Origin of the sequence: Halosimplex litoreum (assembly GCF_016065055.1) — an archaeon.
Lineage (GTDB): Archaea > Halobacteriota > Halobacteria > Halobacteriales > Haloarculaceae > Halosimplex > Halosimplex litoreum.
Genome location: NZ_CP065856.1, coordinates 2,683,393 through 2,738,399 on the forward strand (window position 1 = coordinate 2,683,393; position 55,007 = coordinate 2,738,399).

The 55,007-nt window shown below is 69.6% G+C and carries 57 protein-coding genes and 1 tRNA gene (2 of these 58 only partly in view); 33 read left to right on the forward strand and 25 right to left on the reverse strand.

Going from position 1 to position 55,007, the window contains the following annotated elements:
- On the reverse strand, window positions 1-821 hold the 5' portion of the coding sequence (locus tag I7X12_RS13230; protein WP_198060536.1) for an ATP-binding protein. Its footprint begins 271 nt before the window's first position; only the first 821 of its 1,092 coding nucleotides appear in the window; the start codon lies at window positions 819-821; its stop codon lies beyond the left edge, outside the window.
- An 84-nt stretch (window positions 822-905) separates the two neighbouring features.
- Between I7X12_RS13230 and I7X12_RS13235 the strand changes: the two genes are divergently transcribed.
- Window positions 906-1,640 (forward strand): DUF1028 domain-containing protein, encoded by a 735-nt coding sequence (locus I7X12_RS13235; protein ID WP_198060537.1) that lies wholly within the window; start codon window positions 906-908, stop codon window positions 1,638-1,640.
- 25 nt (window positions 1,641-1,665) lie between these two features.
- On the opposite strand, the gene I7X12_RS13240 is transcribed toward I7X12_RS13235, so the two are convergent.
- From I7X12_RS13240 to I7X12_RS13260, 5 genes are all read right to left on the reverse strand, one after another.
- Complete coding sequence (locus tag I7X12_RS13240) at window positions 1,666-2,160, reverse strand: RNA-binding protein (protein ID WP_198060538.1); 495 nt, start codon at window positions 2,158-2,160, stop codon at window positions 1,666-1,668.
- A 72-nt stretch (window positions 2,161-2,232) separates the two neighbouring features.
- The gene (locus tag I7X12_RS13245) at window positions 2,233-2,586 is read right to left on the reverse strand and encodes a hypothetical protein (RefSeq protein ID WP_198060539.1); all 354 of its coding nucleotides are present in this window, start codon (window positions 2,584-2,586) and stop codon (window positions 2,233-2,235) included.
- A gap of 102 nt (window positions 2,587-2,688) precedes the next feature.
- On the reverse strand, window positions 2,689-2,976 hold the full coding sequence (locus I7X12_RS13250; protein ID WP_198060540.1) for a DUF6684 family protein: 288 nt from the start codon (window positions 2,974-2,976) through the stop codon (window positions 2,689-2,691).
- Window positions 2,977-3,154: 178 nt separating this feature from the next.
- Complete coding sequence (locus tag I7X12_RS13255; protein ID WP_198060541.1) at window positions 3,155-3,751, reverse strand: response regulator; 597 nt, start codon at window positions 3,749-3,751, stop codon at window positions 3,155-3,157.
- Between the two features lie 22 nt (window positions 3,752-3,773).
- Window positions 3,774-4,376, reverse strand: coding sequence for a DUF7504 family protein (locus I7X12_RS13260; RefSeq protein ID WP_198060542.1), 603 nt, complete (start codon window positions 4,374-4,376; stop codon window positions 3,774-3,776).
- Between the two features lie 287 nt (window positions 4,377-4,663).
- On the opposite strand from I7X12_RS13260, the gene I7X12_RS13265 reads away from it, so the two are divergent.
- Window positions 4,664-4,736, forward strand: a tRNA-Asp gene (locus I7X12_RS13265).
- A gap of 182 nt (window positions 4,737-4,918) precedes the next feature.
- On the opposite strand, the gene I7X12_RS13270 is transcribed toward I7X12_RS13265, so the two are convergent.
- Window positions 4,919-5,401 carry an 8-oxo-dGTP diphosphatase gene (locus I7X12_RS13270; RefSeq protein WP_198060543.1) on the reverse strand — a complete coding sequence of 161 codons (483 nt, stop codon included), beginning with the start codon at window positions 5,399-5,401 and terminating at the stop codon, window positions 4,919-4,921.
- 226 nt (window positions 5,402-5,627) lie between these two features.
- On the opposite strand from I7X12_RS13270, the gene I7X12_RS13275 reads away from it, so the two are divergent.
- The 8 genes from I7X12_RS13275 (at window position 5,628) to I7X12_RS13310 (ending at window position 13,988) form a co-directional block, all read left to right on the forward strand.
- A complete protein-coding gene (locus I7X12_RS13275; RefSeq protein ID WP_198060544.1) occupies window positions 5,628-6,755 on the forward strand; it encodes an ORC1-type DNA replication protein in 1,128 nt (375 codons plus the stop codon).
- Between the two features lie 65 nt (window positions 6,756-6,820).
- On the forward strand, window positions 6,821-7,516 hold the full coding sequence (locus tag I7X12_RS13280; protein WP_198060545.1) for a GNAT family N-acetyltransferase: 696 nt from the start codon (window positions 6,821-6,823) through the stop codon (window positions 7,514-7,516).
- A 51-nt stretch (window positions 7,517-7,567) separates the two neighbouring features.
- Window positions 7,568-7,846, forward strand: a complete 279-nt coding sequence (locus tag I7X12_RS13285; protein WP_198060546.1) for a type II toxin-antitoxin system HicB family antitoxin — start codon at window positions 7,568-7,570, stop codon at window positions 7,844-7,846.
- 6 nt (window positions 7,847-7,852) lie between these two features.
- Window positions 7,853-8,098 (forward strand): type II toxin-antitoxin system HicA family toxin, encoded by a 246-nt coding sequence (locus I7X12_RS13290; protein WP_198060547.1) that lies wholly within the window; start codon window positions 7,853-7,855, stop codon window positions 8,096-8,098.
- A 343-nt stretch (window positions 8,099-8,441) separates the two neighbouring features.
- A complete protein-coding gene (locus tag I7X12_RS13295; RefSeq protein ID WP_198060548.1) occupies window positions 8,442-9,521 on the forward strand; it encodes a metal ABC transporter substrate-binding protein in 1,080 nt (359 codons plus the stop codon).
- Window positions 9,518-10,342: a metal ABC transporter ATP-binding protein gene (locus I7X12_RS13300; protein ID WP_198060549.1), complete on the forward strand. Its 825-nt coding sequence runs from the start codon at window positions 9,518-9,520 to the stop codon at window positions 10,340-10,342. Before I7X12_RS13295 ends, I7X12_RS13300 begins: the two co-directional genes overlap by 4 nt.
- Window positions 10,339-11,418 (forward strand): metal ABC transporter permease, encoded by a 1,080-nt coding sequence (locus tag I7X12_RS13305; RefSeq protein ID WP_232342842.1) that lies wholly within the window; start codon window positions 10,339-10,341, stop codon window positions 11,416-11,418. Before I7X12_RS13300 ends, I7X12_RS13305 begins: the two co-directional genes overlap by 4 nt.
- A 122-nt stretch (window positions 11,419-11,540) precedes the next feature.
- Window positions 11,541-13,988, forward strand: coding sequence for a heavy metal translocating P-type ATPase (locus tag I7X12_RS13310; RefSeq protein WP_198060550.1), 2,448 nt, complete (start codon window positions 11,541-11,543; stop codon window positions 13,986-13,988).
- 18 nt (window positions 13,989-14,006) lie between these two features.
- Here I7X12_RS13310 and I7X12_RS13315 read toward each other — a convergent pair whose 3' ends face one another.
- Entirely contained in the window at window positions 14,007-14,459 is a 453-nt protein-coding gene (locus I7X12_RS13315; protein ID WP_198060551.1) for a universal stress protein, read from the reverse strand.
- Between the two features lie 20 nt (window positions 14,460-14,479).
- Window positions 14,480-15,133 carry a hypothetical protein gene (locus I7X12_RS13320; protein ID WP_198060552.1) on the reverse strand — a complete coding sequence of 218 codons (654 nt, stop codon included), beginning with the start codon at window positions 15,131-15,133 and terminating at the stop codon, window positions 14,480-14,482.
- 469 nt (window positions 15,134-15,602) lie between these two features.
- Between I7X12_RS13320 and I7X12_RS13325 the strand changes: the two genes are divergently transcribed.
- The 5 genes from I7X12_RS13325 to I7X12_RS13345 are packed head-to-tail and all read left to right on the forward strand — an operon-like array spanning window position 15,603 to window position 20,505.
- Window positions 15,603-17,168, forward strand: a complete 1,566-nt coding sequence (locus I7X12_RS13325; RefSeq protein WP_198060553.1) for an extracellular solute-binding protein — start codon at window positions 15,603-15,605, stop codon at window positions 17,166-17,168.
- A gap of 1 nt (window position 17,169) precedes the next feature.
- On the forward strand, window positions 17,170-18,147 hold the full coding sequence (locus I7X12_RS13330) for a carbohydrate ABC transporter permease (protein ID WP_198060554.1): 978 nt from the start codon (window positions 17,170-17,172) through the stop codon (window positions 18,145-18,147).
- Entirely contained in the window at window positions 18,147-19,094 is a 948-nt protein-coding gene (locus tag I7X12_RS13335) for a carbohydrate ABC transporter permease (protein ID WP_198060555.1), read from the forward strand. The genes I7X12_RS13330 and I7X12_RS13335 overlap by 1 nt, the downstream gene beginning before the upstream one ends.
- 3 nt (window positions 19,095-19,097) lie before the next feature.
- A complete protein-coding gene (locus I7X12_RS13340; RefSeq protein WP_198060556.1) occupies window positions 19,098-20,300 on the forward strand; it encodes an ABC transporter ATP-binding protein in 1,203 nt (400 codons plus the stop codon).
- A 1-nt stretch (window position 20,301) separates the two neighbouring features.
- Window positions 20,302-20,505 (forward strand): hypothetical protein, encoded by a 204-nt coding sequence (locus tag I7X12_RS13345; RefSeq protein ID WP_198060557.1) that lies wholly within the window; start codon window positions 20,302-20,304, stop codon window positions 20,503-20,505.
- A gap of 101 nt (window positions 20,506-20,606) precedes the next feature.
- On the opposite strand, the gene I7X12_RS13350 is transcribed toward I7X12_RS13345, so the two are convergent.
- From I7X12_RS13350 to I7X12_RS13360, 3 genes are all read right to left on the reverse strand, one after another.
- Window positions 20,607-21,182 (reverse strand): rhomboid family intramembrane serine protease, encoded by a 576-nt coding sequence (locus I7X12_RS13350; protein ID WP_232342844.1) that lies wholly within the window; start codon window positions 21,180-21,182, stop codon window positions 20,607-20,609.
- A gap of 62 nt (window positions 21,183-21,244) precedes the next feature.
- Window positions 21,245-21,673, reverse strand: coding sequence for a DUF2391 family protein (locus tag I7X12_RS13355; protein ID WP_198060559.1), 429 nt, complete (start codon window positions 21,671-21,673; stop codon window positions 21,245-21,247).
- 53 nt (window positions 21,674-21,726) lie between these two features.
- Complete coding sequence (locus tag I7X12_RS13360; protein ID WP_198060560.1) at window positions 21,727-22,164, reverse strand: hypothetical protein; 438 nt, start codon at window positions 22,162-22,164, stop codon at window positions 21,727-21,729.
- 109 nt (window positions 22,165-22,273) lie between these two features.
- On the opposite strand from I7X12_RS13360, the gene I7X12_RS13365 reads away from it, so the two are divergent.
- Both I7X12_RS13365 and I7X12_RS13370 read left to right on the forward strand, forming a co-directional pair.
- Entirely contained in the window at window positions 22,274-22,954 is a 681-nt protein-coding gene (locus I7X12_RS13365; protein ID WP_198060561.1) for a class I SAM-dependent methyltransferase, read from the forward strand.
- A gap of 103 nt (window positions 22,955-23,057) precedes the next feature.
- Window positions 23,058-24,254 carry an AI-2E family transporter gene (locus tag I7X12_RS13370; RefSeq protein ID WP_198060562.1) on the forward strand — a complete coding sequence of 399 codons (1,197 nt, stop codon included), beginning with the start codon at window positions 23,058-23,060 and terminating at the stop codon, window positions 24,252-24,254.
- Window positions 24,255-24,287: 33 nt separating this feature from the next.
- Here the strand turns inward: I7X12_RS13370 and I7X12_RS13375 are convergent, their stop codons facing one another.
- Complete coding sequence (locus I7X12_RS13375; RefSeq protein WP_198060563.1) at window positions 24,288-25,139, reverse strand: sulfurtransferase; 852 nt, start codon at window positions 25,137-25,139, stop codon at window positions 24,288-24,290.
- 300 nt (window positions 25,140-25,439) lie between these two features.
- On the opposite strand from I7X12_RS13375, the gene I7X12_RS13380 reads away from it, so the two are divergent.
- The 6 genes from I7X12_RS13380 (at window position 25,440) to I7X12_RS13405 (ending at window position 29,138) form a co-directional block, all read left to right on the forward strand.
- Window positions 25,440-26,300: a sulfurtransferase gene (locus I7X12_RS13380; protein WP_198060564.1), complete on the forward strand. Its 861-nt coding sequence runs from the start codon at window positions 25,440-25,442 to the stop codon at window positions 26,298-26,300.
- A gap of 246 nt (window positions 26,301-26,546) precedes the next feature.
- Window positions 26,547-26,813 (forward strand): AbrB/MazE/SpoVT family DNA-binding domain-containing protein, encoded by a 267-nt coding sequence (locus tag I7X12_RS13385; protein WP_198060565.1) that lies wholly within the window; start codon window positions 26,547-26,549, stop codon window positions 26,811-26,813.
- Entirely contained in the window at window positions 26,813-27,232 is a 420-nt protein-coding gene (locus tag I7X12_RS13390; RefSeq protein ID WP_198060566.1) for a type II toxin-antitoxin system VapC family toxin, read from the forward strand. The genes I7X12_RS13385 and I7X12_RS13390 overlap by 1 nt, the downstream gene beginning before the upstream one ends.
- A gap of 66 nt (window positions 27,233-27,298) precedes the next feature.
- Entirely contained in the window at window positions 27,299-27,529 is a 231-nt protein-coding gene (locus I7X12_RS13395; protein WP_198060567.1) for a hypothetical protein, read from the forward strand.
- Window positions 27,530-27,650: 121 nt separating this feature from the next.
- A complete protein-coding gene (locus I7X12_RS13400; RefSeq protein WP_198060568.1) occupies window positions 27,651-28,169 on the forward strand; it encodes an HPP family protein in 519 nt (172 codons plus the stop codon).
- A gap of 45 nt (window positions 28,170-28,214) precedes the next feature.
- Window positions 28,215-29,138 carry a DUF106 domain-containing protein gene (locus I7X12_RS13405; RefSeq protein WP_198060569.1) on the forward strand — a complete coding sequence of 308 codons (924 nt, stop codon included), beginning with the start codon at window positions 28,215-28,217 and terminating at the stop codon, window positions 29,136-29,138.
- A gap of 34 nt (window positions 29,139-29,172) precedes the next feature.
- Here I7X12_RS13405 and I7X12_RS13410 read toward each other — a convergent pair whose 3' ends face one another.
- Together I7X12_RS13410 and I7X12_RS13415 are read right to left on the reverse strand one after the other, a co-directional pair.
- Window positions 29,173-30,147: an aldo/keto reductase gene (locus tag I7X12_RS13410; protein ID WP_198060570.1), complete on the reverse strand. Its 975-nt coding sequence runs from the start codon at window positions 30,145-30,147 to the stop codon at window positions 29,173-29,175.
- An 89-nt stretch (window positions 30,148-30,236) separates the two neighbouring features.
- Window positions 30,237-31,679, reverse strand: a complete 1,443-nt coding sequence (locus I7X12_RS13415; RefSeq protein WP_198060571.1) for an MATE family efflux transporter — start codon at window positions 31,677-31,679, stop codon at window positions 30,237-30,239.
- Window positions 31,680-31,806: 127 nt separating this feature from the next.
- On the opposite strand from I7X12_RS13415, the gene I7X12_RS13420 reads away from it, so the two are divergent.
- Window positions 31,807-32,802 carry an AEC family transporter gene (locus tag I7X12_RS13420; RefSeq protein ID WP_198060572.1) on the forward strand — a complete coding sequence of 332 codons (996 nt, stop codon included), beginning with the start codon at window positions 31,807-31,809 and terminating at the stop codon, window positions 32,800-32,802.
- 37 nt (window positions 32,803-32,839) lie between these two features.
- Here the strand turns inward: I7X12_RS13420 and I7X12_RS13425 are convergent, their stop codons facing one another.
- The 5 genes from I7X12_RS13425 to I7X12_RS13445 form a co-directional block, all read right to left on the reverse strand.
- Window positions 32,840-34,222: an ATP-binding protein gene (locus I7X12_RS13425; RefSeq protein ID WP_198060573.1), complete on the reverse strand. Its 1,383-nt coding sequence runs from the start codon at window positions 34,220-34,222 to the stop codon at window positions 32,840-32,842.
- Between the two features lie 211 nt (window positions 34,223-34,433).
- Window positions 34,434-35,666: an MBL fold metallo-hydrolase gene (locus I7X12_RS13430; RefSeq protein ID WP_198060574.1), complete on the reverse strand. Its 1,233-nt coding sequence runs from the start codon at window positions 35,664-35,666 to the stop codon at window positions 34,434-34,436.
- A gap of 61 nt (window positions 35,667-35,727) precedes the next feature.
- The gene (locus I7X12_RS13435) at window positions 35,728-37,656 is read right to left on the reverse strand and encodes an ABC transporter ATP-binding protein (RefSeq protein ID WP_198060575.1); all 1,929 of its coding nucleotides are present in this window, start codon (window positions 37,654-37,656) and stop codon (window positions 35,728-35,730) included.
- A 97-nt stretch (window positions 37,657-37,753) separates the two neighbouring features.
- Entirely contained in the window at window positions 37,754-38,374 is a 621-nt protein-coding gene (locus tag I7X12_RS13440) for a hypothetical protein (protein WP_198060576.1), read from the reverse strand.
- 40 nt (window positions 38,375-38,414) lie between these two features.
- A complete protein-coding gene (locus I7X12_RS13445) occupies window positions 38,415-40,358 on the reverse strand; it encodes an ABC transporter ATP-binding protein (RefSeq protein WP_198060577.1) in 1,944 nt (647 codons plus the stop codon).
- A 106-nt stretch (window positions 40,359-40,464) separates the two neighbouring features.
- Between I7X12_RS13445 and I7X12_RS13450 the strand changes: the two genes are divergently transcribed.
- The 4 genes from I7X12_RS13450 (at window position 40,465) to I7X12_RS13465 (ending at window position 43,957) form a co-directional block, all read left to right on the forward strand.
- Window positions 40,465-41,130, forward strand: coding sequence for a TetR/AcrR family transcriptional regulator (locus tag I7X12_RS13450; protein ID WP_198060578.1), 666 nt, complete (start codon window positions 40,465-40,467; stop codon window positions 41,128-41,130).
- Between the two features lie 82 nt (window positions 41,131-41,212).
- Window positions 41,213-41,518: a cupin domain-containing protein gene (locus I7X12_RS13455; RefSeq protein WP_198060579.1), complete on the forward strand. Its 306-nt coding sequence runs from the start codon at window positions 41,213-41,215 to the stop codon at window positions 41,516-41,518.
- A gap of 72 nt (window positions 41,519-41,590) precedes the next feature.
- A complete protein-coding gene (locus tag I7X12_RS13460) occupies window positions 41,591-42,403 on the forward strand; it encodes an aldo/keto reductase (protein WP_198060580.1) in 813 nt (270 codons plus the stop codon).
- Window positions 42,404-42,520: 117 nt separating this feature from the next.
- Window positions 42,521-43,957, forward strand: a complete 1,437-nt coding sequence (locus tag I7X12_RS13465) for an FAD-dependent oxidoreductase (protein WP_198060581.1) — start codon at window positions 42,521-42,523, stop codon at window positions 43,955-43,957.
- Window positions 43,958-43,981: 24 nt separating this feature from the next.
- On the opposite strand, the gene I7X12_RS13470 is transcribed toward I7X12_RS13465, so the two are convergent.
- The 4 genes from I7X12_RS13470 to I7X12_RS13485 form a co-directional block, all read right to left on the reverse strand.
- The gene (locus I7X12_RS13470) at window positions 43,982-44,986 is read right to left on the reverse strand and encodes an oxidoreductase (RefSeq protein WP_198060582.1); all 1,005 of its coding nucleotides are present in this window, start codon (window positions 44,984-44,986) and stop codon (window positions 43,982-43,984) included.
- 109 nt (window positions 44,987-45,095) lie between these two features.
- Window positions 45,096-46,448, reverse strand: coding sequence for an MFS transporter (locus tag I7X12_RS13475; protein ID WP_198060583.1), 1,353 nt, complete (start codon window positions 46,446-46,448; stop codon window positions 45,096-45,098).
- A gap of 58 nt (window positions 46,449-46,506) precedes the next feature.
- The gene (gene thiE, locus I7X12_RS13480) at window positions 46,507-47,148 is read right to left on the reverse strand and encodes a thiamine phosphate synthase (RefSeq protein WP_198060584.1); all 642 of its coding nucleotides are present in this window, start codon (window positions 47,146-47,148) and stop codon (window positions 46,507-46,509) included.
- Between the two features lie 140 nt (window positions 47,149-47,288).
- Entirely contained in the window at window positions 47,289-49,139 is a 1,851-nt protein-coding gene (locus tag I7X12_RS13485) for an ATP-dependent DNA helicase (protein WP_198060585.1), read from the reverse strand.
- Window positions 49,140-49,292: 153 nt separating this feature from the next.
- Here I7X12_RS13485 and I7X12_RS13490 point away from each other — a divergent pair, with 153 nt between their 5' ends.
- Window positions 49,293-50,651: a hypothetical protein gene (locus I7X12_RS13490; protein WP_198060586.1), complete on the forward strand. Its 1,359-nt coding sequence runs from the start codon at window positions 49,293-49,295 to the stop codon at window positions 50,649-50,651.
- A gap of 54 nt (window positions 50,652-50,705) precedes the next feature.
- Here the strand turns inward: I7X12_RS13490 and I7X12_RS13495 are convergent, their stop codons facing one another.
- Window positions 50,706-50,909 carry a DUF7561 family protein gene (locus tag I7X12_RS13495; protein WP_198060587.1) on the reverse strand — a complete coding sequence of 68 codons (204 nt, stop codon included), beginning with the start codon at window positions 50,907-50,909 and terminating at the stop codon, window positions 50,706-50,708.
- Window positions 50,910-51,103: 194 nt separating this feature from the next.
- On the opposite strand from I7X12_RS13495, the gene I7X12_RS13500 reads away from it, so the two are divergent.
- From I7X12_RS13500 to I7X12_RS13515, 4 genes are all read left to right on the forward strand, one after another.
- Window positions 51,104-52,585, forward strand: a complete 1,482-nt coding sequence (locus I7X12_RS13500) for a PAS domain-containing sensor histidine kinase (RefSeq protein ID WP_198060588.1) — start codon at window positions 51,104-51,106, stop codon at window positions 52,583-52,585.
- An 81-nt stretch (window positions 52,586-52,666) separates the two neighbouring features.
- The gene (locus I7X12_RS20950) at window positions 52,667-53,530 is read left to right on the forward strand and encodes a YkgJ family cysteine cluster protein (protein ID WP_232342846.1); all 864 of its coding nucleotides are present in this window, start codon (window positions 52,667-52,669) and stop codon (window positions 53,528-53,530) included.
- Window positions 53,531-53,598: 68 nt separating this feature from the next.
- Window positions 53,599-54,549, forward strand: a complete 951-nt coding sequence (locus tag I7X12_RS13510; RefSeq protein ID WP_198060589.1) for an NAD(P)H-binding protein — start codon at window positions 53,599-53,601, stop codon at window positions 54,547-54,549.
- A protein-coding gene (locus tag I7X12_RS13515) for a DUF7530 family protein (RefSeq protein WP_198060590.1) crosses the window boundary here: on the forward strand, window positions 54,549-55,007 show its 5' portion. 300 nt of this gene lie beyond the right edge of the window; only the first 459 of its 759 coding nucleotides appear in the window; it begins with the start codon at window positions 54,549-54,551; its stop codon lies off the right edge, out of view. Before I7X12_RS13510 ends, I7X12_RS13515 begins: the two co-directional genes overlap by 1 nt.

Below are 55,007 nucleotides of genomic sequence, written 5' to 3' on the forward strand. Positions count from 1 at the left end.
GCCACCTCCGAGACGGCGCTGGGCCGCTGGGTCGCGAGTACGAGGCTCACGCCGGGTGCGCGTCCGCGTGTGAGGATCGTCTCCAGCGCTGCCTCGCCGACGCCGCCGAAGACGGTGTGGGCCTCGTCGACCATGAACCACGGGAGCCGCGCGATCGCACCGTCGACTCGGGCACGGTACAGCGCCTCGCCGATACCGCGGACGACGGCGTTCATCGGCGCCGAGTCCAGCCCCGACACGTCGACGACCGTCACCGCACCGCTGCCCAGCTCCCGGGCGTCCATCCCCTCGGGGTCGAAGACACCCCACGAGTCGGCCAGGTCGAGGTGGTTGCGCGCCGCGCGCCTGTCGACACCCGGCGCGTCGGTCGCCTCGACGGCGTCCCGCATGTCCGAAAGCGTCGGCTGGCCCTGGGCGGCCCGCCAGACCAGCCCGCCCGCGCCGCTCTCGGGCGACAGATCTAACAGCGCGCACCACGACCGCGGGTCCAGCGTCGTCGCCGTGATCTGCGGGTCGTCGACCACCTCGGCGGGGACGGGCTCGCCCTCGGCGGGTTCGGCCAACGTCGGAAACACGCCCATCGGGTCGACGACGACGGGCGCGACGCCGTCGGCCCGCGCGAGCGCCTCGGCGAGGACGCCCAGCGTGTAGGACTTCCCGTAGCCGCGCTTGCCGACGATCAGCGTCGCGTGCGGGCCGTCGAGGTCGACGTGCAGCGGCACGCCGCTGGACCCGTCCCGCGCTCGGTAGGTGCCCAGACGCCCAGTGGGCCCGTCCTCGTCGGCCTGCGCCGCAGTTCCGCGTCCGATGACGAACGTCACGGGGGACGGTGGTCCCGGCTTCACCCTTGAAGGTTCGCCGAGCGCGAGCCAACACTGACGGTGATCGCTCCCTACTCCTCGCCCGTGACGTTCAGCATCTGCGTTCGGGAGACCTACACCGACGAGACGGGCGACGAGCAGACCCGGTACGGCGTCGCGGTGACGACGCGACTGGCCGGCGTGGGGACGCTGTGTCCGTTCGCCAGTGAACACGGCGCCGTCGCCACCCAGAGCCTGGTCAACGTCGACCTCGGTCGGACGGGGATCGAGTACCTGAACGACGGGCTCGGGGTCGAAGACGCGCTGGAAGCGCTGCTCGCCGCCGACGACGGCCGCGCCGAGCGCCAGCTCCACGGCGTCGGGTCGGACGGCGAGTTCGCCTTCTCCGGCGAGGAGTGTCGCCCCTGGTACGGCGATATCGTCGGGGAGAACTACACCGTCGCCGGGAACCTCCTGACCGGCGGCGACGTGGTCGAAGCGGTCGCCGAGACGTACGCGGAGGGCGCCGCCGAGGATCCGGACGACCCCGAGTCAGACCCGGAAACGCCGCTGGCCGAACGGCTGATCGACGCGCTCGCGGCCGGCCACGAACTCGGCGGCGACAAGCGCGAGGAGCTCCACGTCCAGAGCGCTGCGCTGCTGGTCCGTTCGACCGAAGACCGCGAGATGACCCCCTACTACGACGACCTGCGCGTCGACGCCACCGAGACCCCTCTCGAAGACCTCCGGGAGACCTACGAACTCGCCGCCGAAGGCTACGAGATGGCGATGGACCGCTACGAAGCGGAGTACGCCGACGACGAGGACGCCGGCGAGTGAGGACGAAGCCGCTCGCTTCGCTGGCTCAGACCGCGAACTCGAAGAGGTCGTCGCCCACGTGGTGGATCGACTCGACGACCTTGCCGGAGTCGCCGACCATGTCCGAACCGTCGGTCTTCGCGCGGCCGACGGCGAGGAACTTCCCGTGGCTCTCCTCGGCGATGGCGACGAGATCGCCGCTCTCGATGGAGTCGTCGGCCTCGACGATGCCGGGGCGCATCACGTCTGCACCGTCCGAGACGAACGAGACGGCGCCCGCGTCGACGGTGACGACGTTACGCTGGGGCGGGAAGGCGTTGGCTCCCTGGACGGTGAGGAACGGTTCGTCCTCGCCGGCCGCGTCCCGAACGTAGAGGACGAGCGGGTCGCCGTCGACGAGGACGACGTTCCAGTCGCTGTCCTCGAACTCGACTTTCTCGTAACTGTCGGCGTCGATCTCGACGCCGAGAGTGGCCGCGACGGCGTCTTCGATGTCGGCGATCGCGTCCGCGCGGAGGTGGTGGCGCGACTTCACGTCCATACGTCGATGTGGGCCGGGTGGCGGGATAAATCGACCGCTCCGCGACGCCGCGCTCGGTCGGACGGGCCCGGTCTACGAGTCGGCCGGGCCGTCGCGGCGGTCACGTCGGTCGTCTGCGGCGTCGCAGCGGTCACGTCGGCCGTCCGCGGCGTCGCGGCGGTCGGGCTCGGAGGGGTCGCTGTCCCGGCTCTCCTCGTCGGGGCTGTGGCGTCGCCCGACGAGCAGGGCCGCGGCGTGGAGCGTCCAGAAAGCGACGAGGACGGGGGCGGTGTCGGCTGTGACGCCGTAGACCGCCAGGATCGGGAGATGGATACAGGGGAGGGCGACGCCGGCCCAGAAAGCCAGGCGCTCGCCGATAGCGGCGGCGTCGGTGGCCAGGCGCCAGAGGTGACGGCGAAGGGCGAGGGTGGCGGGCGGTGCGCTCATCCGTACTCCCCCTTCGACGGACGCCACCCAAAAGTCGGCGAACGCTCAAACCGAGCTTTGAGTCTCCGTGCCAACGGTCGACACCCGAGCGACCGCGACCGCTCAGCCATCGCCGACCTCCGTCTCGGCCTCCGGCTCGGCGCCGGCACCCGCTTCCGAGGGGGCGGCGCGTTCGTCGCGCTGGATGACGCGACCGCTGACGTAGGTCAGGAGTGTCAGCAGGACCAGCGGGACGACCGTGAGTACGTGCGCCCAGAAGACGAACCACAGGTCCCAGCCCCACGGGTTGTAGACCCAGAACATGACGTCGAGGACGGCCAGGATCCCGATTGGGACGAAGTTGACTGTCAGATCGAGCCACGTCTCCTCTGTGAGTTGTAGGACGCTCATGGGTCGTCCGGCACTGGTCGCGCCGTGTTACCGATAGGCGCGGACGGTGGATAGCGATCCGGCTTGCGATGCAAGGGACGGCGCGTCGGCGACAGAATCGGCCGACGGGGCTCGGAGACGGGACGACCGGGTGGGTCCCTGTCCGGAGACGGGCCGGTCCGAAGTCAACCCCGGCCGGTCAGGGGTCGGTGTCGAGTTCGCGGAGGGCGGCGTCGTAGGCTTCCGGGCCGTCGAGCGAGCGGAAGACGTCGTCGAGGGAGTCGTCGAGTTCGGACAACCGCCGGTCGAGGCGGTCGCGGTTCTCTCCGTCGGCGTTCGCGCGTTCCCGAGCGACCCGGAAGAACTCTTCGAGGGTCGTCCGGTAGGTCGCCCGCTGGCTGAGTCGTTCGACGGTCTCCCTGAGGCGGTCGTCGTCGACGGGCTTGAGGAGATAGTCGTCGAACGCCGTCGACTCGACGTCGACGGGCTCGTCGGCGAGCGCGGCGATCTGGCAGTCGGCGTCGTCGGTCCGGACCCGGTCGACGACGCGCTGTGCCGACAGTCCGGGCAGCTGCGCGTCGAGCAGGGCGACGCTCACGTCGGGGTCGAGGCTCGCCAGCGCGTCGGCGCTGTCGTAGGCCGACCGGACGGTGAACCGCTCTCTGAGCACGGCGGCCAGTTCGTCGGTGACGGCCGGGTCGCGGTCGGCGACGAGGACCACCTGCCCGTGGGGACTCCCGTCGTGCGAACGGTCCCGCGTCGTGGACTCGCCGTCGGCCGTTTCGTCTGGATTCATCGGTTCTGGGTGGGCAGGCCGGTTACTCGTCGGCGACATTGGCCGTCCGGAGGTCGACGACGCTGTCGAACAGGACCTCGAACGTCTCGATCGTCTCGGGGTCGTGTACGTCCGGGTTCATGTGGTAGTGAGCCACCGCACCCGCGCGCTCGACCGTGCTCGTCAGCACTTCGAGGAACTTGAACACGGCTCGCTCCTCGGCGCGCTGGAGCAGGTCCGACACCGAGTGGACACAGACGGTCGTCTCGCCCTCGGAGACGAGCGCCGAGAGGTGACGGTCGATCACGTCGCCCAACCCGACCAGATCGGTCTCCGGATCGACCGATTCGACGACCGCGTTGGGCGGGCCGTCGGTCCCGACCGGGGCTGCCGCCGTCGACCGAGCGGCCGCCTCCACGTCGACGACGGTCGCGTTCTCGGGTCGCCCGTTCTCGTGGTCGGTCCAGACGTCGAGCCGCTCGGCCGGCGACTCCATGCAGGTGACCAACAGCGCGCGCTCGCGCTCGCCAGGCCCGTGCAGCAACTCCCTGCAGACCTCGTCCTCGTGACCGCCGACCGTCGGCGCCAGCAGCAACACGTTCAACGGTGTCTCTGTACTCCCACTGTCGTCCGGATTCGTACTCATGGCGATGTCCCCGGAGTTGCCGTCCACGTAACTCCGCTATCTCGTCCAACCGTGTTCGGCATGCAAGTAAGTTCCGTTGGAGTTATCAGTACTGAGATGTAGTCTGTCTGTGTAGTTTCATGTAATTGAGTTTTCGCTCCTCACGTCCGAAGTGTCGCCGTCCGGAATTGGATGCCGAATTGATAGAATCGAAAACGGCACCGGGTGGGTCGCGGCGTGGCTTGCCGTGGCACGGAGGGTTCGTTTGGAAAGTCTTAAATTCACCTCCGGCAAAGCGATGAATGCGTGCCCGGGTGGTGTAGTGGCCCATCATACGACCCTGTCACGGTCGTGACGCGGGTTCAAATCCCGCCTCGGGCGCTTTCTGTCGCGAACTTTTCGGCGAGCACCGCGTAGCGTGTGCTCGCCATCGTGAGCGACGGACCGGTTTCAGGCGGGTTCGAACGAAACCGAGGTTCTGCGCACCAGGCCAGCGCTCGACAGCACGTGTCGACCGCACAGCACCACAACTGCGACAGCGCCGAGCTGCACTGGCCGACGATTCACTCCACAGCGACGCCGATCTCCATCTCGTAGCGCACCAGTGACTCGCCGTCGTCGCTCAGCACGAACTCGCCGCGGAACGTCTCGCCCGCTATCAGGTGGGGCAACCACACCCGGTCGTCGATCCACATCTCGTCGTAGGGCACCGCGCCGGTGGGGTGCCACTCCGGGACGGCCTCCTCGGTCGTCTCGGGCTCGCCCTCGATCCCCTCGGCGGCGAAAACGTAGACGTGCATCGAGTCGTCGTCGACGGTCCCGTCGCGAAAGTGGAAGTCGAACTCGCCGCGCTTCTCGACGCCGACGGGCTCGACGCGCAACTCCTCCCGCACCTCCCGCCGGGCGGCCTCCCGAACGGTCTCGCCGCCCTCGACTTTCCCGCCGGGGCCGACGAGCTTGCCGGCGCCGAGCCCGCGCTGTTTCCGGATGCACAGCAACTCGCCGTCGACCACGGGATGACAGAGCGTCGCCTCGGTCGGCTCCATACCGGGGGACAGTCCCGCCGGCTCGGCTTCAATCTGCTGCCGCGCGACACCGGCCGTCGAACCGTCCGACGCCCGATTCACTTCCGGCGAGCCGACCACGATTCCGTGGGACACCGACCAGTTTTCGTCCCACCGGTCGGAGAAACATACCGTCTGCCGGCGGTTGCGTTCCACTTTCGCTCCGACTGGCAAACGGTTAAGTGGCGCGGGGAGCGTGGTGAAAGTAATGACGGAGGACCCCGAGGAGGGGATGCTGTCGTGGGACGAGTCGGTGTTCCGCGACGAACACGTCTTCGAGATCGACTACCTGCCGGAGACGTTTCTCCACCGCGACACCCAGATGGAGACGCTGAAGTACGCGCTGCGCCCCGCGGTGCGGGGGTCCCGACCGCTGAACGTCGTCGCGCGCGGGCCCCCGGGGACGGGCAAGACCACCGCCGTCCAGAAGCTGTTCGGCGAACTGCGCGCCCAGACCGACGTGAAGACCGTGCGGGTGAACTGCCAGGTCAACTCGACGCGGTACTCGGTGTTCTCGCGGCTGTTCGAAGGGGTGTTCGACTACGAACCGCCCTCTTCGGGCATCTCGTTCAAGAAGCTGTTCTCGCAGATCACCGACCAGCTGGTCGCCGACGACCGCGTGCTGGCGGTGGCGCTCGACGACGTGAACTACCTCTTCTACGAGGACGAGGCCTCCGACACCCTCTATTCGCTGCTGCGAGCCCACGAGGAGCAGGGCGGCGCGAAGATCGGTGTCGTCTGCATCTCTTCGGACCTCGATCTGGACGTGATCGACGCGCTGGACACGCGCGTCCAGAGCGTCTTCCGCCCGGAAGACGTGTACTTCCCGAAGTACGACCAGACGGAGATCGTCGACATCCTCGAAGAGCGGGTCGACCGGGGGTTCCACGAGGGCGTGATGGACGCGCCGGTGCTCGACCGCGTCGCCGAGTGTACCGAAGAACAGGGCGGTGACCTGCGCGTCGGCATCGACCTGATGCGCCGCGCTGGCCTCAACGCCGAGATGCGCGCCAGCAAGGCGATCGAGCTGCAGGACGTGAACAAGGCCTACGACAAGTCGAAGTACGTCCACCTCTCCCGGCGGCTGCAGGAACTCTCCGAGGCCGAGAGCGCGCTGCTGGAAGTGATCGCCGAGCACGACGGCAAGCGCGCCGGCGACATCTACGACGTGTTCAACGACGAGACCGGGCTGGGCTACACCCGCTACTCCGAGGTGACCAACAAGTTAGACCAGCTTGGGATCATCACCGCCAGCTACGCCGACGTGGAGGGTCGCGGGCGCTCGCGAGAGCTGACGCTCAACTACGACGCCGACGCGGTACTAGAGCGGCTGTAAGGTCCGTTCGAGACCCGTTCACACGGTCGGATAACGCTTTTTCGCACACGAGCGTTCGGTTCGATATGCACTCCGACGCTCGTCGAACCGCCAGGCGTCACTGGGCGGAGATCCTCGACTGTCGTCCCGAGTCGATCTTCGGCTCGACGACGACGGTGGCGGAATGGACCCGGAACGGCGTCGAGATTCTCTGTTGGGAGGGCGGAGCGGTCGTCGGTGCGCCGCCCGCGCTCTTCGAGGCGCTCCGGGAGAACGTCGACCGCATTCCGTTCGATATCGGCCGCGAAGGAGCGCAGACACTGGTCGAACCCGTGGCGGCAGTCGACGACGTGCTCGGACCCCAGTTCGTTGGGTACTGCGACGAAACCGCCTTCGACCCCGTCGACCGCGAGGTCCAGCAGATCGAGCCTCGACGACTCGACTGGCTCCGCGACGCCTGTCCTGACGGGGAGTGGGAACGTTCCGGGCTCAGCGTCGACGCCGACGTACCGACGTTCGCGGTGCTCCGAGTCGACAGACCGATCGCGGCGGTCCAGTACGGCGTCGTCGACGGCGTGGCGAAACTCGCGGTCGCTTCGCACCCGGCACACCGCGGCGAGGGGCACGCCAAGGCGACGGTCTCTGCGGCGACCGCCCACGCGCTCGACCGCGGGTACCTCGTAGAGTATCGCACGGTCGAACGGTGGACGGGTTCGGTAGCGCTGGCAGAGGGGCTCGGGTTCGAGCGGGTCGCACGGAGCCTGCTGGTCGAATTGAAATAGTCCGGTGCTCACGGGCGAAGGTTTATCGCCGAAACCGGGCAACGTCTGCGTATGGCAAGCGCGACCGACGACCCCGACGGCGACGGTCCCGACGGTGTCGAGTTCATCCGCGAGGACGACGGGACGGTCACCGCACGGGATCTCGAAACGGGGCTGGCACGCGGCGGCAACAGTCGCGCGGAGGCGCTCGCACAACTCGCGGAAGTACTCGAACTCCACGAGGGCGGCGGTGAGGACATCGAGAGTCCCGACGAGTTCCTGCAGGAGAAACTCGACATCGACCCCGACGAGCGCGACGGCGACGAACCGCTCCCAGAGTTTCTCCGCTGAAATCGAATGGGACGGACGACGTTTTCCGGACGGGAGATCATCGCCGTTCTGACCGACTTCGGATACGAACCGGTTTCGCGATCCGGGAGCCACGTTCGGATCCGGTACGAGAACGCCGACACCGGAGACGTTCGAAACGTCGACGTTCCGATGCACACGGAGGTTCGAATCGGAACGCTCCACTCGATCGCCGACCAGTGCGGTGCCGAAGATTTCGAGGCGTGGTGCCGCTGGATCGACGACCACACGTAGGCGACGGCGCCGCCAGTAGCACGACCACGCCGGGCACGTTGACGGCCGCCAGCTACGCCGACGTCGAGGGTCGCGGGCGCTCACGAGAGCTGACGCTCAATTACGACGCCGACGCGGTGTTAGACCGGCTGTAGCGGGTCGGCGACTACCGGACCGACCCCAGCGACGTCTTTCGACCAGTGGTACCGACCGAGGCGCCGGTCCGGCGATCCGCGAGACCGGGCCAGTGTCCGTCTCCGCCACGGCACCCCGCCAGCAGTTGTTTCCCCGACCGAAATATATAAACACGTTATCGGTCAACTACGAATTAGACAAGTCTAATCTTCGGATTTGGTGCTAAACTATGCCATTCAATACAGACGACGAACGGAGAGTGACGCGGCGGGACGTGCTCCGCGCCGGCGGTGCGGCGGCGCTGGCGGGAGTGGCCGGCTGCACGGCGCTCCCGAGCGCGCCGGTCGAAGCGGGAAGCGACGGCGGCGACGAGGACGACCCGGTCGCCGTGGCCTCCTTCTTCAGCTTCTTCGACTTCGGCCGGCAGATCGCAGAGGGGACCCCGCTGACGGTGGAGAACCTCGTCCCGACGGGGTTGCACGGCCACGGGTGGGAGCCCAACGCCAGTATCACCCAGCGCATCATCGAGGCGGACGCGTTCGTCCACGTCGGCGAGGACTTCCAGCCGTGGGCCGACCGTGCCATCGAGACGATCGAGGGCGACGGCGTGGACACGGCGCTGATCGACGTCCGGGAAGGGATCGAGCTGGTGGATCTGGCCGCCTCGCTCGACCGCGAGGAGGAGGGCGTCGGCGCCCAGCGCGGGAAGGACCCGCACTTCTGGCTCGACCCGCGGCGCGCCAAGCAGTCGGTCGACAACATCGCCGAGGGATTCGCCGAGGTCGTTCCGGAACACGCCGATACCTTCCGCGAGAACGCCGAGACGTACAACTCGGACGTGCTCGACCGGATCGATTCGGACTACGAGGCCATCTTCGACCGGTCCGAGCGCGACGTCGTCCAGCTGGCCGCGCACAACGCCTTCCAGTACCTCGGGGTGCGCTACGGCGTGCGGATGCGACCGCTGGTGACGAGCCTCGCGGCGAGCGGCGACGTCAAGCCGGCCGACATCCGCGAGGCGACGCGAGTCATCCGCGAGAACGACATCCGATACATCGCAAACGGCGTCTTCGAGTCCCAGCGCCCGGCCCAGCAGCTCGTCCGCGAGACGGCCGTCGAGGCGTACTTCCCGGTGACGCCGTACGCCGGCGTCCGCGAGGAGTGGGTCGCACAGAACTGGGGCTACGAGGAGATCGCGTACAACATCAACATGCCCACGCTCGATATCGTCCTCGGCAACGAGACGCCCGAGGACGCTGCGCCGTCGGCCGAGTGGCTCGAACAGTGGCGGAACTTCGAACCACTATGAGCTCACAGGACACCGATTCCGGGAGCGCGAGCGCCAGCGACGGACGAACGACCACCGCGATGGACGCGGAGGTACCGGCGGCGGAACCGATCATCGATCTCGCGGACGTCACCTTCGGTTACACGGCGACGCCCGTGGTCGAGGACGTCTCGCTGGCGATCGACCCGGGAGAGTACGTCGCCGTCGTGGGCCCCAACGGCTCGGGGAAGTCGACGCTGATGCAGCTGATGCTGGGGCTGCTCGAACCCGACGCGGGGACCGCCCGTCTGTTCGGTGTGGATGCCGACCGCTTCGACGACGGCGAGCAGGTCGGCTACGTCGCCCAGCACGCCAGCGCGGCGAAGGAGATGCCCATCACCGTCCGCGAGGTGGTGAAGATGGGGCGGTTCGCACACGTCGGGTTCGGTCGCCTCTCCGAGGCGGACTGGGCGATCGTCGACGACGCGCTCGAGACGGTCGGGATGACGGCGTTCGCCGACCGGCGCGTCACGCAACTGTCGGGCGGCCAGCGCCAGCGCGCGTTCATCGCGCGAGCGCTGGCGGGCGAGGCCGACCTGCTCGTCCTCGACGAGCCGACCGTCGGCGTCGACGCCGAGTCGGTCGACGCCTTCTACGACCTGCTCGCGGATCTGAACGCCGAGGGCATCACTGTCCTCCTCATCGAGCACGACCTCGGGGCGGTCGTCGAGCACGCCGACCGCGTGGTCTGCCTGAACCGCGAGGTGTACTTCGACGGCCCGACCGACGAGTTCGTCGACAGCGACGCGCTGGCCCGGGCGTTCGGGGCCGGGGCGCGGTCGCTGGCAGGGGTGGACGGATGAGCGCGGACGTAGCGGCCACGCTACTGGCGACCGCCCTCGCCGCCGTGGACCCGTCGGTTGTCCTCCCGCTACAGGGTGGGCTGGGCGCCGCCGGCGACCTCGTCTTCGGCGTCCTCCTGTGGGTCCTGGAACAGTGGTACTGGCTGATGGACTGGGTGTACTACCTCACGGGCCTGGAGATGCTGAACCCGCGCTATCGGTTCATGCACCGGGCGCTCCTCGTCGGGCTCTGCGTCGGCGTGATGGCGCCGCTCATCGGTACCTTCCTCGTCCACCGCCAGCTCGCGCTCATCGGTGACGCGTTGGCCCACACCGGGTTCGCCGGCGTGGCCGTCGGGCTGTTCCTCAACGCCGTCATCGACCTGGGCGTGTCGCCGTATCTCACCGCGGTCGTCGTGGCGATGATCGCAGCGCTGTTCATCGAGCTCATCTCCGAGACCACCGACGCCTACAACGACGTCTCGATGGCGATCGTCCTCTCGACGGGGTTCGCGCTGGGAACGACGCTGATCAGCCTCAACGCGGGCGGGTTGGCCGTCGGCGTCAACCAGTTCCTCTTCGGCAACCTCTCGACGGTCTCGCCCCAGAGCGCGGCCATCCTCCTGGTGCTGTTCGCCGTCATCGTCGGGACGGTGGCGGTGACGCGCAACCAGCTCCTCTACGTCACCTTCGACGAGACGGCGGCCGCGGTCTCGGGCATCTCCGTCAACTGGTACAACCGGGTGATGGTGATGCTGACGGCGATGGTCGTCGTCGGCGCGATGCAGATCATGGGCGTCATCCTCGTCGCGGCGATGCTCGTCGTGCCGGTCGCGGGCGCCACCCAGGTGTCCCGGAGCTTCTCCGAGTCGCTCGTGGTCTCGGTCGTCCTCGCGGAACTGGCGGTGTTGCTCGGCATCGCCACCGCCTACTACGGCGGTGTCACGGCCGGCGGCGTCATCGTCCTCTTCGCCGTGGGGATCTACGTCTGTGCCGTCGCAGCCGGCAAGATACAGTCCGCCCGCGGCGAGCGGACTGCGCCCGACATGGGGAGTATCGACGCCGACGGCGTCGATGTCGGCCCCGGATCGGAGTGAGCGAAACCGCGACGACGAGGGCAAGTATGTTAAATAAAACACTCTAATTTAATAACGATAGTCGATAGAGGTGGCTAGGTTAGCAGTTATATTAATAAATTCGGGACGACTACGGTCGACCAATGAAGCCTTCTGACAGCGACCACGGCGGGGACGAACCGCCACCCGGGGACGGTTCCGGGTGTGACGACGACTGCGATAACCGCGGGTCGGGTCACGACCGCGAGCACGCGGACGCGACCGCGATCGACGAGCACACCGAGGCGCGGCTCTCGGTGCCGGACATGGACTGTGCGTCCTGTGCCGGGAAAGTCGAGAGCGGGCTCGACGGGCTCGCTGGCGTGACCGCCTACGAGACCCAGCCGACGACCGGGCGGGTCCGCGTGACCTACGACGCCGACGCGACGAGCGAGACCGACGTGGTCGGCGCTATCGAGGGCGCGGGCTACGAGGTGACCGACGTCGAGCGCGACGGGACCGACGGAGCCGAAGGGGGCGACCGGGGCCACGACCACGACGACGGCGACGCCACGGAGGGCGTCTGGCGCAGTTCCCGAGCTATCGAGACGGCGGTCAGCGCGGTCTTCCTCGCGGCGGGCCTGGGCTTCAAGTTCGGTTTCCCGGGCGCGAACCAGCGGGTCGCGACCGTCCTCGGGGAGCCGCTGTTCGTCTCCTCCGTGCTCTTCCTGGTCGCCGTCGCCGTCGGCGGGAAGACGATCGTTCGCAACGGCTACTACTCGGCGAAGGCTCTGAACCTCGACATCGACTTCCTGATGACGGTCGCCATCTTCGGCGCGCTGGCGGCGAGCCTGGCGTTCGGCGAGGCGCTGTACTTCGAGGCGGCGACGCTGGCGACCCTGTTCAGCTTCGCCGAGCTGCTCGAACGCGCCTCGATGGACCGGGCGCGGGACTCGCTGCAGGAGCTGATGGATCTCTCGCCCGACGAGGCGACGGTCGTCCGCGGCGACGGGACGGCGACGGTTCCGGTCGAGGCGGTGGCGGTCGGCGACGTGGTCGTCGTGAAGCCGGGCGAGAAGATCCCGATGGACGGCGAGGTCGTCGACGGCGACAGCGCGGTCAACCAGGCGCCGATCACCGGCGAGTCGGTCCCCGTCGACAAGACGACCGGCGACGAGGTGTTCGCAGGGACGATCAACGAACAGGGCTACCTGGAGATCCAGGTCACCTCGGCGGCGGGCGACGACACGCTCTCCCGGGTCGTCGCGATGATCGAGGACGCCCAGTCGAACAAGACCGAGCGCGAGCAGTTCGTCGAGCGCTTCGCCGCCTACTACACGCCCGTCGTCGTCGCCTTCGCCGTCCTGCTCACCGTCGGCGGCCCGTTCGTCCTGAACACGACCTGGCCCGAGGCCGTGGTCGACGGGCTGACGCTGCTGGTGCTGGCCTGCCCCTGCGCGTTCGTCATCTCGACGCCCGTCTCGGTCGTCTCCGGCGTGACCAGCGCCGCGAAAAACGGCGTGCTCGTCAAGGGCGGCTCGCACCTCGAAGCGATGGGTGCGGTCGACGCCGTCGCCTTCGACAAGACGGGGACGCTCACGAAAGGTGAGCTGACCGTCACCGACGTGGTCCCGCTCGACGGCAACGACGAGGAGGACGTGCTGCGGTGCGCCCGCGGGCTCGAGACGCGCAGCGAACACCCGATCGGCGAGGCCATCGTCGACCGGGCCGACGAGCGCGACGTGGCCGACCGGCGGGTCGCGGACTTCGAGAGCATCACCGGCAAGGGCGTCCGCGCCGAGCTCGACGGGATCCCCCACTACGCGGGCAAGCCCGGACTGTTCGCCGACCTGGGTTTCGATCTCTCGCACGTCCACGCGGCGACCGACGGCGGTGTGGTCACACAGACGAGCCGGGACATCTGCGAGCGCAACGGCTGTCTCGACCTGCTGGCCGACGCGGTCCCCGACCTCCAGTCGGCGGGCAAGACCGTCGTCCTGGTCGGGACCGAGGAGGAACTGGAGGGACTGATCGCCGTCGCCGACGAGGTCCGGCCCGAGGCGAGACGGACCGTCGAGCGCCTGCGCGAGGCGGGCGTCGAGCGGACCGTGATGCTCACCGGCGACAACGAGCGGACCGCGCGGGCCATCGCCGAGGACGTCGGCGTCGACGACTACCGGGCCGAACTCCTCCCCGACGAGAAGGTCGACGCGGTCGAGGACCTCGTCGACGAGTTCGAGGGTGGGGTCGCGATGGTCGGCGACGGCATCAACGACGCGCCGGCGATGGCGACGGCCACGGTCGGCGTCGCCATGGGCGCCGCCGGCACCGACACGGCCCTGGAGACCGCCGACGTGGCGCTGATGGGCGACGACCTCTCGAAGCTGCCGTACCTCTACGAACTCGCCGGCGACGCCAACGGCGTCATCCGCCAGAACATCGGCGCGAGCCTGCTGGTCAAGGCCGGCCTCGCGCTCGCAGTCCCGTTCTACGCGGTGCCCATCTGGGTCGCCGTCCTCGTCGGCGACGCCGGCATGACCAGCGCCGTCACCGGCAACGCCATGCGCCTCTCGCGGGTGCGCGCGGACGGTACCGAACCCGCCGAGAGCTGACGGCCGAACCTGAACCGTTCACAGTTCGGGCGCGGGAACCACGACCACCGGCACGGCCACGTCACCGAGTAGCGCGCGGACCGTCGACCCGGGCGCGCCCCCGTCGGATTCCCCGCCCACCTCGCTCGCGTCCGGGTCGCCCCGGCGCGGTCCGAGGAGGAGCGCGTCGACCTCACGCTCGTCGAGGAGAACGCGGATCTCGGCGGCCACGAGGTCGGCGGCGCCGACCTCGTCGTTCCGCGGCGGCACACCCGCCGCGCGCTCCCCCTCGCGCTCCAGCACTCGAACGGTCGCGGGCAGCAGGCGCGACCGGGCGACGTTGGCGGCGTCGCCGGCGTCTCGACTATCGAGGTCGGGTTCGTCGACGGTCAGTACGACCACCTCGTCGTCGGCGGTGAGTCGGCCGGCGAGGTAGTCGGCGGCCGCGGCCGTCGTGTGGACGGACGCGGTGGCGAGGAGATAGCGAGTCATACCGGACGGTGGCGCCGAACCTACTCGAAGGCGACGAACTGCGTCCGGCAGTCGGGACAGACCAGTGCCCGGAGCGGGTGGCCCTCGGCATCGGTACGCGGTGGGCCGCAGCAGCCGCCGGCTTTTCGCGTCTCGAGGGCGCGATCGCAGACAGGGCAGTCCTCCAGGAAGACCGACAGGCCGTGGGCGGCGACGGCGCGCGGTCCCGCCTCGAGGTCGGTCACCTCGGCCAGCGCGAGCGCCGCGGCGGTCTCGGCGACCGCGACGGGGCGGCGCAGCCAGACCTCACCCGCCGGTTCCCCAGACCCGTCCGAGAGGACGACGAACGTCCGATCGCTCTCGGTTACCGACTCGGTGGCCGTCGCGGTCGGTGCGACCGCGAGCGTCGCGACGGTCAGGTCCTCGGTCGACCGCGCCCGGAGTCGCTCGATCTCCGCCCGCCAACGGCCCTCGAAGTCGGCTGTGAGCCGCGTGTCGTCGCCGGTCGCGTCGACGATGCCCGCCCCGACCAGGTCGGCGAGGACTGCCTCGCCGTCGGCCGTCGTCGCGTCGGCGAGCGTGGCCGGCGTCGGGTCGTCGGCGCCGGGGTCGTTCGTTCCGGCTGCTCCGGACGTCGAATCCGCGGGCGCGGCTCGCACACCGTTCGACCGGTCGCTCCACCGTGGTCGTCGCATAGCTCTCGGTTCGACGCTCGCCCGTTTGAGCGTGTCGTCGGTTTCGGGACGTCGGCCGCTTCCACGTCCAGTAAGTTGCAGTTACGGGACGGGGTGACCCCACGTGTCGGTCGTCTCCCCGTCGACGTCCAGCCTCCGCAGCGTCGCCACGCTCCGGTCGGCGACGCGACCGGAGCCGCCCCGTCGATCCGCTCGTCGTGGGCGGCGACGGGACCGAGCCCCAGCGCCCGAGGTGAACTTCGACGGCGAGCAGCCGCTCGGCGGCCGTCGCGACCGCTGGACGCCGCTCGCCGGTTCGCGGTCCGGACGCCCGCGGTGGCCGTGGAGTTCCGCGCGGCATGTCTGTACGCCATCATTACGGCGGTGGCGACCGTTTCGACAGCGGGACCGGCGGTAACCCGCGGTTATTCCGAGCGTGTCAGCGGATGCCGGAGTATACCTTAGTCTGAAAGCATCGATCGTCGAAAATATGTCTCAAGACTCATCGTCGGGAGCGGAGCGCGGACCGGACCCGTCGAGTTCGCGGCGGCGGTTCGTCAAGGCGGTGGGCGTGGCCAGCGCGGTCGGTCTGGCCGGCTGTCAGGACGGCGCGGGGCCGGGCGCAGGTACCGGGACCGGAGACGGGACCGGCGGCGACGGTGGCGGTGGCGGGACCGTCGAGATGGCGATGCCGTCGAACGTCACCGACCGCGCCGAGGACACCCGACAGGCGCTGTACGACGCCGGGCTCTCCGAGGACATCGAGGTGACCTTCCTCTCCACGTCGGAGATCTCCGGCGACGTCGAGGCACAGTACCGCAGCTGGCTCAACGCCGGCCGCGAGACGCCGGACGTGTTCCGGATGGACAGCGGGTGGACGATCCCGTTCATCGTCCGCGACCAGCTGGTCAACCTCGGCGACCGGCTCTCGGACGAGGCGCTCACGACGATCGAGGAGCACTACTTCGACGCGCCGGTCCAATCGGCGCGGGCTCCCGCGACCGCGGTCGGAGGCGGCGGTGACGGCACCGCGACCGGCGCGGACGGTGGTATCGGTAGCAACCTCTACGGCGTCCCCTGGCAGGTCGGGTTCCCGACGATCCAGTACCGCTCGGACTTGGTGACCGACGCCGGCTTCGACCCCGAGGGGGAGAACTGGGCGACCGAGCCGATGACCTGGCAGCGCTTCTCGGAGGTGATCGCCGAGACCCACGGCAACGCCGACGTGGAGTACGGCTTCAACTGGCAGGGGACCGACTACGTCGGACTCTCCTGTTGTACGTTCAACGAGTTCATGACCACCTGGGGCGGCGCCTACTTCGGCGGGCGCGACACGCTGTTCGGCCCCGTCGGCGAGCGGCCGGTCACGGTGAACGAGGAGCCGGTCCACCAGGCGCTGGCGATGGTCCGGACGCTCGTCCACGGAAGCGACGACGAGTTCGCGCTCGACGGCTACCAGCAGATCTCCCCCAACGCCGTCCTGGAGTGGACGGAGGGGCCGTCGCTGGAGCCGTTCACCAACGGCAACGCCGTCGCGCTGCGGTACTGGCCCAGCGGTATCTTCGAGGCGGCGACCGCCTTCGAGGAATCGGACGGCCTGTCGCCCGACGACCTGGGGACGATGCCGATCCCGTACGCGGTGACCGAGGAGGAATCTGAGTACGAGGGGATCGGCGGCACCGCCTCGGCACTGGGCGGGTGGCACCTGACGGTCAACCCCAACTCGGGGAACGTCGACGCCGCCGTACAGGTGATCGAGGCGACGATGCAACGGAGCTTCCGGGAGTTCCAGTTCAGCGAACTCGGCTATCTCACCGGCGACCGACGGCTGTTCGACCCCGAGAACGTCGGCGACGTGGACCCGTGGGGTCCGCACCTGGAGACGCTGCGGGTGGCCGGCGAGAACGCCATCCCGCGGCCGGTGACCGTGGTCTGGCCGGACCAGTCGTCGCAGATCGCCAGCCGGGTCAACGCCGTGATCGCCCAACAGCAGGCGCCGGAACAGGCGATGAGCGCGCTCGCGGGGAGCCTCGAAGAGATCGAACAGAGCGTCTAACATGGCGACCAGTGACGAACACGGTCGTGGCCGCGTGCGGGCGGCGGCGGTCGCGCCGGCCAACTGGACCGAACGCCTCTCCGAGCAGGGGTTCGCGTACGTCCTGCTGGTCCCGACGCTGTTGCTCGTCGCGACGATGGCCCTGTGGCCGTTGATCAGTACCTTCGAGATGTCGCTGCGCGCCGACGCCCTCTTTTCGGCGGAGTACGTCGGGGAGTTCGTCGGGATCGAGAACTACGTCGAGTTGCTGACCGGCGAGCGCAACGCCATCCTCGGCAGCCCGTTCCTCGACTTCGCCCAGCCGTTCGGGAGCGCGCTGACGGTGACGCTCATTTACGTCGCCATCGCGGTCACCCTGGAGACGATCATCGGCTTCGGCCAGGCGCTCGTCTTGGACCAGAGCTTCCGCGGGCGCCGGTGGGTCCGCGTCGCCATCCTCATCCCGTGGGCCGTGCCCATCGCCATCCAGGGGTTGATCTTCTGGCTGTTCTTCCAGCCCGGGATCGGCGTCGGGACGGACGTGATGCAGAGTCTGGGCGTGTTCTCGGCGAACCCGCTGATCAACACCACGGACACGCTGATCATCGTCATCGTCGCCGACGTGTGGAAGACCTCGGCGTTCATGGCGCTGCTCATCCTCGCGGGCCTCCAGAGCGTCGACCGCAGCCTCTACGACGTGGCGAAAGTCGCCGGCGCCTCGAAGATACAGCAGTTCCGCTACATCACCTTCCCGCTCGTCCTGCCGGCGCTGCTCGTAGCACTGCTCTTTCGCACCATCCAGTCGATGCGCGTCTACGGCATCATCGAGACGACCGGCGGCTGTTCGACCCTGCCGTCGCTGACCTGTCTGGTCGTCTCGACGTTCCGGTCGGGCCGGTACGCCACCTCCGCTGCCGTCGCGTTCATCACTGCCGGCATCGTCGCGCTGGTCGCGCTGGTGTACATCGTCAAGTTCGCCGACCTGGAGGTAGGTGCCTGATGGCCACCGAAACCGCCGACGACCAACGGAGCGACGACGGCCCCATCGCCCGCCGCGCCCGGGCGGCCATCCGCAACCCCGGCGACGCCTACCAGTTCCTCTTCTACGTCGTCACCGGCTTCTTCCTCGTGACGACGCTGTTTCCCTTCTACTGGCTGCTCGTACTGGCGCTCACCCCGGGCGACCGGATGACCGACATCGGCCTGCTGCCCAACGGGTTCAACCCCGCCTCGTTCGTCGAGATGTTCCAGCGGCTGCCCTTTCACGTCTACATGTTCAACAGCATCGTCATCGCGCTGACGACGACGCTCATCGTCCTGCTGGTCGCCAGCTTCGCCGGCTACGCGTTCGGCCGCCTGCAGTTCCGCGGGAAGACCGCCCTGTTGCTCGTCCTACTCGCTATCTCCTACTTCCCGCCGGCCGCGTTCATCCTCCCGCTGTTCCAGTTTTTCACCGGCAACGTCGAGATCCTCACGCTGCCCGCCGTCGGGACGATATCGAGCCCGAACTGGTTCAACACCCCCGGCGCGATGGTCACCCCCTTCAGCGCCCTGTTTCTTCCACTCTCCATCTTCATCCTCACCACGTTCTACAGCCAGATCCCCGACGGGCTGGAGGACGCCGCCCGCGTCGAGGGCGCGACGCGGATCGGCGCGCTGTTCAGAGTGATCATCCCGCTGTCGGCGCCCGGCGTCGCGACCGCCGGTGTCCTCACCTTCATCGGCGTCTACAACGAGTTCTTCATCTCCTTCCTGATGACCGACGGCCAGGCCCAGAATTGGGCACCCATCGTCTGGGGGGTCGTCAACTACCAGGGCCAGTACCAGGCCTTCTACAACCTGATGGCGGCCGCGAGCATCGTCGGCGTCCTCCCCGTGGTGATCCTCGTCGTGATCGCCCAGGAGCGCATCGTCAGCGGGCTGACTGCCGGAGCACTCAAGGAGTAACTCATGGGAGAAGTCAAACTGGAACACGTCACGAAACGCTACGCGGACGTCACCGCGGTCGACGACATGAACCTCGACATCAGGGACGGCGAGTTCGTCACGCTCGTCGGTCCGTCGGGGTGTGGCAAGTCGACCACGCTGGAGACCATGGCCGGCCTCACCATCCCCAGCGAGGGGACGATCACCATCGCCGGCGAAGACGTGACCACCCGTCCGCCGAAAGACCGGGACATCGCGATGGTCTTTCAAAATATCGCGCTGTTCCCCCACATGGACGTCCACGACAACATGAGCTTCGGGCTCCGCTTGCGCGATTTCGACGGCGACGAGATCGACCGTCGCGTCGAGCGCGCCGCCGAGATCCTCCAGATCGAGAGCCTCGTCGACCGGATGCCCGACGAGCTGTCGGGCGGCCAGCGCCAGCGCGTCGCCATCGGCCGCGCCATCGTCCGCGAGCCCGCCGTCTTCCTGATGGACGAGCCGCTGGCCAACCTCGACGCGAAGCTACGGGTCCACATGCGCACGGAGCTCCAGCGGCTGCACAAGGAACTGGACACGACCATCGTCTACGTCACCCACGACCAGGCCGAGGCGATGACGATGTCCGACCGCATCGCCGTGATGAACGAGGGCCACCTCCAGCAGATCGCGCCGCCGCTGGTCTGCTACGACGAACCGGCCAACCTGTTCGTCGCCGGCTTCATCGGGTCGCCCTCGATGAACTTCGTCGAGGGGACCGTCGGGGCCGGGGCGATCACGACGCCGGGTTTCGACCTGGACTTCGAGCCCGGGCAGGTACCCGAACTCGCCGCCGGCGACGACGTGACCGTCGGCGTCCGCCCCGAGGACGTCTACCCCGTCGAGAACGCGGGCGAACTCGCCAACCCGACGCGGCCCATTCGCGCCCGGACGGACGTGCTCGAACCGATGGGCGACGAGATCTTCGTCTACCTCGTCCTCCGCGGCGAGGACGCCAGCGGCGCCCAGGCCGCCACCACCGATACCGCCTCCGCACGGGGGAGCGACGAACTGCTGATGAGCGTCGAACCGGACAGCGACCTCGCCGGCGACGAGGACATCGAGGTCGTCCTCGACCGCCGGAAGATCCACGTCTTCGACACGGAGACCGGCGACGCCGTCTGCCACGACATCCTCCGCTCGGAGGCGATGGGCGGCGAACCCGCCGGCCCCGCTGGAGGGAGCTAGCGTGGTCTCGAGCGCCGCCCTGCTCTACTTCGGCATTGGCACGCTCCTCTTTTTCTTCTGGGTCTACGGCATCTGGGCGTTCGCTCGCGACGTGCGCCGGACGTACGTTCCGGGTGTGCGAGGGTGGGTCGCCCGTCGGCGGGAGAAGCAGGCCGAGCAGGAACGCGAGAGCGAGCGCGAGGAGCAGGAGAAACAGCTGTACTGACGCCCGAGTCGTCGCCGACCCGACCGGCTAGCCGGGACCACGCCGCCGTTTCGACATCGTTCGAACGGCTTGCTGCCCGGTCGCAGAGGCGAGTCGGCCAGTCACACCGATCCGGACGGCCGCAACAGGTGCAGCCGCCCCGCGGCCAGCCCGATCAGTAGTCCAGTGAAGTGGGCGACCAAGGCGACGCCGGGGCCGGCGGTGACGACGGTGACGGCGCCGGCGACGACGACGAACACGCCGAGTTGCGCTCGCGGGGACAGCGGCGTCCTGTCCAGCAGGGTGTCGCTCATGCGGTTGCCCGCCAGCACGTAGCCGACCAGCCCGGCGATGCCGCCGCTGGCGCCCAGCACGGCGACGCCGGGACCGACCAGGTCGCTGACCCAGATCTCGGCGAGGCCAGACAGCGCCCCGGTGACGAGGAAGAAGGCGTGAAAGCGCAGCCGCGATGTCTGTCGTTCGAGATACAGCCCGACCAACAGGAGGACGGCGACGTTGGCGACGAGGTGGCCGACCGAGAGGTGGGCGTAGACGCTCGTCACCAGCGTCCACGGGCGAGCGCCGACCGGCGGTGCGAGCGCGAACGCGAAGGGGATCTGTAGCAGTGCCACGACGCGCTGGAGGGCGAAGACGACGACGAAGGCGACGACCAGCGTCAGGGTCGGACTCCGGGACACGACCGTGAGTAGGGCCACCGAGTACAAGAAGGATCGGCCGCCGGGGGATGCGGTGGTGTGGGTCAGAAGACGGAGTCGGCGGTGGCGGCGCCGACGACGCTGAAGATGGCGCCGACGCTGACGGCGCGGGCGGTGACGGCGGTGCGCTCGGCGGTCGTGATGCCGGGGTCGGTGAGGAACGTCGTCGGCGCGGTCAGCGTCAGCGCGAGGACGGCGACGGAGCCGAACGAAACCAGCATGAGCGAGAGAAAGCGCAGCGGGATCCCGGCCACCTCGGCCTCGCGGTCGGGGTCGCGGTCGTCGTCGGCCTCGTAGAGGGCGCCGTAGCCGATGGCGAAGACGATGGCGACGGTCACGGCGGCGTGGAACCAGGTCATCTGCTCCGCGAGCGTCCACACCTCCTCGGTGACGACGAACGGGCCCGCGAGCAGGAACCCCCCGACCACCTGCTGTGCGGTGTCGGCGAGCTTGTACTTAGGGGCCCGAGCCATGCCACGCTCTATTCCGGGGCCGGGCAAAACGCTGGCGGACGCGGCGGATCGGGTCAGGCCTCGACCTTCGGACGACCCGGACGGCGCCACGAGAGCCAGAGGTACGTCCCGATGGCCCCGACCGCGAACAGCGGCGGGATGTAGGCGACTTGCGTGAACGGGTCGGGCGGCGCGAGCACGAACGAAGCCAGAACGCCGACCGTGGCCGCCGCCGTGTACGTCGCGACCAGTCGCTCGCGCCGCGTCGCCGGGAACGACCGCTCGTCGGGCGGGTCGCGCACGAGGCGCGCGTAGAGGTAGTGGAGCAGGCCGTAGAACGTGAGGAGATAGACGAACACGCGGAGCGTCGACACCTCGCGTCGCGTCGCCTCCAGGCGCGCCCAGTAGGCCATCGAGACCAGGTTCCCGACCAGGATCGCCACCGTCAGGCCGAATGCGACGGCGAGATACGGATTCTCGAACAGGAGGTCCGGGAAGGCCGGGAGTTGCACGCCCGGCGGTAGCCCGTCGTCCGATATAGGTCTTGTCGGTTGACTGTCCCGATCGAGCGGACGGTACCGACACAGAACCGTTTTCCTCGGCGCGCTCCACCCCTCGACCATGAGCGTCAGCGAGGAGTTCGACGAGTGGGCACGCGACGGCCGCGACGAGGGCATGGAGGAGCGCCACTGGCACACCGCCAAACACGCCCTCGCGCGGATGCCCGTCGAGGCGGGCGACACCGTCCTCGACCTGGGCTCGGGGAGCGGCTACGCCGGCCGCGCGCTCCGGGAGACGAAGGACGCGGCCCGGTCCTACGGCGTCGACGCCGCGCCGCAGATGGCCCGCAACGCCCGCGAGTACACCGACGACCGCCGGTCGGGCTTCCTGAACGGCGACTTCGAACACCTGCCGTTCGCCGACGACAGCGTCGACCACTGCTGGTCGATGGAGGCGTTCTTCTACGCCCGCGACCCCGACGCCGTGCTGGACGAACTCCGGCGAGTCATCCGGCCGGGCGGGACGTTCTACTGTGCGGTGAACTACTGGGAAGAGAGCGTCCACACGCACGAGTGGGACGAACTGGTCGAGGTGCCGATGATCCGCTGGAGCGAGGCCGAGTACCGCGAACACTTCCGCGACGCGGGCTTTCACGTCGCCGGCCAGGACCGGATCCCCGACACGGAGACGACGATTCCGCCGGCGGGGGAGTTCCCGACCGAGGACTTCGAAACCCGCGAGGCGATGGTCGAGCGCTACCGCGAGCACGGCACGCTACTGACCGTCGGCGTGGTGCCGTAGAACCGCGCGCCGACCGTCGATGCGGTCGGCGAGGGGGTCGCGAACGCCGCCGTCGCCGCCGCTCGTGCCAAACGTTTTGTAGGCTTCGCGTTCAGAGGGGAGTATGGCGCTGACGCGGCGACAACAGGTCCTCGGGGGCCTGTTCGTCGGCATGACGGTCCTGACGCTGCTGATCCTCTCGCGGGTGATCGGGATCGTCTTTTTCGCCATCACGGTGGCGTACGTGCTCTATCCCGTCCGTCGGGGCCTCGTCCACCGGGGCGTCCACCGCCGGGTCGCCGCCGCGACGGCCACGACGGTCGGGTTCCTGTTCGTCGCGCTCATCGTCGGGCCGGTGGTCTACGCGCTGTACGGCCGCCAGGCGCTCCTGCTTTCGTTCCTGCGGTCGATCCCGGCCGAACAGCCGGTGACGATCTTCGGGATGTCGTTCGTGATCGACGTGAGCGCGCTGATCGTGCGGGCACGGGCCGCCGTCGTCGACGTCGGATTCGATATCGCCGGGGCGGCGCCCGTCCTCGCGCTGAAGGGCTTCCTGTTCGTCTTTCTCGTGTACGGACTGCTGTTGCGGCCCGGGAGCGTCCACCGAGCGGCGCTCCGGCTGGTCCCCGGGGAGTACCACGACGTGGTGTTCGCGCTGCACCGCTGCGTGCGCGACACGCTGTACGCGCTGTACGTCCTGCAGGCCGCGACGGCGCTGGGGACGTTCGCGGTGGCGTACGTCGTCTTCTCGGTACTGGGCTACCCCAGCGCGTTCACGCTGTCGGTCTTTTCCGGACTCTTGCAGTTCATCCCCGTCCTCGGGCCGAGCATCCTCATCGCGGCCGTGGCGGTCGGCCAGGCGCTGGCCGGCGAGGTCACCGCCGCCCTCCTCGTCGCGAGCACGGGGCTGGTCCTGATCGGCTTCCTGCCGGACGCGCTGATCCGCCCGCGGCTCGCTTCGCTGACGACCGGGATGCCCGCGAGCCTCTACTTCGTCGGGTTCACCGGCGGCACGCTGAGTCTGGGCGTCGTCGGCGTCATCGCGGGCCCGCTGGTCGTCGCGCTGCTCGTCGAAGTGGTCGAACTGGTCACCGACGAACGTGCGAGCGTCCAGCAGACCTTCGACGAGGCCGCCGTCGTCCCCGACGCCGACGGCGACGACGACCGACCCCGCGGTCGGAACGGGCGCCTCAGCGACTACCTGTCCGACGGCGCGGCGGACTCGACCGGAGACCTGGCGGACCAGGTACCGGACGCGACGGACGGCGACCTCGCCGAGGAGTCCCCGGGCGACTCCGCCGGCGACCCGACCGACGACTGACGACCCGGCGACGGGTACGGCCCGAACGGCGAGTTACGCCCCGGTCTCCAGGTCGCGCCCGGCCGCCTTCCACTCGGTGAGACTCCCCTCGTAGAAGGCGAGGTCGGGGTACCCCAGGTGCCGGAGGACGGTGTAGGTGTGGCTGATCCGCCGGGCGGTGTTGCAGTAGAGCAGGACCCGTTTGTCGGGGTCGATCCCACGGTCGTCGAGGGTCGACTCGATCTCGTCGCGGGGCTTGAGCCCGCGGGTCTCGTCGTCGACGAGTTCGCGCCAGTCCAGCCGGACCGCGCCGGGGATGTGGCCCTCCTCGAACTCCCAGGCCTCGCGAGTGTCGACGACGACGGTGTCGGGGTCGTCGGTGGCCGCCGCGACCGCGTCGATCCCGACCAGCGGCGTCTCCGCCGGCGGGTCGACCTCGTAGGTCGAACGTTCGAAGTCGGTGCCCTCGCTCGTCGTCTCGTGGTCGAGCCGCCACGCGGAGAAGTCGCCGTCGAGCAGGTGTAACCGCCCGGGGTGGTGGCCGTACAGCTCGGCGGTCACGAGGAAGCGCGCAGCGAAGACGCCGTGAGTGTCGTCGTAGGCGACGATCCGGTCGTCGGCGGTTATCCCCGCCTCGGACATGAGGTCGGCGAAGGCGTCGGCGCCGGGGAGCATCCCCTGCCCGTCCCCCGACGCTTCGGTGTCGTCGGCGTCCCGCCCGTCGGGATCGGTCGTAGCGCCGTCTTCCGCGGCGTGGTCGTCGGCACGAAACGAGTCGAACGGGACGTTGACGGCGCCGGGGACGTGGCCGATACCGTCGAACTCCCAGGCGTCGCGGACGTCGACGATCCGGACCTCGTCGAGGCGGTCGGCCACCCACTCGGCCGGGACGACGATCTCGCTCATGTCCCGGGTTCGGGCGAGCGCACGCTTGAAGATGTCCTTCCGCCCCGGTCGGAGGTAGAGGCAATTTTGACCGGCGCGTGCGGGCATCGAGCGGGATATAAATCGAGTGGTCGAACACCACTGCGACCGTCGACCCGACCCGTCCCCCGGTCCGACCGCAGTGGCGAGAGCAGAGGGGAGAGGCCGTGAGAACCATAGACACGGAACGTTTCGGCAACAATCTCCGCTATAGTCGTCAAGGGGCGGGACATGCCGAAGCTCCTAGAGGTATATAGTCGGTAGACCAATGGTTCGATGAACATGAGCGACTACGCGAAAGACGTACTCGTCTCGGCGGACTGGGTCGAAGAGCATCTCGAGCACTTCGAGAGCGACGACGACGACTATCGGCTCGTCGAGGTCGACGTAGACACGGAGCTGTACGACGAGAGCCACGCGCCGGGCGCGGTCGGCTGGAACTGGGAGACAGATCTGCAGGACCAGGTCGAGCGCGACATCCTCGAGAAGGAGGACTTCGAGGCGCTGCTCGGTTCCCACGGCATCAGCGAGGACACCACGGTCGTCCTCTACGGTGACAACGCCAACTGGTTCGCGGCCTACACCTACTGGCAGTTCAAGTACTACGGCCACGACGACGTGCGCCTGCTCGACGGCGGCCGCGACTACTGGGTCGAGAACGACTACCCGCTGACCGACGAGGAGCCGGAGTTCTCGGAAGTCGAGTACGAGGCCGCCGGTCCGCGCGAGTCCATCCGCGCCTACCGAGAGGACGTCGAGAACGCCGTCGAGCGCGGCCTGCCGCTCGTCGACGTTCGCTCGCCCGAGGAGTTCTCCGGCGAGGTCCTGGCGCCCCCGGGACTCCAGGAGACCGCCCAGCGCGGCGGCCACATCCCCGGCGCCAGCAACGTCTCCTGGGCCGCCGTCACCAACGACGACGGCACCTTCAAGACCGCCGAGGAGATCGAGGAGCTGTACGCCGAGGAAGGCATTGAGGGTGACTCGACGGTCGTCGCCTACTGCCGCATCGGCGAGCGCTCGTCGGTCGCCTGGTTCGCCCTGCACGAGCTCGTCGGCTACGACGACGCCATCAACTACGACGGCTCCTGGACGGAGTGGGGCAACCTCGTCGGCGCCCCCATCGAGAAAGGCGAGGCCGAGTAAGCGAAGCGCACGAGGCCTCGTGGTGAGGCGGGGAGCGGAGTGACCCGCCGAACGGCTCTCGGGCGACTGAGCGGAGCGACAGAGCCCGAAAATCGGAGCGGCGAGCGACTGCGAGCCGCGGAGAAGGGCAACTGAGGTCGCTCACGCGATTCGCATTTTTTCGGCGCCACGGCCGATAGCCGCTGAACTCTCCGTGTGTCCGGTTTCGAACGAACGTTTAATTGCGTTCCCACCGTAGTGGGAGATATGGGGACGAGCGAGGACCGACGCGTCGACGAGAAGGGACGGGTCACGATCCCGAAGTCGATCAGGGAGGCGTTGCAGATCGACCCCGGGGAAGAGGTCGCCGTGGAGTTAGCGGACGACCGGATCGTCATCCGCAATCGCATCTCGCGGGAGCAACTGGTCGAGCGACTGGAGGGGTGTGTCAGCGAGGAGACTCGGGCCGACGACGCCGACCGGATCGATCCCGACGACCTGAAAGCCGACTGGACGAGCGACCTCCCGAACTGATGTACTGCCTCGACGCGAACGTCTGGATCTACTTCCTCGACGCCGACCTCGACGAACACGAGACGGTCCGCGACGACGTGGCCGAGGTACTCCGCTCTCGGCCGCTGTTCACGACGACGGTCCTCCAGATGGAGGTCGTCCACTACCTGACGAACCAACTGGCCGACAGCGAGCGCCACGTCGAACGCGTGCTATCGATCGAGGATTCGACCGTCGCGGAGCTACGACCCGCCGACGTGAAGCGGGCGGCGAAGCTGCTCGCCGAGTACGACCAGTCCGGGATCGGCGGCCGGGACGCGACGGTGTTGGCCGCGATGGAGCGACACGGCGTCGGGCGGCTCTGGACGCACGACGACGCGCTCAAACGGATGGACGACTGCCTCGACTGGCTGACGGTCACGGATCCCGTGAGCGAATAGCGACTGTCGGGGTCACGGGTCTCTCCGGTCCCAACCGTTTTCAGCCCGCCCGGCGAACGCTCGGCCATGGAACTATCGGCCTTCCGCGAGCCGCTGTCCCGGGAGGAGACCGCCGGATTGCTCGCGACCGCCGCGGTCGTCGCCGTACTGCTCGGCCCCGGTGCGATCACCCTCGCCGAGGGGTCGTCGGTCCTGCTCACGGCCGTCTCGGCGCTCGCGATGGGCACGCTCGCGTTCGTCGTCGGCGCCCTCGCGCTCGTCGCGATACGGGAACTGCGCGGCGACGACGAGGAGTGACCGAACAGCGACGAGGGTGACCGGCCGCCGGTCCGGTCGCTCGCCGCCGGTCCGGTCCCCGAGAACTGATCGAACGTCCACGAAACGTCACCCTCTTTTACGCCGACGCGGACGGGCGGACGTGTCCCGTTTCGCCGTCCGGACGGCGGTCCACGCCGGCGCCCTGCTCGCGGTGACGGGCGCCGTCGCCTGGCTCACGGGGACCCCGTTCGTCTTCCCGAGTCTCGGCCCGACCGCGTACGTGTTGGCGACCCGGCGGACGGCCGACCGCTCGGCGCTCGCCCGGGTCGTCGCGGCCCACGTCGTCGGTGTCGCCGCCGGGCTGGGCTCCTACCGACTGCTCGCCGACTGCGTCGTCGTCACCGCGGACCTCGCGCCCCGGTCGCCCGCCCTGGCGGCCGTCGTCGCCAGCGGCGTCCTCGCGCTGGCGCTGACCAGCGCCGGGATGGTCGTGACGGGCACGATCCACCCGCCCGCCTGTGCGACGACGCTCATCGTCTCGCTCGGGCTGTTGCCGACGCTTTGGGAGGGACTGTTCATCGCCATCGCGGTCTGCGTCCTCGTCGGTACTCACGCCGTCGTCGTCCGGACCCTCTCGGTTTCGGACGAGCGCGAACGGCCGACCCCCGACGCCTCGTGACGGTCCGGGAGCAAGATTGACAAAGACGGGCCGTCAGATCCCCGTATGGACGAGACCCTCCGCGAGCGACTCGACGGCGACGACGCGCTCGCCGACGCCGCCGCCACCGTCCTCGACCGCGCCGAATCGGGCGACGGCACGGTCGCCTGGGCCGACGTGAGCGGCGCAGTCCCCGCCGAACAGTGGGGTCGGCTGCTCGAATCCGAAGTCCTGGTCGCCACCGACGCCGGGTTCGTCGTCGACGACCCCGACGCCGTCCGGGCAGCGGTGGGCGACCGCGACGGCGCCGAGATCCGGGACGACACCGAGACCGCCGACGGTGCCGACGCCGACTCCGGCGGCTGGTCGATGGCCGACAAGCTCGCCGGCGTCGCCGCGCTCGGGCTGATGGCCAGCTACCAGGTGCCGATGGCCCGCGACGCGATCGGGAGCACCGCAGACCTCTTCCTCGGCCCGGTCGAGGCCGCCCTGCCGTTCGGGGTCACGGTCGCGCTGCTGGCGGTCGCGACCACGCTCGTCTCCACGACGCTCCGGCGCCGGCTGATGGACGGCAACCCCCAAGACATCGCGAAGGACCGAATGGAGACGGTCAAAGAACGGCTGGACGCGGCCCGCGAGCGCGGCGACGACGAGGCCGTCGAACGGCTGCAGTCCCGTCAGCAGGAGCTGATGCTGGAGCAACTCGGGGCGATGAAGCGGATGGTCCGGCCGATGGTCTACGCGATGCTGGTGACGATACCGGTGTTCCTGTGGATCACGTGGCTGACGGTCAACCCCGCCGCCGCGATCACGCCGGCCGCGCAGGTGTTACCGATCGCCGGTCGCGTCGTCTGGACGGCCAAACTGGTCGGCCCGATCCAGGTGTGGACGGTCTGGTACATCGCCTGCTCGCTCCTCTCGAACGTCGCGGGCAAGCGCGTCGCGAAGAAAGTCGGGCCGGCGGTCACGGACTACCGGTCGGCGTTCTGAGCCCGGTTCAGTTCGATTTCGGCCGTTCCGTCGGTCACTCGTGGCCGATGATCGGCTGCGGTTCGTACGGCTCCTCCAGGTACGCCACGTCCGAGGCCGACAGCGAGATCTCCAGCGCCTCGACGGCCTGTTCGAGGTGTTCGACGCTCGTGGTGCCGACGATGGGCGCGTCGACGTACTCGTTCTGGAACTGCCAGGCGAGTGCGATCTGGGCCATCGTCACGCCGTGGTCGGCGGCCAGTTCCTGCACGCGCTCGTTGATCTCCTCGCCGCCGCCGCGCTCGTACTCCGGCGTCGGGTTGTGGAAGTTCTCGGGGTCGCCGCGGTTGGTGCGTTCGAGTTCGTCGAAGGGCCGGGCGAGGAAGCCCTGACCGAGCGGGCCCCACGGGACGACGCCGATGTCCTCTTTGTCACAGAGGGGGAGCATGTCGCGTTCCTCCTCGCGGTAGGCCACGTGGTAGTGGTTCTGCATCGTCTCGTAACTCAGGAGGTCCTCGCGCTCGCTCGTCCGCAACTGCTCGACGAGGTCGTGAGTCCACATCGAGGAGGTGCCGGCGTGGCGGATCTTCCCGCGACGACGGGCGTCGTCGAGCGCTTCGAGCGTGGTCTCCGGCGGGGTCTCGGGGTCGACGCGGTGGGTCTGGTACAGGTCGATGGTGTCGAGGCCGAGGCGGTCGAGCGAAGCGTCGAGTTCCTGCTCGATGGTCTTGCGCGAGAGGCCCGAGGCGTTGGGCGTGTCCTCGCCGACGGGGAACCGGACCTTGGTCGCGACGACCTGCTCGTCGCGGTCGTATTCGGCCAGTACGTCACCGAGGATCTCCTCGCTCTCGCCGTCGGAGTAGGCGTTGGCGGTGTCGAAGAAGTTCACGCCCAGGTCGATGGCGCGTTCGATGACCTCCCGGCCCTCGTCCTCGTCTAACATCCACGGCTCCTCGCTGCCGAAGCTCATACAGCCCAGGCAGATCTGCGAGACCTCCATCCCGGTCGACCCGAGTGTGGTGTACTCCATGGGGGCCCTCGGAAGTAGCCAGGCAAAAGGCTGGCCCTCGCGGCTCAGGGTTCCGAAAGTTATCCGGCGCCCGGCCGGCTGTCGGCCGCTCAGTCCCCGGCGGCGGCGTCGGGGCGGTAGTCGCGACTGACCACCTTCCACGTCCCGGAGCGATAGCGGTAGTAGGTGATGACGGCCGGCACGGCCATCTCGGCGAGGATAGCGGCGTACAGCGCCGTCTGGCCGATCTCGGGCACTGCGATCCCGAGGTAGGCGATGGGGATCGCGAACAGGTACAGCCCGGTGAGCTGGGCGTAGAACGGCCAGCGCGTGTCGCCGCTGGTCCTGAGCGGCCCGGTCGAGCCGCCGTAGACGCCGCTAAAGAGGACGCCGAAGCAGGCGACGCGAATGAAGGTGACGACGGTCGGGAGGATCGAGGGGTCGTCGACGAACACGCGACCGATGGGGCGGGCGAGGACGAACACGCCGACGGCGATGACGGCGTAGCATGCCAGCGAGAAGCGGATGATGTCGTGGGCCCACGCGCCGGCGTCGTCCTCGTCGTCCTGGCCGAGCGCCTGGCCGACGAGGCTGGAGGAGGCCATGCTGAAGCCCCAGTTGGGCGTGTCCATCAGCGCGCGGACCCGCATCGCGACGACGTAGGCGGCGACGACGTTCGGGCCGAACAGGCCGACGATGTACAGCTTCGGGAACTGGCCGCCGCTACGGGCGAGGTTGGTCCCGATCAGCGGCGTCGCCATCTCCACCAGATCGCCCAGCAGCGATCGGTCGAGGTGGGGGCCAGAGAGTGGGACCTGCACGGGGAACTCGCCGATTCCGGGCAGACCACCGCGGGCGAGGCCGACCGCGAACGCGGCCGTGACCAGCGCGTTCGAGAGCGCGGTCCCGATGGCGGCGCCGACGACGCCCCAGCCGAAGCCGAAGATGAGCACGGCGTTGATGAGGATGTTGAGCGCCGCACCGCCGCCGCGGAGGATCATCGGCGTCCAGGCGTCGTCGGCGCCGACGAGCGCGCGGCTGCCGATGAGGTTCAGGGCCCCGAACGGGACGCCGAAGGCGACGACCGCGAGGTAGTCGGCGCCGAACGCGACCGCGGCGTCGCCCGAGCCGATGAGGCCGATCAGCGGCTCGGCGAGGTACCAGTAGACGGCGATCAGCGGGACGGTGATCGCGACCGTGAGCAGCGCGCTGGCTTTCACCGAGAGGGCGAGTTCCTCGTAGGCGTCGGCGCCGAAGCGCTGGGAGACGAGACCGATGGTCCCGCCGGCGACGCCGCCGCCCAGGGCGAACGCGAGGCCCCAGAAGGGGCTGGCGTAGCCGACGCCGGCGATGGCGGTCGGACCGAGCGCGATGCCGACCATCGCCACGTCGGCCGTCGAGCGGGACATCCGCGCGAGGCCGGTGACGATGCGGGGCCACGCCAGGTCGGTCGCCCGCTCGACGCGCTCGCGGTCGATGACGCCGGCGCGGGCGACGAGCGACCCTACCCAGAGGAGCAGCGCGCGAACGGGATTGTACCGGGACCAGGACACGGAGACCCGTCTACGCTCTACCGTGAAAACGGTTTAGAAACGGGAACGGGCCGCCGAGACCGACGCCCTCGGGCGACGAGTCGACAGCGTTATCGGCGGCGATATCGATCCCGAAATCGACCTCCCCGTGCAGACACTCGACGCACTCGGGTCGATCCCCTCCGTCTTCCTCTCGTCGGTGGCGCCGCCGCTGTCGATCGCCCTCGCCGGCTACCTGCTCGGCCGCGTCCGCGAGGTCGACACCGAGCCGCTGAGCACGGTCACCGTCTACGTCCTCCTGCCGGCGCTGGTGTTCGAGACGCTCGTCACGCTCGAGACCGGGCTCGGGACCGCCGCCGCGGCCGTCGCCGCGATGGTCGGGTTCACCGCCGTCGTCGGCGCGCTCTCGTGGGCGGTGAGTCGGGCGCGCGGCCGCGAGGGGACGGTCGTCGTCGGCGCCGCGATGGCCGCCGCCGTCCCCAACACCGGCAACTTCGGCATCCCCGTCGCCACCTTCGCGTTCGGCGCCGCCGGCCGCTCGACCGCCGTCCTGTTCGTCCTCGTCCAGAACCTGCTGCTGTACACCGTCGGCGTCTACCTGCTCACTCGCGGCGGCGAGCGCGACGACCGGGCGGCGCTCGGCCGCGTCGCCCGCCAGCCCGTCGTCTGGGCGGTTCTCGCAGCCGGCACGACGGTCGCGCTCGGCGTCGTCCCACCGGAGAACGGGACGGCGATGGACACGCTCCGACTGGCCGGCGACGCGTCGATCCCCGTGTTCCTCGTCGTGCTCGGCCTGCAGGTCGAGTCGATGGACCTCGGTGCGACCGTCCGTGAGACGCTCCCGACGGTGGGGCTGAAACTGCTGGTCGCGCCGGTCGTCGCCGTCGCGGTCGCGGCGCTCGTCGACGTCGGCGACCCGACGGTGACCGCCGCGTTCGTCGTCCTCGCGGCCGGCCCCGCGGCGGTCACCCCGCTCGTCCTCTCGATCGAGTTCGGCGACGACGGCGCGGCCGGACCGGGCGACGAACGTGGCGGCGTGTCGACCGCCGACTACGTGGGGACCGTCGTCTTCCTCACGATCCTCGGGAGCCTCCCCGTCGTCACCGGACTGGTGTTGCTGGCGGAGTTGGGCGTGCTGGGGTGAGCGGCGACGATCGGCTAGCTCGGTCCCGGACCGGCCCTCAGAAGCTCCCGACGATCTCGTCGAGGTCGAACAGCCGGAGGTCGTCGCGACCGGCGGCAGCCTCGCGGACCGACTCCCTGAACCCGTTTCGGGCGAACAGCGCGTAGTTCCGGTCGACGCCGGTCCCGTCGGGTGTCCACCGGATCTCGCCTGCGTGGGATTCGAGCGACGCGAGCGCGCCGTAATCGAGCGGTGCGCTCGTGAACTTGCATTCCCCTGCGACCATCGTGCCGTCGTCGGCCAGCCCGACGACGTCGACCTCGTGTTCCTTGTACCACCACCGGCCGATATCGACGAACGTCTCGTCGGGGTACAGCTCGGGGAGCGCGTCCCCACAGAGCCGTTCGAACTCCGGGCTCACGAAATCCGCCATCTCCGGCTCGACGACTGTCTCGTAGGCGTCCGTACCGAGCCGCTCGTACCGGTCCTCGTTTCCGTAGACGAACCTGAACCAGAACCGGAACAGCGGGTCGCGGATCCGATAGCGCCCGCGGCGCGACCGCGTCTCGTCCTCGGTGACCGGAACCTCGCGCTCGACGAGGCGGAGTCGTTCCAGCTTCCCCGTGTACGTCGATATCTGCTTCCCGTCGATGCCGACCGTCCCCGCGATCTCGTTGGCGGTCGCGTCCCCCGCGGCGATGGCTTTCAGGATGGCGAAGTACCGGTTCGGTTCGGTCAGTTCGGTGCGGAGGACGTACTCGGGCTCGTTGTGCAGAAACCCCTGCCGTGCGAGGAGCGAACGCCGGACGACCGATCCGAGGTCGTGGTCCAGTTCGACGCCGTCCAGATAGTACGGCGTTCCGCCGAACACTCCCCAGGCGAACACTCGCTCCTCGGGCGTGTAGGAATCGGGGAAGAACTCACACGCGGCGCCGAAGTCGAGCTGTCGGAGGTCGATCTTCTCCGTGAATCGACCGTACAGCGGACTGTTACCGAGGAGCGTCGCCTCCTCCATCATGCTGATCGACGAGCCGACCAGCACGAGTGTCGCCGCGCTGTCTCGTATCTCCTGATCCCAGAGCCGCTGGACGACCGACGGGAGGCTCTCGTCGGCATCGATGAGGTACGGGAACTCGTCCAGTACGACGACCGCGTCCCGTTCGGCCAGGTATCCGAGGAGCGACTCCCAGTCGGCTCTGATCCGGTCGACGCCCGGGAACGACTCCGACGCGAGCTCGACGAACTCGTCGAGCTGTACCTGCGAGGTCGTCTCCGTCGCCTGATACAGTACGGCGTCCTCGCGTTCGGCCAGCGACTCCCGGACGAGTTCGGTCTTCCCGAGGCGGCGACGCCCGAAGACGACGACCATCTCCGCCTCGTCGGACTCGTAGCACTCGACGAGTCGCGAGAGTTCCGCCCGGCGATCGACGAATCGGTCCATACTACGTCATGTGCGGACATCGACATAGTGCTACCGAATAACCAAATTTGGAATAGACTAATCTGAAATAGGCTAATTCAGATTTGGTTATCTGGCCGAACCCGTCGCGGACCGATCGAGCGAAACACGCTGGTCGGTAGCCGACTGCTCTCCGGGGTCGTCGATCGGTGAATCGCAGAAGTCGGCGAACGGGTGAATAGCCGCCGACTCGCTACACCTCGACGGCGTCGCCCACGGCGGGCGCCGTCGCGTCGAAGCCGTCCTCGCGGAGCTCCGCGGCGAAGGCCTCGCAGCGGTCGCCGTGGTTGACCAGCACGTCGGCCTCGCGGTAGTCGTCGAGGAATTCGAGAATCCCTTCGCGGTCGGCGTGGGCGGAGAAGTCGTAGGACTCGACCTGCGCGGCGACGGGCATCCGCCGGCCGTCGATCTCGGCGCTACCGGTGTCGAGCAGGTCCCGGCCGGGCGTGCCCTCGACCTGGTAGCCCGTCATCGCGACCTTGTTCGTCGGCGACCCGCGGATCGCAGGGATGTACGTCATCGCCGGCCCGCCCGAGAGCATCCCGCTGGTGGTGACGACGACGGTGTTGTCCGCGGCGATCCGTCGGCGCTGACCGTCGCGACCGTCGACGAACCTCGCGTTGGATTTGGCCCGCCCCAGCGCGTCGGCGTCGCGGACGAACTCGGGGTGGCGCCGGAGCATCTCGGTCACCCGCTTGCCCATCCCGTCGACGTAGCAGTCGATGTCGTGGGCCTCGCAGATCAGGAGCACCTCCTGGGTGCGTCCGATGGCGAACGCGGGGACGACGACCGTGCCGCCCTGCCAGACCGTCGTCCGGAGGCTCTCGGCGAACTGGTCCTCGATAGCTCCCCGGTCTTCGTGGGTCACGTCGGAGTAGGTCGCCTCGCAGATCACGGCGTCGGCGTCGGGCCGGGCGGTGGTTCCCGGGACCAGTCGTTGATCGCCCGTGTGGAAGTCGGATGTGTAGAGCAAGCGCGTCTCCCCGTCGTCGACGACGACGTGGGCGCTTCCGGGGATGTGGCCGGCCTCGTAGAAGGTGACCTCGTAGCCGGCGGCCTCGAACGACTCTCGATAGCCGTGGGTCTCGGAGACCTGGGTGACCCGACGGACCTCGGTCTCGGTGAACGGGCAGTCGTAGGTGCCGCCGTGCAGTTTGAGCGTGTCGCGGGCGAGGGTGAGCGCGAGTTCGCGCGTCGGCGGCGTCCAGTGGATCGGCGGCCGGCGGTCCCCCGAGCACAGCGACGGGACCGCCCCGACGTGGTCGAGGTGACCGTGCGAGACGACGACCGCCTCCGGGTCGACCGAGTCGACCGGAAACCGGGGCGGGTTGCCGGTCAACAGTCCGTAGTCCAGCAGGAGCCGGTCGTCGATCAGGATGGCGCTGCGACCGACCTCGCGAGCGCCGCCGAGAAACCGGACGTTCATCGGCCGTCGCTACCGCCCCCGACCGCTTGGATTCGTCGGTTCGCGACCGCCGGCGGCCCGCTCAGTCGTCGTCCAGACTGGCGCGTTCGCGCTCGGCGGTGCGCTCGACGAACTCTTCGGGGAGCGCGTCGACCTCGCCGACCTGGACGCTCCAGAGGTTGGCGTACAGGCCGTCCCGTTCGAGCAGTTCCTCGTGGGGTCCCTGTTCGACGACGCGACCGTCGTCCATGACGAGGATCGTGTCGGCGTCCCGGATCGTCGAGAGTCGATGGGCGATAGCGAAGGTCGTCCGCTCGGCCGTCAGCGACTCCAGCGACTGCTGGATCAGCACCTCCGTCTCGTTGTCGACGTGGCTGGTCGCCTCGTCGAGGACGAGGATCTCCGGGTCTTCGAGGATCGCCCGTGCGATGGCGATCCGCTGGCGCTGTCCCCCGGAGAGCTTCACCCCGCGCTCGCCGACGGTCGTCTCGATACCGTCGGGCAGGTCCGCGACGAACTCCATCGCACCGGCCATCCCCAGCGCCTCGACGATCTCGTCGTCGCTCGCCTCCAGCCCGTATGCGACGTTCTCCTCGATGGTTCCGTGGAAGAGATAGGGCTCCTGGCTGACGTAGCCGACGTGGCTCCGCAGGCTCGACAGCGACAGGTCCCGAATATCCGTCCCGTCGATCCGGATCGTCCCCTCGTGGGGGTCGTACAGCCGCATCAGCAGTTTGAGCAGCGTCGTCTTGCCCGCGCCCGTGGGGCCGACGAGGCCGACGAAGTCACCGGATTCGGCGGTGAAGGACACGTCCTCGACGGAGTTGTCGTCGGCCTCGGGGTAGCGAAAGCGCACGTCCTCGTACTCGACGAGGCCGTCGACGGTCTCGAGGTCGACGGCGTCGTCGTCCTCGTGGATCGTCGCCGGGTCGTTCATCAGGCCGACGACGCGCTCGGCGGCGGCGAAGGCGTAGCGGTAGTTGTTGACGACGTTGCCGAACTGGCGCATCGGCCAGAGAAAGCGGCGCGACCACAGCAGCATCGTGGTGAGCGTCCCGAGCGCGAGCGTGCCCGAGAACGGGCCGGGCGCGCCGAACAGGAGCCAGTAGCCGCCGACGAGGAAGGTGACGACGTAGCCGAAGCCGGTGATGATTCTGAGCGAGGGGAAGAACTTGATCCGCGTCGAGATGGCGTCCCAGTTGGCGTCGAGGTAGTCTTCAGACGCCGACTCGACGCGGTCGCGCTCGAAGCTCTCGCGGCCGTAGGACTTGACCACTTCGATACCGCCGATGTTGTTCTCCAGCCGGGAGTTCAGGGCACCGACCGAGCCCCGAACGCGGCCGTACTTCGGCCCGATCCGCTGGACGAACACGTAGCTCGCGAGGGCGAGGACGGGGATGGAGAGCAGCGCGACCAGCGCCAGCTGGGCGTTGAGCCAGATCATCAGCGCGCCGGTACCGACGACGAGGACGCCGATCCGGATGCCGGCGTTCAGATCGTTTGTGAGGAAGCTCTCCAGTTGGTTGACGTCGTTGTTGAGGATGGACATGATCTCTCCGGTCTGTTTCGAGTCGAAGAAGCTCATGTCCAACCGCTGGACCACGTCGTAGGTGTCGACGCGCACCTCGTGCTGGAGGTGCTGGGCGAAGCGGTTCCACGCCCAGGAGTTCACCCAGTTCAGCGTCGCCGTCAGGACGTAGATGCCCGCCACCGCCCCCACGGCGAACCAGAACTGGGCCTCCGTCGTGGCGGGTATCACCGACGCCGGCACGAGAGGGAGCCGAAACGCCTGGTCGCCCGCGAACAGCGAGTCGATGGCGACCCCCAAGATCAGCGCCGGGATCAGTTCGAGAAAGCGCGCGATCACGCTCGCGACTGCGCCGAGCGCGAACTCGCCCTTGTAGCCGCGCCCGTACTCCGTGAATATCTGCCACATCGGCCGCTCGGCAGCATCCCGGAGGTCCTCGAAGGCGTCGGCGTCGTCGTTCCCGCCGGAGAAACCCCATGACATAGCACCGCATAACGACTGACTACTTAAATAACTAACTCTCGTGTTAGTCGCTCGGGCGGTCGGTCGCGCGGTGCGGCGAGCAGCGACGGGCCACCGTTCACCCCGCCGTGGCGTTCGCCCAGACGGGTCGCGAGTCGGCCAGCGCCGCGCAACTGCCGTTCAGCGGGCTCGTCACGCTCGACGAACAGCCCCAGAACCGGCCGTTCTCGTACCACGCGACGCGGATCCCGTGGGCGTCCGGGAGGAGCCCCTCGGGGGACCCACCGCGCATCTTCAGGACGGCGCGGTACTGGATCTCGGTCGGGCAGGACCCGGCCCCCGACTCGGTCGACGCGACCGCGTTCCCGCCGGTCGTCCCGCTCGCCGACCCGGCTCCCGCCTCGTGGGCGTCGACGCGGACCGCGAACGTGCTCAGGTCGGCCCCCGGCGGCGACGTGCGCTCGACGCGGACCGACAGCGGAGCGGCGGCGCTCGGCGCGCGGACGGTCGTCACCTTGGAGATCCGTCCGTCGCCGATCGACCCGCCGGCGTAGTCGCCCACGGCGTCGGCGCAGCCGGCGTCGAGTCGCTCGAACTCCGCGACGCGGAGGTCGGACGGTCCGGTGTGGTCGGAGAAGCCGGGCAACGTGTTCACAGAGGGCAGCGCGAGGGCGGCGACGAGCAGGGCGAGCGCGACGACCAGCGTCGCACGCTTCGAGCGGTCCGAGAGGGAGGGCATTCGACCGGTGGGTCGGCGACCCGCGGCAAGTGCCTTGCGGTCAGTCCAGGTCGCCGGGCTGGGCCGAGTAGCCGGCGGCCCGGTCGAGGAACTCCTGGGGCAGGGCGTCGATTTCCCCGACCTGAACCCGCCAGAGGGTGGCGTAGAGGCCGTCTTCGGCGAGCAGGTCCTCGTGGGTGCCCTGTTCGACCAGTTCGCCGTCGTCCATGACGAGGATCTGGTCGGCGTGGCGCACCGTCGAGAGCCGGTGGGCGATGGCGAAGGCGGTCCGGTCTTCGATGAGGTCGTCGAGGCTGTTCTGGATCACCGCCTCGGTCTCGTTGTCGACGTGGCTGGTCGCCTCGTCGAGGACGAGGACGTCGGGGTCTTTCAACACCGCGCGGGCGATGGAGACGCGCTGGCGCTGGCCGCCCGAGAGCTTCACGCCACGCTCGCCGACCTTCGTGTCGTAGCCGTCTTTCAGGTCGACGACGAACTCGTGGGCGCCGGCGACCTTCGCGGCGGCCTCGATGTCCTCGTCGTCGGCGTCGGGGATGCCGTAGGCGATGTTCTCGCGGACGGTGCCGTAGAAGAGGTAGGGCTCCTGGCTCACGTACCCCACCGACTGTCGGAGGCTGCGGAGGGTCACGTCGCGCACGTCGGTCCCGTCGATCCGGACGCTCCCCTCGTCCACGTCGTACAGCCGGAGCAGCAGCTTCATCAGCGTCGTCTTGCCCGCGCCCGTCGGCCCCACGAGCCCGACCATCTCGCCGGGTTCGACCTCGAAGGAGACGCCGTCGAGCACCTGTTCCTCGCCGTCGTCGGTCTCGTAGGCGAAGTCCACGTCGTCGTACTCGACGCGGCCTTCGACCGATTCGAGCGCGACCGCGTCGGGGCGGTCGGTCACGCCGGAGGGGGTGTCGAGCAGGCCGACGACCCGCTCGCCGGCGGCCTCGGCGTACTGGTAGTCGTTGATGATCTGGCCGAACTGGCGCATCGGGTAGACGAACCGCCGGGAGTACGAGAGGAAGATGACGAGCGTCCCGGCGGTGAGCGGGCCGTTGAAGAAGGGCAGCGGGTCGGCGAACAGGCCCCGGTTGACCATCACCCAGTAGCCGCCGACGAGGAACGTGGCGGTGTAGCCGGCGGCGGTCACCAGCCGCAACGTCGGCCAGAAGGCGATCCGCGTGGTGATGGCGTCCCACTGTGCGTCGAGATACTCGCGGGAGGACTCCTCGACGCGGTCGGTCTCGAACCGTTCGGTCGTGTAGGATTTCACCACCTCGATGCCGCCGAGGTTGTTTTCGAGTTGCGAGTTGAGTTTCCCGACCGACGAGCGGACCTCCTGGTATTTGGGGTGGATGCGGTTGACGAAGACGTAGCTGGCGTAGCCCAGCGCGGGGATGATGACCGTCGGAACGATCCCGAGTCGCCAGTTGATCAGCAGCATCGCGACGCCCATCCCGCCGACGCGGAAGACGATGCCGATACCCTGGTTGAGGCTGTTCGTCAGGAACCCCTCCAGCTGGTTGACGTCGTTGTTGAGGATGGACATCACTTCGCCGGTCTGCTTGTCGTCGAAGAAGGACAGCTCCCGGCGCTGCATGGCGTCGTAGGCGTCGACGCGCATCTCGTGCTGGAAGTGCTGGGCGAAGCCGTTCCACGCCCAGGAGTTGAGCCAGCCCAGCGCCGCCCCGAGGACGTGCGAGCCCGCCAGCAGTCCGATCAGCAGGACGAACTGGTCGACGGGCGTCGAGGGGAGCCAGCCGCCGGGAACGAACGGCAGCCGGAACGGCCGGTCGTCGGTGAGAAAGGAGTCGATGGCGACGCCGAGCAGGAACGCCGGGACGAGTTCCATCAGCGTCGAGAAGACGCTCGCGAGTCCGCCGACGGCGAACCGGGCGCGCTGGCCGCGGCCGTACTCGCCGAACAGCCGCACCATCGCGTTCGACCCCTCGGCGCGCAACTCCTCGAACTCGTCGTCGTCGGGCCCGCCCGGTGGCATGCCCCATCGTATCGGTCTCGGGGGTATAAGACTGACTCTCTTGTTAGTCGGAGTGGACCTCCCAGCGGCGCGGAAGGTTTTTGCCCGCGGCCGGCAACACGTGGGTATGGCTTCCGAGGTGGACGTGCAAGGTGATACGCACCGCGAGATAATGGGTGCGACGTATCACGCGCTGTGCAAGCACGGCTACGCCCACCTCACGATGCAGGATATCGCCGACGAGTTCGACAAGAGCCGCTCGCTGTTGCACTACCACTACGACACGAAAGAGGAGCTGATGCTCGCGTTCGTCGACAACACCGTCGGCTGGGTCGGCGCGCGCCTCGCCGAGTCCGACACGGAGGACCCGCTGGGGCGACTGGAAGAGTACGTCGACGGCTTCGTCATCGAATCCGGCGAAGAGGACCGAGAGACGTTCGCGCTCGCCCTGCTCGAACTGCGCGTCCAGGCCGTCCACAACGAGCAGTTCCGCGAGAAACTGGCGACCCACTACCAGACGAACGTCGACACCGTCGCCGAGATCATCGCCGACGGGATCGAGGCCGGCGTCTTCCGCCCGGTCGAGCCCGAGTCGGTCGGCGAGACCATCTACACCGCGCTCGTGGGCGCCCGGATGTACCAGGTGACGCTCGGTGCCGGGCACGCCAGCCGCCGGATGCGCGACCAGATCGCCGAGTTCGTCGTCGAGAACCTGCTCGTCGACGGCCGGACGGTCGCCGAGTTCGACGTCGAGGACGCCGGCTTCGGCAAGGACGACGACGGCGAGGACTGACGACGCCGCCGCCGGTCTCGACTCCCCACTCACACCGACGACGACCGCGGGACCTAACGCCCCGGGCCGCGAACGACCGGCCATGCGACGCGCCGAACTCGACTTCGAGGGATTCTTCGACGTGCGCCAGACGACCGACGACGCCCAGGCCGCCCAGATGACGCTCTCGCCGGGCCAGTCCACCGGCGGCCCCGACAATCTCCACGCCGACAGCGACCAGTGGTGCTACGTCGTCTCCGGGTCGGGTCGCGCCACCGTCGACGGCGAGGACGTGCGCTTCGAGGCCGGCGACCTCCTCGTCATCGAGGCCGGCGAGACCCACGAGATCGAGAACGACGGCGACGAGCGCCTGGAGACGCTGAACCTCTACGTCCCGCCGATCTACTGACGCGAAACCTGGCCGCTCGCCCGCGCTTCCGCGACCAGCAGGGTCAAGCGCCGACGGCCCGAGGTGAGAGCCATGCCAGTCGACGACCTCCCGCGACTCGGGCTGGGGACCTACTCCGACGACGACCGCGAGCAGTGGCGCGAGAACGTCCGGACCACCCTCGACGTGGGCTTTCGCCACGTCGACACCGCGCAGGTCTACGAGAACGAGGAGTTCGTCGGCGAGGGGATCGCCGACAGCGACGTGGCCCGCGACGACGTGTGGCTCTCGACGAAGACCGTCCACCACGACGTGCCGCCCGAGCCCGAGCAGGTGCCCGCGGCCATCGACGGCTGTCTCGACCGGCTCGGCGTCGACGCCGTCGACCTGCTGTACGTCCACTGGCCCTCGGGCGTCTACGACCACGAGGAAGTGCTGCCCGCGTTCGACGAGGCGTACGAGGCCGAGAAGACCCGGAATATCGGACTGTCGAACTTCACGCCCGAACTGCTCGACGAGGCCCGCGAGGTGCTCGACGCGCCCATCTTCGCCCACCAGGTCGAGATGCACCCGCTGCTCCCCCAGGCGGAACTCGTCGAGCACGCCCAGGACCACGACTACTGGCTGGTGGCGTACTCGCCGCTGGGGAAGGGCGCGGTCTTGGACGTGCCCGAGATCCGAGAAATCGCCGAAAAACACGACGCGACGCCGGCGCAGGTCAGCCTCGCGTGGGTCACCGCCCACGACAACGTCGCCGCCATCCCGAAGGCCAGCAGCCGCGAGCACGTGGCACAGAACCTCGCCGCCCGCGACCTCGACCTCGACGACGAGGACGTCGAGCTGATCGACTCGATCGACGAGCGCCACCGGGAGATCGATCCCGACCACGGCCCCTGGAACTGGTAGGCCCGCGGCGGCCGACCGACCGTCACGGTGGTCGCACCTCCGGCGGTTCCCGACGGTCGTGCGCGGCCCGGCCCAGCGGCCCGAACCACTACGTCGGCGCGTCCCCTCTCCCGAACTATGACAGCGGACCCGTTCGTCGTGATCGGTGGTGACGCCGCCGGGCTGAGCGCCGCGAGCAAGTGCAAACGGGAGGACCCCGACCGCGAGGTGGTCGTCTTCGAGCGAGGGCGGTGGGTCTCCTACGCCCACTGCGGGACGCCGTACTACGTGAAAGGCGAGGTCGCGGACCTGACGGACCTGCTGTCGCTGTCGCCCGAAGCGGCCGCCGACCGGGGGATCGACCTCCGGCGCGAGCACGAGGTCACCGGGATCGACACCGACGAGCGGGCCGTGACCGTCCGCGGGCCCGACGGCGACCGGCACGACCAGCCCTACGACGACCTGCTCGTCGCGACCGGCGGACGCGCGCTGACCGACCCGATCGAGGGGGCCGACCTGGCCGGTGCGTTCTCGCTGCACGGCATGGACGACGCGGCGGCGATCCGTGCGGCGCTCGAACCCGCGGGCGAGGCGACCGTCGAGTCGCTCGGCGGCGGCGACTTTCTCGACCCGACGGTGATCGAACCCTACGCCGACTGGCAACCGCCCGAGACGGTCGCTATCGTCGGCGGCGGCTACGTCGGCGTCGAGATGGCCGAGGCGTTCACCGCCCACGGCCTCGACGTCCACGTCTTCCAACGGGGCGACCACGTCCTGGGTCCGTTCGGCGAGGCGGTCGGCGAGCGCGTCGAAGCGGAACTGCGCGACCGAGGCGTCACGCTCCATCTCGGCGAGACCGTCGAGCGACTGGTCGGCGACGAACGCGTCGAGCGGCTGGCGTGTGCCGGCGGGACCGCCCTCGACGTCGATCTCGCGCTGGTCGGCGTCGGTATCCAGCCGAACGTTTCCCTCCTCGCTGACACGCCGGTCGAGCTCGGCGACTCGGGAGCGGTCGCGGTCGACGACTACGGGCGCACGTCGGCCGACGGCGTCTACGCGGCCGGCGACTGTGCGGAGGCGCGCCACGCCGTCACCGGCGCGTTCGACTGGGTGCCGCTCGGCCTGACGGCCAACCGCGCCGGGCGCGCGATCGGGCAGACCGTCGCCGGCGACCCGAAGCAGACCGGCGATATAGCCGGCACGGCCGTCGTCAAGGCGTTCGACCAGGAGTGTGGTCGGACGGGGATCGTCGACCACGAGCGGGCCGAGGCGGCCGGGTTCGACCCGGTGAGCGAGACGGTCACGACGCGGTCGCGCTCGGGCTACTACCCCGGCGCCGCCGAGACGGTGGTGACGCTGACAGCCGACCGCGAGACCGGGCGGCTACTCGGCGGGACCATCGTCGGCACCGACCGCGCGGCCGTCCGGATCGACACCGTCGCCACCGCCCTGGAGGCCGACATGACCGTCGCCGAGGTCGAGACCCTCGATCTCGCCTACGCGCCGCCGTTCTCGCCCGTCTGGGACCCCGTGCTGACCGCGGCGAAAGTGCTGAACGGCTCCCTGGCAGACTGATACCTGCCGGAACGGTTCGACTCGTCAGTCCGCGGCGCTCGCGGCCCCGTCGCTCGCGTCGTCTGTGGCCTCGGGCACCAGCGCCTCGAAGTCGTAGGTGACGCCGGTCAGTTCCTCGGAGACGGTCCACAGCCGGTCGGCCAGCCCCTCGTCGTAGGAGCGGTCGTTCGAGCGCTGTGGCTCGGGGTGGCCGCGCATGTCGAACAGACCGCCGGGGCCGATGTACGAGCCCCCGTCGACGCCGGGCGCGGTCGCAGCGTACAGTAGCGGGAGCGCGCCCATCTCGGCGGACTGGCCGAGGACGGCGTTGGCCGCTCGCATCGCGTACAGTTTCACCGTCGACCCCTCCTCCTTCGGGCCGCGGGACTGCAGCGAAGTGGCGGCGTAGCCCGGGTGACACGCCGCCGAGACCGTGTCCTCGACGCCCGCCGCCGAGAGCCGGCGCTGGAGTTCGTAGGCGAACAGCAGGTTCGCCAGCTTCGACTGCCCGTAGGCCTCCCACTTGCCGTAGGAGTCCTCGTGGTGGAGATCGTCGAAGTCTATCTCGCCCCCCTGGTGAGCGCCGCTGGAGTGGGTGACGATACGCGTCTCGCCCGGCGTGGCGACGATCCGCTCTACGAGGTGGCCCGTCAGCGCGAAGTGGCCGAGGTGGTTGACGCCGAACTGCGTCTCGAAGCCGTCGGCGGTCTCCGACCGGGGGATCGCCATCACGCCGGCGTTGTTGCAGAGGACGTGGATCCCCTCGTAGTCGGCCAGCAGGTCGTCGGCGAACGACTCGACCGAAGCGAGGTCGCCCAGGTCGCACTCGCGAACGTCGAGGACGGCCTCCTCGGCCGGGAACCCCTCTCGCTGGCGGATCTCCGCGGCCGCCCGTTCGCCGCGGTCGGTGCTGCGGCAGGCCATCACGACGGTCGCGCCATTCCGGACGAAGGCGCGGGTCGCCTCGAAGCCGAGTCCGCTGTTGGCTCCGGTGACGACGATCGTCTGCCCCGACAGGTCCGGCACGTCGGCGGCGGTCCAGTTGGTCATACCCCTCGTTCGGGCGCCTCCTACTCAAGCCCGGCGCCAAACGAGTGGGGGAGCCCGTCGGAGCGGCTCGCGACGACGTCAGCGGCGACACCGGCGCCAGCGACCCCGGTCAGTCGGTGCGCTCGAGTGGCGTCTCGGTCGGGCCGTCGGCCACCCGGACGGTCGTCAACACGGCGACGATCCCAAGCGTCAGGACGGCGCCGAGGACGAACGGCGACCAGTAGACGACGACGGCGTACAGCGCCGTCATGACCGGCGGGCCGACGGTCCGTCCGAGGCTGCCTGCCCCCTGCGTAACGCCGAAAGCGCCGCCCTGCCGGTCGGCGCTCGTCGCCAGCGAGACCAGCGTCGTCAGCGAGACGTTCAACAGGCTGTTGCCCAGCGACAAAAGCGTCAGCGCGGCAAGCAGCGCGAGCACCCGCGGGCCGAATCCGAAGATCGCCCGCTCGCCGAGCAGCGCCCGACCGATCTCCGGCGAGAACGGAAAGGCCGCGAGCGCGACGACCAGCAGGGCGGCGCCGGCGACGGCGAGCCGCCTGGCGGGCACGATCCGCGAGAGCCGTCCGACGACGACGCCCTGGTTGACCACTGCGAGCGCGCCGACGTAGGTGAGCAACAGGCCGGCCTGGGAGGCGTCGTAGCCGTACACGTCCGCGACGAACGGGATGAACGCCACCTGGATGCCCGAGAAGGCGACCGACGCGACCAGGAAGGCGCCGACGAGCGGCCCCAGCGTGGCGTCGCGGACGGCGTCGACGAACTGCCCGACGATCCGCGGGCGGCCGCCGGCCGTCGCGTGGCGCTGGGGCTCGGGCAGGCCGGCCCACGTCCCGAGGAAGGCGACGAAGCTCAGGACGGCCGCGCCGAAGCTCGGCAGCGAGAAGCGCGTCGCGGGCACGAAATCCGGGAAGACGGCCGACCCCGCGGCGACGACGCCGTCGCTCGCCAGGACCGACCCGAGCGCAGGCCCGAAGACGAACCCCAGGCCGAAGGCGGCGCCGACCAGTCCCAGCGCGCCGGCGCGTCGGTCGGCTGGCGTCACGTCGGCGATGTAGGCCTGGGCGGTGGCGATGTTGCCGCCCATCGCGCCGGCGAGCATCCGCGCGAGGAACAGCGTCGCCAGCGCCGCGGTCGTCCCCGCGACCGCCAGCACCTCGCCGCCGAGGCCGAAGACGGTCCAGGCGACGGTGTTCGCCGCCAGCGAGAGCATGAGCACCGGTCGCCGGCCGCGGACGTCAGACAGCTGACCCAGAAGCGGCGCGAAGACGAACTGCATCAGCGAATAGGACGCCGCCAGCAGGCCGTAGACCACGTCGGTCCCGCCGAGATCGCGGACGTAGAACGGGAGGATCGGGATGACGATCCCGAACCCCATGAGGTCGACGAAGACGATGGCGAGGATCGCGAGGAGCGGTCGCCGCCGCCCGGCGACCGACGACCCGACGGCACGAGGGTCTTGCACGGCGGTTCGTTCGGCGCGTATCGGGGAATAGCTATGGGCGACGCCACCCCCAAACTCGTCAGTCCTCGCGAGCGTCGGCGACCGTCCCGGCGAGGTCGCAGGTCGCGGCTTCGGGGTCGTCCGCGCCGGTGATCGCGGTGATGACGGCGACGCCGTCGGCGCCCGCCTCGACGATCGGGGCGGCGTTGTCGGCAGTGACGCCGCCGATCCCGACGACCGGGATGTCGACGGCGGCGGCGATCTCGCCGACGCGCTCGGGGCCGATCTCGTGCTCGTCGTCGTCGATATCGTCCTTCGAGCCCGTGGCGTAGACGGCGCCGACGCCCAGATAGTCCGCACCGGCCTTCTCGGCGCGGCGAGCGTCGTCGACGAACGACACCGACCGGCCGATCAGGGCGTCGGGGCCCAGTTGCTCGCGGGCGACTTCGACGGGCAGGTCGTCGTCGCCGAGGTGGACCCCGTCGGCGTCGACCGCCGCGGCCAGATCGACCCGGTCGTTGACGACGAACGTGACGCCGGCGTCGCGGGTGAGCTCTCGGAGCTGCCGTCCCAGATGATAGCGCTCGCGGACGTTCCGGTCTTTCTCCCGCAGTTGTACGACGTCGACGCCGCCCGCGACGGCCGCCTCGACGACGGCCTGCGTCGTTCGCTCGCCCGAGAGACTCTCCTGCGTGACGAGATACACGCCCCAGTCTGACATCGCCGGGGACTTCGAGCCCATCGACCTGTTACTTTCGAACTACCGTCCCGCCCGACGCGTCGGGCGGAGCCGGGCGAACCGGGGTGAACACGCCCTCGCAACGACTCGGCGGGCGACTCACGCCGGTCTCGCCGCCCCGGCTACTCCGTGTCCCACACGTCGGCGATCGGGTTGGACCTCGACTTCGAGCGCCGTGAGCGGCGACCGCTCCGCGAGTCGTCGCCACCGCCCGAGTTCGACCCCGAGTCGGAACCCGACGCCGACCCACCGGCCGAGCCCGACGAGGATCGACCGGACCCGCTCGCGCTCGACCCCGTCGACCGAGAGCGACCCGACCCACTGGACGACGCCGACCCGGTCGCGGCCGTCGCGTCCGCGGCGGGGAGGTCGGGCGTCGACATCCGGTCGACCTGTTCGGCGAACCAGTCGGGCATGTCGACGCGGGCGCGCTCGAAGAGATCCAGCAGCGAGGAGTCGGCGAGGTACGTCGCGCCGTAGTCGTCTGGCGCCCGTACCGGGCGGCCACAGGCCTGGATCACCGTGCGGAGGGCGGTCCGGTAGTACCAGCCCCACTGGTCGTCCTCCAGACGGGCGGCCACGCGGGAGTCGCGGGTGTTCGGATACGGCGCCTTGCACAGCAGTTGCCAGCGACACAGATCCCCCTCCAGATCGAGGGCCTCTTCCATCTTCACCGAGAGGAACACGTCGGGATCGTCGACCCGCTTCCAGGTCGACAGCTGGGCGTCCCGATCATCGGAGTCGTGGGCGCGGACTCGCGATTCGACGCCGTACTCCCGCAGATAGTCGAGCAACTGGTCCTGGATCGCGTAGGAGTGACAGTGGACCAACCCCGTCTCGTCGGGGTGGGCGGCCATGATGCGGACGAGCGTCTCGGCGACCCGGGGGATCGTCTCGTCGCGGGCCTCGTAGGTCATCTTCCCCTGGGTCACGTCGTACAGCGGCCGGTTCTCGACGGGGAAGGTGTGTGGCACCTCGACGAGTTCGACGCGGTCGGGCGCGAGGCCGACGTTGGCGCAGAAGGCGTCCTTGTTGAGGATCGTCGCCGACAGCAGCGCGAAGTTCCGGGCCCGGTCCCAGACGGTGTGTTTGAGGTACTTCTCGGGCGCCATCGGCTTGATGGTCACCCGGCTCCCCTCCCCGCCGTTCTGGTCGACGACCCAGGTCGTCCCGCTCTCGTCGTCGCGGTAGTCCTCGGCGAACCACGAGAGATCGGACTGCAACTGGACGAGTTTGTCGCGCTCGGCGGCCTCTTCGGGGTCGAGTTCGGCCTGCTGGCGCACCTCCGTCAGTCGGCGGCCGGCCATCGTGTGGAGCGTGTCGGCGTAGGAGACGGCGTCGTCGAGGCCGTCGATGTCGGGCGGTTCGCAGGCGTCCCAGATGGGGACGGTGTCGGGACCGAGGTCGATGGTGGCGTACATCTCGGCCCAGTTGCCCAGGCCGTGGGCCTCGTCGATCACGAGCACGTCGCGCTGGCCGAACACGTCCGAGCCGGCGGTCTGCATGAAGTAGGCGAGCGTCATCGCGGCGATGCGGTTGTTCGCGGCGATCGCTCTATCGGAGAAGTAGGGGCAGCGGTGCTGGACCTGGCAGTCGAACATCCGCTCGCGGGCGCAAGGCGCCTGGTCGACGGGCGTGTCGGTCTCGCCGGGGAGGATGCAGTCGTAGTTGTTCTTGCCGCGGATCACCTTCAGGTCGGTCAGCAGGTCGTCGCCGGCCACGTCGTCGAGCTGGGAGACCTGCGGGGTGGTGTAGTAGGCGTCGACGACCTCGCCGGCCTCGCTCTCGCCGGCGGTCCTGGCGCACCCGGCGATGGCGCGAGCCAGGAGGGACTTGCCGCTGCCGGTCGGAGCGCGCACGAGGACGACGTCGTTGTCGGCCGCGAAGGCGTCGCGGATGTCCGCGAGCGCCTGCTCCTGTGCGCCGCGGTAGGACGGCGCCGGGAACTCCTCGGTGATCCGGCCGGGTTGCACGGCAGAGACCACCGGTGCCGGAAGCGTAAAACTGCCGGAAGGCCCGGACACCGCACCCCGGCTCCGCACCCGACGCCACGAATCCGATTCCCCCGCCCGGCCACCGATGTCGGCCAGCAAGTATTTACCACCGCGCCGGAAAACGCGGGGACGATGACATCCCCGCGACGCAGCTTCCTCCGACGGAGCGCCGCTGCCCTCCTCGCCGGCGCGACGGCCGGCTGTCTGAGCGACGACACGACCGCGACCGACGGCCCCGGCGGTGCCGGGACCGACACCGACGCGAAGACGGACGCCACGGTGACCGGGACACCGAGTCAGACGCCGACCGACACTGCGACGGCGACCGACTCCCCGACGCCGACCGAGACCGCCACGCCGTCGCCCGACGGGCTCGGCAACGCAGACTACGCCGAGTGGCTGCCGGCGCCGGCGGCGTTCGACCGCGACGGCTACCGGTTCACCTCGATAGCTCCCCGTGATGTCCTCGACCGCGAGTCGGACCTCGGCGACGGCGCGACCGAGGGGCTGCGCGGCGACCCGTCGGTCCCGGGTATCGACAGCTACGCCGACGCCGCGGCGTTCCACCGGATCCGGCCGGGGGTCCTCGTCTTCGAGGCCGACCTCGACCGCGAGACGGTCGCCGAGGACTTGCGCGGTCGGGGACTCACCGAGGTCACGACCAGGGAGGGGTTCGCGGTGTTTACCGGCGACCGCGGCGCGGCGGCGCTGGCCGAGTCGGCGATCGTCCTGTCGTTGGGGGCCAGCGACCCCGACGCGGCCCGCTCGGTCGTCGAGGCAGTGGTCGACGCGAAGGCCGGCGCCGGCCCCCGGTACGTCGACGAGTCGGACGACTGCGAGCGCCTGACCGCTGCGATCGGCTCGGCACACCTCGTCAGCGGACGGACCTACGCCGCCGAGGCGAGGCTAGAGGGCGCCGTCGCGGGCGGGATCGGTATCGAGGTCGGCGAGACCGAGACGCGGGTCAAGGCGCCCGCGGTCTTCCCCGAGAACGAAGTCGACGAGGCCGCGCTGGCCGAGTGGGCCGCCGACGCCGACGTGTTTTACGGGCAGGAGCCGACGACTGCCGTCGACGGTCGGGTCGCGACCGCGAAGGCGTCGATTCCGAGCGCCGAGGTGACGACCTTCGGCACCGGGTCGTTCCCCGGTTCGTCCCGGACCGCCCCGCGAACGCCCCAGGCCATCTTCGGGTTCGAGCACGACCCGACAGGCGACGGCGTCGGGATTCTGGAGATTACCCACGAGGGCGGCGACTCGATCGCGAGATCGGAGCTGTACATCCGCGGTGCGGGTTTCGCGTCTGTCGAGGGAGTCGACCAGACCGCGGCGGGCCAGTGGCAGGGCACCGCAAGCGGGGACGACGAGGCGGTCGTGGCCGGCGACCGGGTCGAAGTCGGCGTCGCGAGCGGCTACGAGATCAACGTCGTCTGGGAGTCGGCCGACGGCGGCGTATCGGCGACGCTCGCGACGAACGAGCGACCGGACGCCTGATGGGGAGCCGACCGGTCGAGCCTCGGGGTGCCGTCTCGCGCCCGTGGCGACGCCTTACAGGTCGGCCACGTCGTCGGCCGTCGGTTCGCGCTCGTCGGGGAGCCGCTCGATGCAGTCGTAACAGAGGAAGTGGTCGGAGCCGTCGGCCAGTTCGAGCGCCAGCCCGTCGGTCGTCCGGCTCTCCCGGGTCCAGATGTTCGCGATGCCACCGGCGATGCTCACGTCCTCGCCGCAGCCGTCGCACGGCTGGGTCGTCATACCCGCCGTAGTGGGGCCACCGACAAAAGCGCCGCGGGCCGTTCGCTGACGAACCGAGACGCCGGCGCCGGCGCGTCGATCGGCCGGCTCGCGTCGGTCGGCCCCGGCCGCCCCCGCCGGTCGATACCATGGTATACGATCCCGCCCACTTATGTCGAGGACGGGGAAACACGGATATCGAATCGGGATCTCACATGTACGGTCCACCGGTCGCGCTGTACGTCGGGTCCGAGGCGGCGGCGGTCGCCGACGCCTGGGTCGAGTCCGGCGACGGCCTCACGGTCCGCGGAGCGACCCCCGACGGCGACGTAGCGGAGCGACTCGCCGAGGGCGACGTCGACGCGGTCGTCTGCGACTGCGACGGCTCGTTCGACGGCCGGGCGACGGTCGAGGCGGTCCGTGACTACTCGGCGTCGCTCCCCGTCGTCGTGTTCTCGGTCGACGACGCCCTGCCGCTGGCGGCCGCGACGGACCTGGGCGTCGAGACCTACCTGCAGGTCGACGCCGATACCGACCGCGTCGAGCGGCTGGCGGACCTGCGCCCGCTGATCGAGCGCCGCCGCGAGGCCCGCCGCGAGTCGACGATGCTCGCCTCGCTGCTGGAGAACGTCCCGCTGTCGGTGTACTTCAAGGACCGACGAAGCCGGCACGTCCGAGTCAGCGACGAGATGCCGCGGCTCACCGGTCCCTCGTACCTGGAGGGTCCCGACGGGAAACGCCACGACGCGCCCGACGACGTCGTCGGGAAGACGGACTTCGACCTGTACCCACCGGGTCTGTCGGAGGAGGCGGTCGCCGACGACCGCCGCGTCGTCGAGACGGGCGAGTCCGTCGACGGCCGAGTGGAACACGCCCACGGCGACGACCTGGAGGAGACCTACGTCACCACCTCGAAGGCGCCCTGGCGCGACGAGCACGGGGCGGTGCTCGGCGTCGTCGGCGTGACCCGGGACATCACCGAACGCAAGCGCTACGAGAACCAGCTCGAACGCCAGAACGAGCGGCTCCAACGGTTCGCGAGCGTCGTCTCCCACGACGTGCGCAACCCGCTGGAGGTCGCGCTGGGCCGGCTGGAGTTCGCCCGCGCCGAGGGCGACGAGGAGCACTTCGAGGCGATCGAGCGGTCGCTCCATCGGATCGACGCCATCATCGAGGACGTGCTGACGCTCGCCCGCGAGGGCGAAACGGTGAGCGACCCGGAACCGGTCGACCTCGCCGAGGTGGCTGGCCGAGCCTGGACAGTCGTCGAGACGGGCGAGGCGACGCTGGCCGTCGAGACCGAGGCGACGCTACTGGCCGACGAGAGTCGCCTCCGGCAGCTGCTGGAGAACGTCGTCTGCAACGCGGTGGCCCACGGCGGCGACGACGTGACGGTCACGGTCGGCGACCTCGGCGAGCGCCAGGGCTTTTTTGTCGCCGACGACGGCGCGGGCGTCCCCGCGGCTCACCGGGACAGCGTCTTCGACGCGGGGTACTCGACCGACGACGACGGGACGGGGCTGGGTCTGAGTATCGTCCGAACGATCGCCGAAGCCCACGGGTGGGAGACCGACGTGACCGAGAGCGACTCCGGCGGTGCCCGCTTCGAGTTCGGCGACGTGAACGGTGGTGGCCTCGCCGACTCCCGCGCCGACGACGGAGCGGCGGACGAGCGGGCCGGCACGGGCGACGACTGACGCGAGCGACGCCCGCAGCTACCTGCCCGCAGCGGCCCATCCCGGGCGCGGTCTTTTCCGCGTCGGCGCCCAAGCGCGGCCATGGAGGTGAACTGCGAGGGGTGTGCCGGCTGCTGTCTCGACTGGCGGGCGCTGGCGCCCGACGACGCCGACCACGGCCACGAGCGCCGCGGCCGGTACCGACCGCTCGACGACGTCGACAACCTCGCGCCGGTCTCGAGCGACGAAGTGCGGGCGTTCCTCGACGACGGTCTCGCGGGCGCGCTGGTCGCCCGCCTGTTCCGGATCGACGACGGACCGAGCGTCACCGTCGGTGGCGTCGACGTCGCCGCCGTCCGGGGGCGTCCCGCCTTCCTCGTCGGGCTGCGGAAGGTCCCCAAACCCGTCGCGCCCTTCGACGCCGAGCCCCGCTGGCTCCCGTCCTGTGCGTTCCTCGACCCCGAGACGCTCCAGTGTCGCATCCACGACGGCGACGTCTACCCCGAGACCTGTGCGACCTACCCCGGCGACAACCTCGCGCTCGACGCCGAGACCGAATGCGAACGCGTCGAGCGGGTCCACGGCGGCGAGCGACTCCCCGACGACGAACCGCCGGCCGACGCCGACCCCGTTCTGGGTCCGGGGGCGGTGGGCGCGCGGGTGTTCACTCATCCGGACACCGAGCGGGTCGAGGGTGCAGTCGAGCGGCTCGCCGCGAACGAGGCGACGCGGGCCGACCACGCCGAGTTCGTCGCCGTCGCCGCCGCCTCCAGTCCGGGGACGCTCGCCGTCAGCGACGACCGCTACGAGCGCGCCCGCGAGCGGGCGCTCGCTGCCGAGTCCTGGGTCGACGCCGCCGTCACCGAGTGGACCGACCGCGCCGACGAGGAGGCCCCGGACCCCGCGACCGCCGCGGCCGTCGAGGCCGACCGGGGTGCACCCGAGACGCCTGGATGGGACGGCTGACCCTCGGCGCCACTGCAACGCGGCGGGGTCGCCGCCCTCGTTAAGGGGGCGGAGTCCCTGGATCGGGTATGCACGTGCTCGTCACAGGGGCGACAGGGTTCGTCGGTGGGCGGCTCGTCCCCGCCCTGACCGGCGCCGGCCACGAGGTGCGGACGCTGGTCCGGGACCCCTCGGCTTACGACCCGCCGCCGGGCGTCGAGGTGGTTCAGGGCGACCTGCTCGAACCCGGCACGCTCGCGTCCGCCTTCGAAGGGATCGACGCGGCGTACTACCTCGTCCACTCGATGCGAGCCGGTGACGACTTCGAGGAGCGCGACCGGAGCGCGGCGAGCAACTTCGCCGCGGTCGCGAGCGACGCTGGTGTCGACCGGGTCGTCTACCTGGGCGGCCTCGGCGAGGACGGCGACGACCTCTCGCCGCACCTGCGTTCCCGGCGGGAGGTCGAGATGATCCTCGCCGACGCCGACTACGCGCTGACGACGCTACGGGCGGCCGTCATCGTCGGCGACGGCAGCGCCAGCTTCCGGATGGTCCGTCAGCTCGTCCGCCGGCTGCCGCTGATGGTCACGCCCAGGTGGGTGAGAAACGAGTGCCAGCCCATCGCCGTCGACGACGTGGTCGCCTACCTCGTGGGCGTCCTCGACGCGCCGGAGACCGCCGGCGAGACCTACGGTATCGGCGGCCCCGACGTGTTGACGTACCGTGAGATGCTCGCCCGCACCGCCGAGGCGATGGGGCGGCGGCGGCCGCTTATCCTCTCGGTACCCGTACTCACGCCGAAGCTGTCCTCCTACTGGATCGGATTGGTGACCGACGTACCGACCAGCGTGGCGCGCCCGCTCGTCCTCGGGCTGAAGAACCCGGTCGTCGTCACCGACGACGCCATCCGCGACCACGTCTCCGTGGAACTGACGACCTTCGACGACGCCGTCCGGAAGGCGCTCGCGCCGGATGCGGGCACGTCCAGGCCCGCTCCCGGCGGAAGTCCGACGACCGGCGAGCGCGGAGGGCGGCGCTGATGGGCGCCGATTCGAGCCCCGAGACCGACCGACTCGTCCCCGAGTACGGCGAGACCTGGGTGTACGAGAGCATCTTCGGCGCGCTCCCCGGGATCCACATCTCCGAGCGGCTGGCCCTGGCGCTGCAGTTCTCGCTGTTCGAGGCCGGCGTCCTGGTGCTGGCCTGGTACTACGGCCTCCTCGACGGCGCCCTCGCCGGGACCGCCGCGGTCGTCGTCGCCACCGCCGGCAGCGTCGAGATGCTCCGGATCAGCAAACACGTCCGACGGGCCGACCCGCCGGAGTCCTACCGGCGGCTCCTCTTCGGCTCCAGCATCGAGGTCGTCCTCGGCGTCTTGGCCTTCGTCGCCCTGTTGACCTACCTGTTCGTCGTCGACCCGCGCTCGACCCGGCCGCTGGTGACCGGCCTGCTCGGCCCCGAGCCACCGCTGGCCGCGACGTATCTCACCCTCCTGATC

Bases quoted from the DNA above. Each gene is read 5' to 3' on its own strand.
- I7X12_RS13240 (WP_198060538.1), bottom strand. From the start codon at position 2,160: ATGGACGTGAAGTCGCGCCACCACCTCCGCGCGGACGCGATCGCCGAC.
- I7X12_RS13245 (WP_198060539.1), bottom strand. From the start codon at position 2,586: ATGAGCGCACCGCCCGCCACCCTCGCCCTTCGCCGTCACCTCTGGCGC.
- I7X12_RS13250 (WP_198060540.1), bottom strand. From the start codon at position 2,976: ATGAGCGTCCTACAACTCACAGAGGAGACGTGGCTCGATCTGACAGTC.
- I7X12_RS13255 (WP_198060541.1), bottom strand. From the start codon at position 3,751: ATGAATCCAGACGAAACGGCCGACGGCGAGTCCACGACGCGGGACCGT.
- I7X12_RS13260 (WP_198060542.1), bottom strand. From the start codon at position 4,376: ATGAGTACGAATCCGGACGACAGTGGGAGTACAGAGACACCGTTGAAC.
- I7X12_RS13270 (WP_198060543.1), bottom strand. From the start codon at position 5,401: ATGGAGCCGACCGAGGCGACGCTCTGTCATCCCGTGGTCGACGGCGAG.
- I7X12_RS13275 (WP_198060544.1), top strand. From the start codon at position 5,628: ATGACGGAGGACCCCGAGGAGGGGATGCTGTCGTGGGACGAGTCGGTG.
- I7X12_RS13280 (WP_198060545.1), top strand. From the start codon at position 6,821: ATGCACTCCGACGCTCGTCGAACCGCCAGGCGTCACTGGGCGGAGATC.
- I7X12_RS13285 (WP_198060546.1), top strand. From the start codon at position 7,568: ATGGCAAGCGCGACCGACGACCCCGACGGCGACGGTCCCGACGGTGTC.
- I7X12_RS13290 (WP_198060547.1), top strand. From the start codon at position 7,853: ATGGGACGGACGACGTTTTCCGGACGGGAGATCATCGCCGTTCTGACC.
- I7X12_RS13295 (WP_198060548.1), top strand. From the start codon at position 8,442: ATGCCATTCAATACAGACGACGAACGGAGAGTGACGCGGCGGGACGTG.
- I7X12_RS13300 (WP_198060549.1), top strand. From the start codon at position 9,518: ATGAGCTCACAGGACACCGATTCCGGGAGCGCGAGCGCCAGCGACGGA.
- I7X12_RS13305 (WP_232342842.1), top strand. From the start codon at position 10,339: ATGAGCGCGGACGTAGCGGCCACGCTACTGGCGACCGCCCTCGCCGCC.
- I7X12_RS13310 (WP_198060550.1), top strand. From the start codon at position 11,541: ATGAAGCCTTCTGACAGCGACCACGGCGGGGACGAACCGCCACCCGGG.
- I7X12_RS13315 (WP_198060551.1), bottom strand. From the start codon at position 14,459: ATGACTCGCTATCTCCTCGCCACCGCGTCCGTCCACACGACGGCCGCG.
- I7X12_RS13320 (WP_198060552.1), bottom strand. From the start codon at position 15,133: ATGCGACGACCACGGTGGAGCGACCGGTCGAACGGTGTGCGAGCCGCG.
- I7X12_RS13325 (WP_198060553.1), top strand. From the start codon at position 15,603: ATGTCTCAAGACTCATCGTCGGGAGCGGAGCGCGGACCGGACCCGTCG.
- I7X12_RS13330 (WP_198060554.1), top strand. From the start codon at position 17,170: ATGGCGACCAGTGACGAACACGGTCGTGGCCGCGTGCGGGCGGCGGCG.
- I7X12_RS13335 (WP_198060555.1), top strand. From the start codon at position 18,147: ATGGCCACCGAAACCGCCGACGACCAACGGAGCGACGACGGCCCCATC.
- I7X12_RS13340 (WP_198060556.1), top strand. From the start codon at position 19,098: ATGGGAGAAGTCAAACTGGAACACGTCACGAAACGCTACGCGGACGTC.
- I7X12_RS13355 (WP_198060559.1), bottom strand. From the start codon at position 21,673: ATGGCTCGGGCCCCTAAGTACAAGCTCGCCGACACCGCACAGCAGGTG.
- I7X12_RS13365 (WP_198060561.1), top strand. From the start codon at position 22,274: ATGAGCGTCAGCGAGGAGTTCGACGAGTGGGCACGCGACGGCCGCGAC.
- I7X12_RS13370 (WP_198060562.1), top strand. From the start codon at position 23,058: ATGGCGCTGACGCGGCGACAACAGGTCCTCGGGGGCCTGTTCGTCGGC.
- I7X12_RS13375 (WP_198060563.1), bottom strand. From the start codon at position 25,139: ATGAGCGAGATCGTCGTCCCGGCCGAGTGGGTGGCCGACCGCCTCGAC.
- I7X12_RS13380 (WP_198060564.1), top strand. From the start codon at position 25,440: ATGAGCGACTACGCGAAAGACGTACTCGTCTCGGCGGACTGGGTCGAA.
- I7X12_RS13385 (WP_198060565.1), top strand. From the start codon at position 26,547: ATGGGGACGAGCGAGGACCGACGCGTCGACGAGAAGGGACGGGTCACG.
- I7X12_RS13390 (WP_198060566.1), top strand. From the start codon at position 26,813: ATGTACTGCCTCGACGCGAACGTCTGGATCTACTTCCTCGACGCCGAC.
- I7X12_RS13395 (WP_198060567.1), top strand. From the start codon at position 27,299: ATGGAACTATCGGCCTTCCGCGAGCCGCTGTCCCGGGAGGAGACCGCC.
- I7X12_RS13405 (WP_198060569.1), top strand. From the start codon at position 28,215: ATGGACGAGACCCTCCGCGAGCGACTCGACGGCGACGACGCGCTCGCC.
- I7X12_RS13410 (WP_198060570.1), bottom strand. From the start codon at position 30,147: ATGGAGTACACCACACTCGGGTCGACCGGGATGGAGGTCTCGCAGATC.
- I7X12_RS13425 (WP_198060573.1), bottom strand. From the start codon at position 34,222: ATGGACCGATTCGTCGATCGCCGGGCGGAACTCTCGCGACTCGTCGAG.
- I7X12_RS13430 (WP_198060574.1), bottom strand. From the start codon at position 35,666: ATGAACGTCCGGTTTCTCGGCGGCGCTCGCGAGGTCGGTCGCAGCGCC.
- I7X12_RS13435 (WP_198060575.1), bottom strand. From the start codon at position 37,656: ATGTCATGGGGTTTCTCCGGCGGGAACGACGACGCCGACGCCTTCGAG.
- I7X12_RS13440 (WP_198060576.1), bottom strand. From the start codon at position 38,374: ATGCCCTCCCTCTCGGACCGCTCGAAGCGTGCGACGCTGGTCGTCGCG.
- I7X12_RS13445 (WP_198060577.1), bottom strand. From the start codon at position 40,358: ATGCCACCGGGCGGGCCCGACGACGACGAGTTCGAGGAGTTGCGCGCC.
- I7X12_RS13450 (WP_198060578.1), top strand. From the start codon at position 40,465: ATGGCTTCCGAGGTGGACGTGCAAGGTGATACGCACCGCGAGATAATG.
- I7X12_RS13455 (WP_198060579.1), top strand. From the start codon at position 41,213: ATGCGACGCGCCGAACTCGACTTCGAGGGATTCTTCGACGTGCGCCAG.
- I7X12_RS13460 (WP_198060580.1), top strand. From the start codon at position 41,591: ATGCCAGTCGACGACCTCCCGCGACTCGGGCTGGGGACCTACTCCGAC.
- I7X12_RS13465 (WP_198060581.1), top strand. From the start codon at position 42,521: ATGACAGCGGACCCGTTCGTCGTGATCGGTGGTGACGCCGCCGGGCTG.
- I7X12_RS13470 (WP_198060582.1), bottom strand. From the start codon at position 44,986: ATGACCAACTGGACCGCCGCCGACGTGCCGGACCTGTCGGGGCAGACG.
- thiE (WP_198060584.1), bottom strand. From the start codon at position 47,148: ATGTCAGACTGGGGCGTGTATCTCGTCACGCAGGAGAGTCTCTCGGGC.
- I7X12_RS13490 (WP_198060586.1), top strand. From the start codon at position 49,293: ATGACATCCCCGCGACGCAGCTTCCTCCGACGGAGCGCCGCTGCCCTC.
- I7X12_RS13495 (WP_198060587.1), bottom strand. From the start codon at position 50,909: ATGACGACCCAGCCGTGCGACGGCTGCGGCGAGGACGTGAGCATCGCC.
- I7X12_RS13500 (WP_198060588.1), top strand. From the start codon at position 51,104: ATGTACGGTCCACCGGTCGCGCTGTACGTCGGGTCCGAGGCGGCGGCG.
- I7X12_RS20950 (WP_232342846.1), top strand. From the start codon at position 52,667: ATGGAGGTGAACTGCGAGGGGTGTGCCGGCTGCTGTCTCGACTGGCGG.
- I7X12_RS13510 (WP_198060589.1), top strand. From the start codon at position 53,599: ATGCACGTGCTCGTCACAGGGGCGACAGGGTTCGTCGGTGGGCGGCTC.